Origin of the sequence: Streptomyces sp. NPDC012827 (assembly GCF_042900905.1) — a bacterium.
Lineage (GTDB): Bacteria > Actinomycetota > Actinomycetes > Streptomycetales > Streptomycetaceae > Streptomyces > Streptomyces gulbargensis.
In genome coordinates, this window is sequence record NZ_JBIBBY010000007.1 from 224,744 (window position 1) to 280,755 (window position 56,012).

General features: G+C 72.5%; 51 protein-coding genes, 1 tRNA gene and 1 pseudogene (2 of these 53 running past the window's edge). 23 read left to right on the forward strand and 30 right to left on the reverse strand.

Annotated elements, in window-relative coordinates; all coding sequences use genetic code 11:
• From prcA to arc, 5 genes are all read right to left on the reverse strand, one after another.
• A protein-coding gene (gene prcA / locus ACFY60_RS17845) for a proteasome subunit alpha (protein ID WP_309049602.1) crosses the window boundary here: on the reverse strand, positions 1–264 show its start. It extends 489 nt beyond the left edge of the window; only the first 264 of its 753 coding nucleotides appear in the window; its start codon is at positions 262–264; the stop codon falls past the left edge of the window.
• 52 nt (positions 265–316) lie between these two features.
• A complete protein-coding gene (gene prcB, locus ACFY60_RS17850) occupies positions 317–1,156 on the reverse strand; it encodes a proteasome subunit beta (protein WP_309049601.1) in 840 nt (279 codons plus the stop codon).
• A gap of 157 nt (positions 1,157–1,313) precedes the next feature.
• Positions 1,314–1,526: a ubiquitin-like protein Pup gene (locus tag ACFY60_RS17855; protein WP_309049600.1), complete on the reverse strand. Its 213-nt coding sequence runs from the start codon at positions 1,524–1,526 to the stop codon at positions 1,314–1,316.
• A gap of 183 nt (positions 1,527–1,709) precedes the next feature.
• Positions 1,710–3,221, reverse strand: coding sequence for a depupylase/deamidase Dop (gene dop, locus ACFY60_RS17860; RefSeq protein ID WP_388612737.1), 1,512 nt, complete (start codon positions 3,219–3,221; stop codon positions 1,710–1,712).
• A 181-nt stretch (positions 3,222–3,402) separates the two neighbouring features.
• On the reverse strand, positions 3,403–5,169 hold the full coding sequence (gene arc, locus ACFY60_RS17865) for a proteasome ATPase (RefSeq protein ID WP_388612735.1): 1,767 nt from the start codon (positions 5,167–5,169) through the stop codon (positions 3,403–3,405).
• Between the two features lie 241 nt (positions 5,170–5,410).
• Here arc and ACFY60_RS17870 point away from each other — a divergent pair, with 241 nt between their 5' ends.
• A complete protein-coding gene (locus tag ACFY60_RS17870; RefSeq protein WP_345282442.1) occupies positions 5,411–5,722 on the forward strand; it encodes a ferredoxin in 312 nt (103 codons plus the stop codon).
• Positions 5,723–5,726: 4 nt separating this feature from the next.
• On the opposite strand, the gene ACFY60_RS17875 is transcribed toward ACFY60_RS17870, so the two are convergent.
• From ACFY60_RS17875 to ACFY60_RS17890, 4 genes are all read right to left on the reverse strand, one after another.
• A complete protein-coding gene (locus tag ACFY60_RS17875) occupies positions 5,727–6,311 on the reverse strand; it encodes a hypothetical protein (protein WP_388612732.1) in 585 nt (194 codons plus the stop codon).
• Positions 6,312–6,481: 170 nt separating this feature from the next.
• Entirely contained in the window at positions 6,482–7,369 is an 888-nt protein-coding gene (locus ACFY60_RS17880) for a tRNA (adenine-N1)-methyltransferase (RefSeq protein WP_019884997.1), read from the reverse strand.
• A gap of 18 nt (positions 7,370–7,387) precedes the next feature.
• Entirely contained in the window at positions 7,388–8,578 is a 1,191-nt protein-coding gene (locus ACFY60_RS17885; protein WP_388612730.1) for a site-2 protease family protein, read from the reverse strand.
• A gap of 49 nt (positions 8,579–8,627) precedes the next feature.
• Complete coding sequence (locus ACFY60_RS17890) at positions 8,628–8,975, reverse strand: hypothetical protein (protein WP_388612728.1); 348 nt, start codon at positions 8,973–8,975, stop codon at positions 8,628–8,630.
• Here ACFY60_RS17890 and ACFY60_RS17895 point away from each other — a divergent pair.
• Both ACFY60_RS17895 and ACFY60_RS17900 read left to right on the forward strand, forming a co-directional pair.
• Positions 8,974–9,801, forward strand: a complete 828-nt coding sequence (locus tag ACFY60_RS17895) for a RecB family exonuclease (RefSeq protein ID WP_388612726.1) — start codon at positions 8,974–8,976, stop codon at positions 9,799–9,801. The genes ACFY60_RS17890 and ACFY60_RS17895 overlap by 2 nt on opposite strands.
• A 45-nt stretch (positions 9,802–9,846) precedes the next feature.
• Positions 9,847–10,521 (forward strand): response regulator, encoded by a 675-nt coding sequence (locus tag ACFY60_RS17900; protein ID WP_388612724.1) that lies wholly within the window; start codon positions 9,847–9,849, stop codon positions 10,519–10,521.
• Positions 10,522–10,598: 77 nt separating this feature from the next.
• Here the strand turns inward: ACFY60_RS17900 and ACFY60_RS17905 are convergent, their stop codons facing one another.
• The 4 genes from ACFY60_RS17905 to metH all read right to left on the reverse strand — a co-directional run bounded on the left by ACFY60_RS17905 (position 10,599) and on the right by metH (position 18,698).
• Positions 10,599–12,182, reverse strand: coding sequence for an ABC transporter substrate-binding protein (locus ACFY60_RS17905; protein ID WP_388612722.1), 1,584 nt, complete (start codon positions 12,180–12,182; stop codon positions 10,599–10,601).
• 66 nt (positions 12,183–12,248) lie between these two features.
• Positions 12,249–13,835 carry an ABC transporter substrate-binding protein gene (locus tag ACFY60_RS17910; RefSeq protein ID WP_388612720.1) on the reverse strand — a complete coding sequence of 529 codons (1,587 nt, stop codon included), beginning with the start codon at positions 13,833–13,835 and terminating at the stop codon, positions 12,249–12,251.
• Between the two features lie 481 nt (positions 13,836–14,316).
• Entirely contained in the window at positions 14,317–15,015 is a 699-nt protein-coding gene (locus tag ACFY60_RS17915; protein WP_388612718.1) for an HAD family hydrolase, read from the reverse strand.
• A gap of 173 nt (positions 15,016–15,188) precedes the next feature.
• Positions 15,189–18,698: a methionine synthase gene (gene metH / locus ACFY60_RS17920; RefSeq protein ID WP_388612716.1), complete on the reverse strand. Its 3,510-nt coding sequence runs from the start codon at positions 18,696–18,698 to the stop codon at positions 15,189–15,191.
• 224 nt (positions 18,699–18,922) lie between these two features.
• On the opposite strand from metH, the gene ACFY60_RS17925 reads away from it, so the two are divergent.
• The 5 genes from ACFY60_RS17925 to ACFY60_RS17945 all read left to right on the forward strand — a co-directional run bounded on the left by ACFY60_RS17925 (position 18,923) and on the right by ACFY60_RS17945 (position 25,189).
• Positions 18,923–19,708: an IclR family transcriptional regulator gene (locus ACFY60_RS17925; protein ID WP_309049688.1), complete on the forward strand. Its 786-nt coding sequence runs from the start codon at positions 18,923–18,925 to the stop codon at positions 19,706–19,708.
• A 278-nt stretch (positions 19,709–19,986) separates the two neighbouring features.
• Positions 19,987–20,745 carry an MIP/aquaporin family protein gene (locus ACFY60_RS17930; protein WP_388612714.1) on the forward strand — a complete coding sequence of 253 codons (759 nt, stop codon included), beginning with the start codon at positions 19,987–19,989 and terminating at the stop codon, positions 20,743–20,745.
• A 34-nt stretch (positions 20,746–20,779) separates the two neighbouring features.
• Positions 20,780–22,306, forward strand: coding sequence for a glycerol kinase GlpK (gene glpK, locus ACFY60_RS17935; protein ID WP_309049686.1), 1,527 nt, complete (start codon positions 20,780–20,782; stop codon positions 22,304–22,306).
• A 16-nt stretch (positions 22,307–22,322) separates the two neighbouring features.
• Entirely contained in the window at positions 22,323–23,927 is a 1,605-nt protein-coding gene (locus ACFY60_RS17940; protein ID WP_309049685.1) for a glycerol-3-phosphate dehydrogenase/oxidase, read from the forward strand.
• Between the two features lie 188 nt (positions 23,928–24,115).
• The gene (locus ACFY60_RS17945; RefSeq protein ID WP_388612711.1) at positions 24,116–25,189 is read left to right on the forward strand and encodes a PAC2 family protein; all 1,074 of its coding nucleotides are present in this window, start codon (positions 24,116–24,118) and stop codon (positions 25,187–25,189) included.
• Between the two features lie 357 nt (positions 25,190–25,546).
• On the opposite strand, the gene mshC is transcribed toward ACFY60_RS17945, so the two are convergent.
• The 4 genes from mshC to ACFY60_RS17965 form a co-directional block, all read right to left on the reverse strand.
• Positions 25,547–26,776 (reverse strand): cysteine--1-D-myo-inosityl 2-amino-2-deoxy-alpha-D-glucopyranoside ligase, encoded by a 1,230-nt coding sequence (mshC, locus tag ACFY60_RS17950; RefSeq protein ID WP_388612709.1) that lies wholly within the window; start codon positions 26,774–26,776, stop codon positions 25,547–25,549.
• Between the two features lie 243 nt (positions 26,777–27,019).
• Positions 27,020–27,826, reverse strand: a complete 807-nt coding sequence (locus ACFY60_RS17955) for an SCO1664 family protein (RefSeq protein WP_388612707.1) — start codon at positions 27,824–27,826, stop codon at positions 27,020–27,022.
• The gene (locus ACFY60_RS17960; protein WP_309049680.1) at positions 27,823–28,413 is read right to left on the reverse strand and encodes a DUF3090 domain-containing protein; all 591 of its coding nucleotides are present in this window, start codon (positions 28,411–28,413) and stop codon (positions 27,823–27,825) included. Before ACFY60_RS17960 ends, ACFY60_RS17955 begins: the two co-directional genes overlap by 4 nt.
• Before the next feature lie 64 nt (positions 28,414–28,477).
• Positions 28,478–29,167, reverse strand: a complete 690-nt coding sequence (locus ACFY60_RS17965) for a histidine phosphatase family protein (RefSeq protein WP_345282472.1) — start codon at positions 29,165–29,167, stop codon at positions 28,478–28,480.
• Between the two features lie 203 nt (positions 29,168–29,370).
• Between ACFY60_RS17965 and corA the strand changes: the two genes are divergently transcribed.
• Positions 29,371–30,363 carry a magnesium/cobalt transporter CorA gene (gene corA / locus ACFY60_RS17970; RefSeq protein WP_388613013.1) on the forward strand — a complete coding sequence of 331 codons (993 nt, stop codon included), beginning with the start codon at positions 29,371–29,373 and terminating at the stop codon, positions 30,361–30,363.
• 198 nt (positions 30,364–30,561) lie between these two features.
• On the opposite strand, the gene ACFY60_RS17975 is transcribed toward corA, so the two are convergent.
• Positions 30,562–31,611: an LLM class F420-dependent oxidoreductase gene (locus tag ACFY60_RS17975; protein ID WP_388612705.1), complete on the reverse strand. Its 1,050-nt coding sequence runs from the start codon at positions 31,609–31,611 to the stop codon at positions 30,562–30,564.
• A gap of 129 nt (positions 31,612–31,740) precedes the next feature.
• Between ACFY60_RS17975 and ACFY60_RS17980 the strand changes: the two genes are divergently transcribed.
• Complete coding sequence (locus tag ACFY60_RS17980; protein ID WP_309049677.1) at positions 31,741–32,718, forward strand: aldo/keto reductase; 978 nt, start codon at positions 31,741–31,743, stop codon at positions 32,716–32,718.
• Positions 32,715–35,057, forward strand: coding sequence for a helix-hairpin-helix domain-containing protein (locus tag ACFY60_RS17985; RefSeq protein WP_388612702.1), 2,343 nt, complete (start codon positions 32,715–32,717; stop codon positions 35,055–35,057). The genes ACFY60_RS17980 and ACFY60_RS17985 overlap by 4 nt, the downstream gene beginning before the upstream one ends.
• A gap of 70 nt (positions 35,058–35,127) precedes the next feature.
• Here ACFY60_RS17985 and ACFY60_RS17990 read toward each other — a convergent pair whose 3' ends face one another.
• A complete protein-coding gene (locus tag ACFY60_RS17990) occupies positions 35,128–35,796 on the reverse strand; it encodes a hypothetical protein (protein ID WP_388612700.1) in 669 nt (222 codons plus the stop codon).
• Between the two features lie 47 nt (positions 35,797–35,843).
• Between ACFY60_RS17990 and ACFY60_RS17995 the strand changes: the two genes are divergently transcribed.
• Positions 35,844–36,032: a DUF5703 family protein gene (locus ACFY60_RS17995; protein ID WP_189833297.1), complete on the forward strand. Its 189-nt coding sequence runs from the start codon at positions 35,844–35,846 to the stop codon at positions 36,030–36,032.
• A gap of 61 nt (positions 36,033–36,093) precedes the next feature.
• Here ACFY60_RS17995 and ACFY60_RS18000 read toward each other — a convergent pair whose 3' ends face one another.
• The 3 genes from ACFY60_RS18000 to ACFY60_RS18010 all read right to left on the reverse strand — a co-directional run bounded on the left by ACFY60_RS18000 (position 36,094) and on the right by ACFY60_RS18010 (position 38,744).
• Positions 36,094–36,918 (reverse strand): chaplin family protein, encoded by an 825-nt coding sequence (locus tag ACFY60_RS18000; protein ID WP_388612698.1) that lies wholly within the window; start codon positions 36,916–36,918, stop codon positions 36,094–36,096.
• A 139-nt stretch (positions 36,919–37,057) separates the two neighbouring features.
• On the reverse strand, positions 37,058–37,291 hold the full coding sequence (locus tag ACFY60_RS18005; protein WP_309053057.1) for a chaplin: 234 nt from the start codon (positions 37,289–37,291) through the stop codon (positions 37,058–37,060).
• A 127-nt stretch (positions 37,292–37,418) separates the two neighbouring features.
• Positions 37,419–38,744, reverse strand: coding sequence for a M20/M25/M40 family metallo-hydrolase (locus tag ACFY60_RS18010; protein ID WP_388612696.1), 1,326 nt, complete (start codon positions 38,742–38,744; stop codon positions 37,419–37,421).
• A gap of 241 nt (positions 38,745–38,985) precedes the next feature.
• Between ACFY60_RS18010 and ACFY60_RS18015 the strand changes: the two genes are divergently transcribed.
• A tRNA-Leu gene (locus tag ACFY60_RS18015) sits at positions 38,986–39,073 on the forward strand.
• A gap of 73 nt (positions 39,074–39,146) precedes the next feature.
• Positions 39,147–40,073 carry a pseudouridine synthase gene (locus ACFY60_RS18020; protein WP_388612694.1) on the forward strand — a complete coding sequence of 309 codons (927 nt, stop codon included), beginning with the start codon at positions 39,147–39,149 and terminating at the stop codon, positions 40,071–40,073.
• Here ACFY60_RS18020 and ACFY60_RS18025 read toward each other — a convergent pair.
• The 4 genes from ACFY60_RS18025 to ACFY60_RS18040 form a co-directional block, all read right to left on the reverse strand.
• On the reverse strand, positions 40,057–40,686 hold the full coding sequence (locus ACFY60_RS18025; RefSeq protein WP_388612692.1) for an MBL fold metallo-hydrolase: 630 nt from the start codon (positions 40,684–40,686) through the stop codon (positions 40,057–40,059). The two genes, ACFY60_RS18020 and ACFY60_RS18025, sit on opposite strands and share 17 nt — an antisense overlap.
• Entirely contained in the window at positions 40,686–41,801 is a 1,116-nt protein-coding gene (locus tag ACFY60_RS18030; protein WP_388612690.1) for an S-(hydroxymethyl)mycothiol dehydrogenase, read from the reverse strand. The genes ACFY60_RS18025 and ACFY60_RS18030 overlap by 1 nt, the downstream gene beginning before the upstream one ends.
• Before the next feature lie 121 nt (positions 41,802–41,922).
• On the reverse strand, positions 41,923–43,389 hold the full coding sequence (locus ACFY60_RS18035; RefSeq protein WP_388612688.1) for an amino acid permease: 1,467 nt from the start codon (positions 43,387–43,389) through the stop codon (positions 41,923–41,925).
• A 182-nt stretch (positions 43,390–43,571) separates the two neighbouring features.
• Entirely contained in the window at positions 43,572–44,273 is a 702-nt protein-coding gene (locus tag ACFY60_RS18040; protein ID WP_388612686.1) for a FadR/GntR family transcriptional regulator, read from the reverse strand.
• Positions 44,274–44,421: 148 nt separating this feature from the next.
• Between ACFY60_RS18040 and ACFY60_RS18045 the strand changes: the two genes are divergently transcribed.
• Genes ACFY60_RS18045 through ACFY60_RS18055 form a run of 3 tightly spaced genes read left to right on the forward strand, consistent with a single transcriptional unit; the run spans position 44,422 to position 46,889 of the window.
• The gene (locus ACFY60_RS18045) at positions 44,422–44,946 is read left to right on the forward strand and encodes a gluconokinase (protein ID WP_388612684.1); all 525 of its coding nucleotides are present in this window, start codon (positions 44,422–44,424) and stop codon (positions 44,944–44,946) included.
• Positions 44,947–45,000: 54 nt separating this feature from the next.
• On the forward strand, positions 45,001–46,398 hold the full coding sequence (locus ACFY60_RS18050) for a GntP family permease (protein WP_388612682.1): 1,398 nt from the start codon (positions 45,001–45,003) through the stop codon (positions 46,396–46,398).
• A 53-nt stretch (positions 46,399–46,451) separates the two neighbouring features.
• Positions 46,452–46,889 (forward strand): ASCH domain-containing protein, encoded by a 438-nt coding sequence (locus ACFY60_RS18055; RefSeq protein ID WP_388612680.1) that lies wholly within the window; start codon positions 46,452–46,454, stop codon positions 46,887–46,889.
• 85 nt (positions 46,890–46,974) lie between these two features.
• On the opposite strand, the gene ACFY60_RS18060 is transcribed toward ACFY60_RS18055, so the two are convergent.
• On the reverse strand, positions 46,975–48,630 hold the full coding sequence (locus ACFY60_RS18060) for an FAD-binding dehydrogenase (protein WP_388612678.1): 1,656 nt from the start codon (positions 48,628–48,630) through the stop codon (positions 46,975–46,977).
• Between the two features lie 184 nt (positions 48,631–48,814).
• On the opposite strand from ACFY60_RS18060, the pseudogene ACFY60_RS18065 reads away from it, so the two are divergent.
• The 4 genes and pseudogenes from ACFY60_RS18065 to ACFY60_RS18080 all read left to right on the forward strand — a co-directional run bounded on the left by ACFY60_RS18065 (position 48,815) and on the right by ACFY60_RS18080 (position 50,899).
• Positions 48,815–49,494 (forward strand): annotated as a pseudogene (locus ACFY60_RS18065) (SDR family NAD(P)-dependent oxidoreductase).
• 57 nt (positions 49,495–49,551) lie between these two features.
• Positions 49,552–50,079 carry an NUDIX domain-containing protein gene (locus tag ACFY60_RS18070; RefSeq protein WP_388612676.1) on the forward strand — a complete coding sequence of 176 codons (528 nt, stop codon included), beginning with the start codon at positions 49,552–49,554 and terminating at the stop codon, positions 50,077–50,079.
• Positions 50,080–50,126: 47 nt separating this feature from the next.
• Positions 50,127–50,522, forward strand: coding sequence for a YidH family protein (locus tag ACFY60_RS18075; protein WP_388612674.1), 396 nt, complete (start codon positions 50,127–50,129; stop codon positions 50,520–50,522).
• Positions 50,519–50,899: a DUF202 domain-containing protein gene (locus ACFY60_RS18080; RefSeq protein WP_388612672.1), complete on the forward strand. Its 381-nt coding sequence runs from the start codon at positions 50,519–50,521 to the stop codon at positions 50,897–50,899. The genes ACFY60_RS18075 and ACFY60_RS18080 overlap by 4 nt, the downstream gene beginning before the upstream one ends.
• A 30-nt stretch (positions 50,900–50,929) precedes the next feature.
• Here the strand turns inward: ACFY60_RS18080 and ACFY60_RS18085 are convergent, their stop codons facing one another.
• Positions 50,930–51,859 carry an NADP-dependent oxidoreductase gene (locus ACFY60_RS18085; RefSeq protein WP_388612670.1) on the reverse strand — a complete coding sequence of 310 codons (930 nt, stop codon included), beginning with the start codon at positions 51,857–51,859 and terminating at the stop codon, positions 50,930–50,932.
• A 123-nt stretch (positions 51,860–51,982) separates the two neighbouring features.
• On the opposite strand from ACFY60_RS18085, the gene ACFY60_RS18090 reads away from it, so the two are divergent.
• Complete coding sequence (locus ACFY60_RS18090) at positions 51,983–52,279, forward strand: hypothetical protein (protein ID WP_388612668.1); 297 nt, start codon at positions 51,983–51,985, stop codon at positions 52,277–52,279.
• 170 nt (positions 52,280–52,449) lie between these two features.
• Complete coding sequence (locus ACFY60_RS18095; RefSeq protein WP_388612666.1) at positions 52,450–53,361, forward strand: MBL fold metallo-hydrolase; 912 nt, start codon at positions 52,450–52,452, stop codon at positions 53,359–53,361.
• A gap of 108 nt (positions 53,362–53,469) precedes the next feature.
• Here ACFY60_RS18095 and ACFY60_RS18100 read toward each other — a convergent pair whose 3' ends face one another.
• Positions 53,470–55,608 (reverse strand): xanthine dehydrogenase family protein molybdopterin-binding subunit, encoded by a 2,139-nt coding sequence (locus tag ACFY60_RS18100; RefSeq protein ID WP_388612664.1) that lies wholly within the window; start codon positions 55,606–55,608, stop codon positions 53,470–53,472.
• 15 nt (positions 55,609–55,623) lie between these two features.
• A protein-coding gene (locus ACFY60_RS18105; protein WP_388612662.1) for an FAD binding domain-containing protein crosses the window boundary here: on the reverse strand, positions 55,624–56,012 show its 3' portion. Its footprint extends 604 nt past the window's final position; 389 of the gene's 993 nt are visible here — the last part of the coding sequence; its start codon lies off the right edge, out of view; its stop codon occupies positions 55,624–55,626.

The window sequence follows — 56,012 nt, forward strand, 5'->3', positions numbered from 1 at the left end:
GGTGTAGCCGCGCAGGTCGGCGTAGCGCACGCCCCCGATGCGGAGGTTCTCGTACTCGTTGTACTTGCCGGCGGCGGCGAAGCCGATCCGGTCGTAGATCTCGCTGAACTTGTGGAGGGCGCGCGAGGGGTTCTCGCCGACGAAGACGATGCCGTCCGCGTACTGGAGGACGACGAGGCTGCGGCCGCGGGCGATGCCCTTGCGGGCGTACTCCGCCCGGTCGGCCATGGCCTGCTGGGGTGAGACATAGAACGGCGTGGACACCGGCTACCGTCCCTTTCTTCCGGTCTGAAGGGCTGCTACGGGCGACGACGGGTCAGAGCAGGGCGGCGCGCGGGCCGTCGGGCTGCTCCAGGCGCCGCTCGGTGACCGATCGGGCCAGCGCGGAGGACTCCTCCTCCGTGAGCCTGCGGAAGCCCTCCTCGGTGATGACGGTGACGATCGGGAAGATGCGCCGGGCCAGGTCGGGGCCGCCGGTCGCCGAGTCGTCGTCGGCCGCGTCGTACAGCGCCTGGACGACCAGGGTGGTGGCCTGCTCCTCGGTCAGGTCCTCGCGGTAGAGCTTCTTCATCGAGCCGCGCGCGAAGATGGAGCCCGAGCCGGTGGCGGCGAAGCCGTGCTCCTCGGAGCGCCCGCCGGTCACGTCGTAGGAGAAGATGCGGCCCTTCTCCCGGGCCTCGTCCCAGCCCGCGAAGAGCGGGACGACGGCGAGGCCCTGCATGGCCATACCGAGGTTGCTGCGGATCATGGTGGAGAGACGGTTCGCCTTGCCCTCCAGGGAGAGCGTGGCGCCCTCCACCTTCTCGAAGTGCTCCAGCTCCAGCTGGAACAGCTTCACCATCTCGACCGCGAGACCGGCGGTGCCGGCGATGCCGACCGCGGAGAACTCGTCGGCCGGGAAGACCTTCTCGATGTCGCGCTGGGCGATCATGTTGCCCATGGTGGCCCGCCGGTCACCCGCGAGCACGACGCCCCCCGGGAACGTCGCGGCCACGATGGTGGTGCCGTGGGGCGCCTCGACGATCCCCTCCGGCAGCTTCCGGTTGCCGGGAAGCAGGTCGGGCGAGTGGTTCGTCAGGAAGTCGATGAACGAGGACGAGCCCGGCGTCAGGAAGGCCGCCGGCAGACGCCCGATGCTACGAGGGTTGGCTTCCACGCGATTCCTTCCGGGTGGGAGAGACCCGCCGTGGGACACGCGGGCCGATCTTGCTTGCTGTGCACGGACCTTACCCGTAGCACGGCGTGTCATCCGTCCCCGGGCCCACGGCTTCTTCCGGGGCTCCGGGGACGGAGGACGACGAGGGCGGGAGCGGCTACTCGCCGCCCTTCTGGACGAAGGAACGCACGAAGTCCTCGGCGTTCTCCTCGAGCACGTCGTCGATCTCGTCCAGGACGGAGTCCACGTCCTCGTTGAGCTTCTCCTGGCGCTCCTTGAGGTCGGAGCTCGCCTCCGTGGTGGTCTCCTCGACCTCCTCCGTGGAACGCGTCGCCTTCTGCTGTCCGCCGCCGGTGTCCTTGGTCGCCATATCCCTCACCCCGCTCGAAATCGGCCCGCTCGGTTGAGTCCGTACAAGATCAGACCCTACTAGCCGGGTCTGACATCGGCCCCTCGATTTCCGGTTTTCTCTCCGCAGCTTCTTCCTGCGGCCGGGCACTGTTCCCATGATTCCCGGTGCCCGGCTATTTCAGGCGCGCATTCCGGTCACGAATCAGCCCCCGGAAAGCACGCGCACCAGTTCCTCGGCCGTGCGGCAGCGGTCCAGGAGCGCCTTCACGTGCTCCTTGGTGCCGCGCAGCGGCTCCAGGGTCGGGACGCGCTGGAGGGAGTCGCGGCCCGGCAGGTCGAAGATCACCGAGTCCCAGGAGGCGGCGGCGACGTCGTCGGCGTACTGCTCCAGGCAGCGGCCCCGGAAGTACGCCCGGGTGTCCTCCGGCGGGGCCGTCTCGGCCCGCTCGACCTCGGTCTCGTCCAGGAGCCGCTTCATGCGCCCGCGGGCCACCAGGCGGTTGTAGAGGCCCTTGTCGGGGCGTACGTCCGCGTACTGGAGGTCCACCAGGTGCAGCCGGGCCGCGTCCCAGTCCAAACCGTCGCGCCGCCGGTAGCCCTCCATGACCTCCCGCTTCGCGATCCAGTCGAGCTCCCCGGCGAGGCTCATGGGGTCGTTCTCCAGCCGCGTGAGGGTGTCCTCCCAGCGGCTGAGGACGTCCTTGGTCTGCTCGTCGGCGTCCGCGCCGTACCGTTCCTCCACGTACTTCCTGGCCAGCTCGAAGTACTCCATCTGGAGCTGCACCGCGGTGAGCGTCCGGCCGCTGCGGAGCGTGACGAGGTACTGGAGCGAGGGGTCGTGGGAGACCTCGTGGAGCGTGCGGACCGGCTGGTCGACGGCGAGGTCGACGGTGATGAACCCGTCCTCGATCATCGACAGCACCAGCGAGGTCGTGCCCAGCTTGAGGTAGGTCGAGATCTCGGAGAGGTTGGCGTCGCCGATGATCACGTGCAGGCGCCGGTACTTCTCGGCGTCGGCGTGCGGCTCGTCCCGGGTGTTGATGATGGGCCGCTTGAGGGTGGTCTCCAGGCCGACCTCGACCTCGAAGTAGTCCGCGCGCTGGCTGATCTGGAAGCCGTGCTCGCGGCCGTCCTGGCCGATGCCGACCCGGCCCGCGCCGGTCACGACCTGGCGGGAGACGAAGAAGGGCGTCAGGTGGCGCACGATGTCCGAGAAGGGGGTCTCCCGCTTCATCAGGTAGTTCTCGTGCGTGCCGTAGGAGGCGCCCTTGTTGTCGGTGTTGTTCTTGTAGAGGTGGATCGGCTGGGCGCCGGGGAGCTGGGCGGCCCGCTCGGCGGCCTCGGCCATGATCCGCTCGCCGGCCTTGTCCCAGAGGACGGCGTCACGGGGGTTGGTGACCTCGGGGGCGCTGTACTCGGGGTGGGCGTGGTCCACGTAGAGCCGGGCCCCGTTGGTGAGGATCACGTTGGCCAGGCCGATGTCCTCGTCGGTGAGCTGACTGGAGTCGGCGGCCTCGCGGGCGAGGTCGAAGCCGCGGGCGTCCCGCAGCGGGTTCTCCTCCTCGAAGTCCCAGCGGGCGCGGCGCGCCCGGTGCATCGCCGCCGCGTAGGCGTTGACGATCTGGGACGAGGTGAGCATGGCATTGGCGTTCGGGTGTCCGGGGACGGAGATCCCGTACTCCGTCTCGATGCCCATTACTCGCCGTACGGTCATGCGGCCCTCCTTGCCCGGCGGCGCTCACTGTGCGCGTCTCGGTACCGATGAGCCTAGATCGGCTCCGCGCTCGTGGGGGGATCACTTGCGGTATTTCCCGGTGCTGCCGGGAGGAATTTCCGGGTGGAACGCGCCGGCTGCGGATGCCCGCTTTCCGGACATCCGCAGCCGGCGCGCGTTCCTACAGGTACTGACCGGTGTTGGCCACCGTGTCGATGGAGCGCCCGGTGTCCGCGCCCTGCTTTCCGGTGACGAGGGTGCGGATGAAGACGATCCGCTCGCCCTTCTTTCCGGAGATGCGGGCCCAGTCGTCGGGGTTGGTCGTGTTGGGCAGGTCCTCGTTCTCCTTGAACTCGTCCACGCACGCCTGGAGGAGGTGGGAGACCCGGATGCCCTTCTGGTTGTGGTCGAGGAAGGCCTTGATGGCCATCTTCTTGGCCCGGTCCACGATGTTCTGGATCATGGCGCCGGAGTTGAAGTCCTTGAAGTACAGGACTTCCTTGTCGCCGTTGGCGTACGTGACTTCGAGGAACCGGTTCTCCTCGGTTTCCGCGTACATCTGCTCGACGACGGACTGGATCATTCCGTGCGCCGCGGCTTCCTTGGAACCGCTGTGCTCGGAGACGTCGTCCGCGTGGAGCGGCAGATTCGGCGTGAGGTACTTCGCGAAGATGTCCTTGGCGGCCTCCGCGTCCGGACGCTCGATCTTGATCTTGACGTCGAGCCGGCCGGGCCGAAGGATCGCGGGGTCGATCATGTCCTCGCGGTTGGAGGCGCCGATGACGATGACGTTCTCCAGGCCCTCCACACCGTCGATCTCGGCGAGCAGCTGGGGGACGATGGTGTTCTCCACGTCCGAGCTGACACCGGAGCCGCGGGTGCGGAAGAGGGATTCCATCTCGTCGAAGAAGACGATCACGGGGGTGCCCTCGCTCGCCTTCTCCCGCGCACGCTGGAAGACGAGGCGGATGTGCCGCTCGGTCTCACCGACGTACTTGTTGAGGAGCTCGGGGCCCTTGATGTTGAGGAAGTAGGACTTCCCCGCGGGCTGACCGGTCACCTCGGCGACCTTCTTGGCGAGGGAATTGGCCACGGCCTTCGCGATCAGCGTCTTGCCGCAGCCGGGCGGGCCGTAGAGCAGGATGCCCTTCGGCGGCCGCAGTTCGTGCTCCTTGAAGAGGTCCGGGTGGAGGTACGGGAGCTCGACCGCGTCGCGGATCAGTTCGATCTGGTTGCCCAGGCCGCCGATCTTGTCGTAGTCGACGTCCGGGACCTCCTCCAGAACGAGCTCCTCGACCTCGCTCTTGGGGACCACCTCGTAGACGTAGCCGGACCTGGGGTCGAGCAGCAGGGCGTCGCCGGGGCGGATGGTGACGTCCAGCAGAGGCTCGGCGAGCCTCACCACCCGCTCCTCGTCGGTGTGCCCGATCACCAGGGCGCGCTCGCCGTCCTCGAGGATCTCCTTGAGGGTGACGATGTCCCCGGCGCGCTCGAACTCCATGGCCTCGACCACGTTGAGCGCCTCGTTGAGCATGACTTCCTGCCCCCGCCTGAGCTCGTCGAGCTCGACGCTGGGGCTCACGTTCACCCGGAGCTTGCGGCCCCCGGTGAAGATGTCGCACGTACCGTCCGCGTTCGCCTGCAGGAACACCCCGAAGCCGGCCGGCGGCTGGGCGAGCCGGTCGACCTCCTCCTTGAGGGCCACGATCTGGTCGCGGGCCTCACGGAGCGTGCTGGCGAGCCGCTCGTTCTGCGCGGACACGCCGGCCAGGTTCGTCTGCAGCTCGACGATCCGCTCCTCGAGAATCCTCGTGTGACGCGGAGAGTCGGCGAGCTTGCGGCGCAGGACGGCGATTTCCTGCTCGAGATAGGCAACCTGGCCGGCGGGGTCTTCAGACCCCCGCCCCGGCCGGATGCCGCGGTTGATGTCGTCGTCGTGGGCTGCCACGGTCCTCACCTCCTCCAAGGGGAGCTGGACGCTTCCTGACCCTACCTGCGTGGGTGGTGATTGAAACCCCTAGATCAAAAAGACTCCGGGGTGTGTCCGATCTTCACCCTTGCGCTTCCCCTCTTGTCCTGGGGAATACCCACCCTTCACCGTCTGAAAGCGGGCGGTTGTATGGTCGTGAGTGGTCAACACCCGTCAGAGGTGGCCCGACTTATCGCGTGAAGCAGAAACGGCAGGAGACATGACCGTGCAGAACGAGGCCCCGGCCGTGGGCGCCGGAGAGGCGCTGGAGGTCTGGATCGACCAGGACCTGTGCACGGGGGACGGGATCTGCGCGCAGTACGCTCCCGAGGTCTTCGAGCTCGACATCGACGGGCTCGCATATGTGAAGAGCGCCGACGACGAGCTGCTCCAGGAGCCGGGGGCGACCACGCCGGTGCCGCTGCCGCTCCTCCAGGACGTGGTGGACTCGGCGAAGGAGTGCCCGGGCGACTGCATCCACGTCCGCCGGGTGGCGGACCGGGTGGAGGTGTACGGCCCCGACGCGGAGTGACGCGTCAGGCGCCCGCGCCGGCGGGGGCGGTGCGGAGGAAGACGCCGCCCCGCCACTCCCAGCCGACCTGCTCCTTCTCGTCGGGACAGCAGCGCGGGACCTCGGGGGACGAGTAACCGAGCAGGGTGGCGCGGACCGCCCCGTCGCGGATCGCGAGCTCGGTGACGTGCCGGTGGAGGCGGGGCTCGACGAGGGTCGCCACCACGCGGGCGGGCGCGCCGGGCTCCGTGCCGCGGGTGAGGACGTAGAGACCGCTGGGCGGCGTGCCGATGCCGGCTTCGCAGTGCGCGGTCGCGACGGTCTCCGGGTTTCCGTCCCCGTCGAGGTCGCCGGAGGCCTGCCTGCCGACGACGGTACGGCCCGCCGGTCCGCACTCCAGGGGGAAGGCGGCGTCCGCGGCCGCGGGGGCGGGCGCGGGACGGGCGGAGACGGGGGCTCCGGCGGTGGCGGTGGCTCCCGCGGGGCCGGGCTGGAAAAAGGCCGCGAGGGCGACGACCGCGGCGGTGGCGGCGGCCGTGGCCAGCCAGTGCGCCGGCCGGGCGTGGGTGTGCGCGAGGTCCACGGGGTCCGGGGCGGCGGAGGGCTGCACGCGAGAGGTCTCCTGTGAGGTGGTGCCGAGGGAGTTGCGGGCATCGTGCCACACGTCACAGGGGGAGGGAACAGCCGGGGTCGGCGCACCGGGCGAACACGAGGACGCCGCCGCCGAGTTCCGCGCGCGGGGCGGGAACGGGGCGGCGGCGTGCCGGTGATGTCGGGACGTCAGCCCTTGTTGGGGCCTTCGTAGTCCTCGCCGTACGCGCCCTTGGCGGGGCGGCGGCGGCGCATCGGGGGCTCGACCCCGTCCGCGAGGCGGCGGGCGGTGACGAGGAAGCCGGTGTGGCCGATCATGCGGTGATCGGGGCGGACGGCGAGGCCCTCGACGTGCCAGTTGCGGATCATGGACTCCCACGGCTGCGGCTCGGCGTAGCAGCCGAACTCGCGGATGGACTCCACGGTGCGGGCGAGCTGGGTGGTGGTCGCCACGTAGCAGCAGAGGATGCCGCCGGGGACGAGGGCCTTGGAGACGGCCTCCAGGCACTCCCAGGGGGCGAGCATGTCCAGGATGACGCGGTCGACGTCGGTGTCGGACAGGTTGTCCTGGAGGTCGCCGACGGTCAGCTGCCAGGCCGGGTGGGGGCCGCCGAAGTAGCGCTCGACGTTGCCCTTGGCGATCTCGGCGAAGTCCTCACGGCGCTCGTAGGAGTGCAGCATGCCGCTGTCGCCGATGGCGCGGAGCAGGAAGCTGCTGAGCGATCCGGAGCCCACGCCGGCCTCGACGACGCGCGCGCCGGGGAAGATGTCGGCGAAGGCGAGGATCTGGCCCGCGTCCTTCGGGTAGACCACGGCGGCGCCGCGGGGCATGGACAGGACGTAGTCGGGGAGCAGGGGGCGCAGCGCGAGGTAGGCGACGTTTCCCGTGGTACGGACAACACTGCCCTCGGGAGCACCGATCAGCTCGTCGTGGGGGAAGGAACCCTTGTGGGTGTGAAAGTTCTTCCCGGCCTCGAGCGTGAACGTGTAGTGGCGTCCCTTGGGGTCGGTGAGCTGGACCTGGTCCCCGACCTTGAAGGGCCCGCGACGGCGGGCGGCACCGGTCGGTTCGGACATGTGAACAGAGTACCGGGCTTACGAGGACGGTCGTGCCATGGCCTTGACGAAGGCCCGCTCGACGTCGGTGGTGGACAGGACGCCGTAGATCTCGCCGGTCTCCTCGACGACCAGGTACTCGGTGGCCGGGCAGGCGCGGAGGTGGTCGAGGAGGGGCTGACCGGTCAGTTCGGCGGGGACGCGCATGCCGTCGGTGAGGTCCTGGGCGAGGGTGCTGACGGCGACCCAGGGCCGCCGGTGCTGCGGCACGGCGGCGATGGCGGTCTCGCGGACGATGGCGGTGGGGGCGCCGGTGGCGTCGACGAGGACGAGCGCGCGGGCGCCGGCGTCGTTGGCGCGGCGCAGGGCCTCGGAGAGCGGGGTGGCGGGCTCGACGGGGATGGCGCGGCGGGTGAGGCTGCGGGCGCGGAGCTCGGGCAGGTGCTCGCGCAGGCGGGCCATGCGGAGGCTGTTGCCGGCGCCGGTCCAGATGATGGCGGCCAGGATGGCCGCGAGGAGGGCGTCGGTGACGGTGTCCACGCCGCTGATGTCCTCGGTGGAGTTGCCGAGGAGGCCGGTGCGGGTGAGGAGGGGGACGCCGACGAGTACGCCCACGGCGAGCGCGCGGCCGACCCAGGCGGCGGCGACGGTGCCGCTCATGGGCTTGCCGGTGATCTTCCAGACGACGGCGCGGAGCATGCGGCCGCCGTCGAGGGGCAGGCCGGGCAGCAGGTTGAAGATCGCCACGATCAGGTTCGAGATCATGAGGCCGGCGAGGAGGACGCCGGGGACGGTGCCCGGCTCGACGACGTACAGCGAGAGGTAGAACACACCGGCGAGGACGAGGGAGAGCAGCGGGCCGACGAAGGCGAGGACGAATTCGCGGCCGGGGGTCTCGGTCTCCTTCTCGATCTCGGAGACGCCGCCGAAGAACTGGAGCTGGATGCGGCGCACCGGGAGCCGGAAGCGGAGCGCGGCGAGGGTGTGGGCGAGCTCGTGGACCAGGACGGAGGCGTAGAAGGCGACGGCGAAGAAGAGGGAGACCAGGTAGCGGGCCGCGCCGAGTTCGGGCAGGACGCGCTCGATCTGGTCGCCGAAGACCCAGGTGATGAGGGCGGCGACGAGGAACCAGCTGGGGGCGACGTAGACGGGCACGCCGAAGGGCCGGCCCATCAGGATCCCGCCTCCGGGTTCCTTGGTCCGCTGCGGCTTGGACTCGTCCTGGTTCACGGGTTCCTTTCGTCGCGGGCCGTGACCGCGTCGCTGCGTCACGGGTCGATCATGCAGTGCGACGGGGTCCCAGGTCGATGGTATGCGGCTCGCTGTCGGTGGCGGGTCGTAGGGTCTTCGTCATGAGTACGAGCGAGCAGGAGCCGGCGGTGGCCGCCGGGACGGCGGAGCGGGAGGCTTTCCCCGTGCCGTCCGCGGCGCCGGTGCCGGGGGTCCCCGGGCCGTCGGTGACGTCCGGGGGCACGGGGGCGCCCGTGGTGCCGGGCCCGTCGGGGGCCGTCGGCACGGCCGGGGTGGCGGCCACGGAGGTGTCCGGGGCGTCGGAGGCCGGGGCGGACGGGCGGACCGGGCCGCGGGCGCCCGTGTCGCTGTCGCCCTCGCGGGCGAGCGACTTCATGCAGTGTCCGCTGCTGTACCGGTTCCGGGTGATCGACCGGCTGCCGGAGAAGCCCAGCGCGGCGGCGACGCGCGGCACCCTGGTGCACGCGGTGCTGGAGCGTCTGTTCGACGACCCGGCGGCGGAGCGGACGGCGCCGCGGGCCAAGGCGATGATCCCGGGCCAGTGGGACCGGCTGCTGTCCTCGCGCCCGGAGCTGGCCGAGCTGTTCGCGGAGGATCCCGGGGGCGAGCGGCTCGCGGGCTGGCTCGGCGAGGCCGAGCGGCTGGTCGAGCGGTGGTTCACCCTGGAGGATCCGACGCGGCTGGAGCCGGCCGAGCGGGAACTGTTCGTGGAGACGGAGCTGGAGTCCGGGCTGCGGCTGCGCGGGGTGATCGACCGGGTGGACGTGGCGCCCTCGGGCGAGGTGCGGATCGTCGACTACAAGACGGGGAAGGCGCCGCGGCCCGAGTACAGCGAGGGCGCGCTGTTCCAGATGACCTTCTACGCGCTGGTGGTGTGGCGGCTGAAGGGGGTGGTGCCGCGCCGGCTCCAGCTGGTGTACCTGGGCAGCGGGGACGTCCTCACGTACGACCCGGTGGAGGCGGACCTGCTGCGGGTGGAGCGGAAGCTGCACGCGCTGTGGGACGCGATCCGTACGGCGACGGAGACGGGTGACTGGCGGCCGCGGCCGACGAAGCTGTGCGGCTGGTGCGATCACCGGGCCGTCTGCCCGGAGTTCGGCGGCACTCCCCCGGTGTATCCGCTGGAGATCGCCTCCGCGCGCCCGCCGGAGCCGGGCGGAACGGGGCAGGGCAGAATGGGCGGGGACCCGCCCGGGCCCTGAGCCCGGCCCGGCCGTGAGCCGGTCCCCGTCCGTGAAGGAGCCCTTGTGACGATCCGTGTCCTCCTGGTCGACGATCAGCCCCTGCTGCGTACCGGCTTCCGCATGATCCTGGAGGCGGAGCAGGACATCGTGGTCGTGGGTGAGGCCGGTGACGGTCTCCAGGCCCTGGACCAGGTGCGGGCGCTGCAGCCGGACGTGGTCCTGATGGACATCCGGATGCCGCGGATGGACGGGGTGGAGGCGACCCGTCAGATCACGGGGCCCGGACGGGACGGGCCGGCGAAGGTCCTGGTGCTGACCACCTTCGACCTGGACGAGTACGTGGTGGAGGCGCTGCGGGCCGGGGCGAGCGGCTTCCTGCTGAAGGACGCTCCGGCGAACGAGCTGGTGCAGGCGATCCGGGTGGTGGCGGCGGGCGAGGCGATGCTCGCTCCGTCGATCACGCGCCGGCTGCTCGACAAGTACTCGGCCCATCTGCCGACGGGTGAGGAGCAGGTGCCGGACGCCCTGGCCACGCTGACGGACCGTGAGGTGGAGGTGCTGAAGCTGGTGGCGCGGGGCCTCTCGAACGCGGAGATCGCGGCGGACCTGTTCGTGAGCGAGACGACGGTGAAGACCCATGTGGGGCACGTGCTGACGAAGCTGGGGCTGCGCGACCGGGTGCAGGCGGCGGTGTACGCGTACGAGAGCGGTCTGGTCCGTCCGGGCGGCGGCCAGTAGCGCGTCCCGGCGGGACGGACGACGAGGGGCCCGGCGCGCGGGGTGCGCGCCGGGCCCCTGCTGTCGTGCGGGACGGGTCAGCCCTTGCGGATCTCCCAGAAGCGGAAGACGGTCGAGGCGTCGAGGGTCCACTCGAGGCCGGTGATCTGGCCCCGGGCGACGGCGTACTGCTTGCCCTGCCAGAGCGGGAGGAAGGGGACCTCCTCGGCGACGAGGTCCTGGATCCGGCCGAACTCGGGGGCCGTGGCCGCGCGGTCGGCGACGGCGGAGGTCTTCGGGATGAGGGTGCCGGTGACGGTGGCGTTCTCGTAGTGGTTGCCGAGGACGTTGCCCTCGCCGAAGAAGGGGCCGGTGAAGTTGTCGGCGTCCGGGTAGTCGGGCACCCAGCCCTTGACGTACACGCCGTACTTGCCGGCGGCGATGTCCTTCTCGTACTGCTCGAACGGGACGGACTTGACGTCGGCGTCGAAGAGGCCGCTGGCGTTGAGCTGGCCGGCGATCGCCTTGAGTTCCTGGTCGGTGGCCGGGCCGTAGCGGCTGGGGGTGGACCAGAGGGTGAGCTTGACCTTGGCGGTGACGCCGCCGTCGCGGAGCGCCTTCCTGGCCTTGGCGGCGTCGGGGGTGCCGTAGGTGTCGTAGAAGGCGGTGTTGTGGCCCGCGATGCCCGCTGGGACGATCGAGTAGAGCGGGGTGGCGGTCGACTTGTAGACGTCCTGGACGAGGGCCTCGCGGTCGACGAGGTGGGCGATGGCCTTGCGGACGGCGAGCTTGCCGGCGACCGGGTCCTTCATGTTGAAGACCAGGTGCTGGACCTCGGCGCTGCTGCCCTGGACGACCTCGACGCCCTGGTCGCCGGTGGCGGCGGACTCCTCCAGGGTGGCTATGTCGTCGGCGGCGAGGCCTCGGTAGGCGACGTCGATCTCGCCGGCGCCGAAGGCGCGGGAGAGGGCGGTGCGGTCGCCCTGGTAGAGCTTCAGGGTGACGCCGCCGTTCTTCGGCTTGGCGGTCCCCTGGTACCCGGGGTTGGGCGAGAAGACGGCCTCGGTCTCGCCGAAGGAGTCGAGCTTGTACGGGCCGGAGCCGACGGCCTTGCCGTCGGTGCGCAGGGCGTCGGCCGGGTACTCGCGGTGGTCGACGATGGAGCCGGCGCCGGAGGCGATCTTGCTGGGGAAGGTGGCGTCCGGCACCTTCAGGTGGAAGACCACGGTCCGCTCGTCCGGGGTCTCGATCCGTTCGATCGTGGAGAGCAGGGGCGTGGGGCCGGACGGGGCGCCGATCTTGAGGGTGCGCTCGAAGGAGAACTTGACGTCCGCGGAGGTGAGCGGGTTCCCGTTGGAGAACTTCAGGCCGGGGCGCAGGGTGCAGCGGTAGACCTTGCTGCCCGCGGCGAAGCCGCACTTCTCCGCGGCCTCGGGCTCCGGCACGGAGGCGCCCTTGGGGAAGGCCAGCAGGGACTGGAAGACGTTGTTGAACAGGAGCCAGGAGCCGGGGTCGTAGCCGGCGGCCGGGTCGGTCGCGAGGATCTCGTCGGACATGCCGACGCGCACGGTGCCGCCGGCTCCGTCGGCGCCCGCCCCCTGTTCGGTACCGCAACCGCTGAGGAGGGCGGCGGACAGGCCGGCGGCGAGCGGTGCCGTCAGCCACTTGTTGTGTGCCTTCACAGAACTTGCCTCTTGATCTCTTGCCAGGCCGGCCGCGCGCGGTGCGCGGCCGGAACAACGAAGGGGTCAGGCGGTGCCGCGGCCCAGTTCCCAGAGCAGCAGGTCGGAGGAGGTGTTGAGCGCGTACTCGACTCCGGTGACGTCGGCGCGGGAGGCGACGTACTGCTTGCCCTGCCACAGGGGGAGGACGGGCACGTCCTGGGCGACGATCTTCTGGATCTGCCCGTAGACGGGGGTGGCGGCGTTGCGGTCGGCCTGCCGGCGGGACCGCGGGATGAGCTGGTCGCGGACGACCTTGTTGACGTACGGGGTGTTCAGGAAGTTGTCGCGGTCGAGGAAGGGCGCGATGTAGTTGTCGGGGTCCGGGTAGTCGGGGAACCAGCCGAGGCCGTAGACGGCGTAGTCGCCGCGCTTCTGGGCGGTGCGGAACCGGGACCACTCGGCGCCCTTGACGGTGACGTCGAAGAGTTCGGTGGCGACGAGCTGGTTCTTGATCGCCTCGAACTCCTGGGCGGTCTCGGCGCCGTAGTGGTCGGTGGTGTAGTGGAGGGTCAGCTTGACCGGGGTGGGGACGCCGGCGTCCTTGAGGAGCTTGGCGGCCCGGGTGGTGTCGGGCTCTCCGTACACGTCGAAGAAGGGGGTGGCGTGGCCGGTGATGCTCGCGGGGATCAGCGAGTAGAGCGGTTCGGCGGTGGGGCCGTAGACCCGGTCGACGAGGGCGCCGCGGTCGATGACGGCGGCCATGGCCTGGCGTACGGCCTTCTCCTGGACGGAGGGGTCCTCGGTGTTGAAGCCGAGGTAGCGGATCTCCAGGCCGGGGACCTCGGTGACGCGGATGTCGTCCCGGGACGTCTCGGTCAGGTCCTTGATCTGCTCCTGGGAGAGCGAGCGGGCCATCATGTCGATGTCCTTGCTCTCCAGGGCGGCGCCCATGGAGCCCGCGTCGGCGAAGGTGCGCAGCTCGACGCGCTCGTTGCGCAGCGTGATGTCGCCCTTGTAGTGCGGGTTCTTGGTGAAGACGAAGCGGGTGGCCTTCCCGCCCTCGCGCTCGGCCTTCATGGTGTAGGGGCCGGAGCCGTCGACCTCGAAGCCGTCGCGGAGCTTGTCGGCGGCGTACTTGTCCTTGCTGAGGATGCCGGCCACGGGGGTGGAGAGCTTGTACGGGAAGGTGGCGTCGGGGGTCTTGAGGTGGAAGACGATCTCGTCGCCCTTGGTCTCCACGGTGTCGATGTTGGAGAGCAGGGCGGCGGTGCCGTTGTCCGACTTGATCTTCAGGACGCGCTCGACGGAGTACTTGACGTCCTCGGCGGTGACGGGAGTGCCGTCGGCGAAGGTGAGGCCGGGGCGCAGGGTGCAGCGGTAGCTCTCGCTGGCCTTGTCGGTGAAGCCGCAGCTCCGGGCCGCCTCGGGGACGGGCTCGCCCCCGCCGCGCGGCACGTGCAGCAGGGTCTGGACGGTCTGCCGCAGGATGTTCCAGGCGCCGGTGTCGTAGGCGAAGGCCGGGTCGAGGGGGGCGGGGGCGTCCTCGGTGGCCGTGAACTGGTCCGTGGTACCGACGACGATGGCTCTGCTCTCCTCCGAGGCGCCGCAGGCGGCGAGGAGGGGGGCGAGCAGTCCGGCCACGGCCGGCATCACCAAGGTCTTGCGGTTCATCAAGGACGTTCTCCTCACCCGGCGCGGGGGTACAGCGGTCTGGGGACACTCCGCCGCCGGCCGCCCGGTCGGGGCGGGAGCGATCGGGCCGGGATGTTGCGATCGTTCCTGTGTTCACGGCGGTGTGGGTGTGCGCCGGTGCACGCGGTTATGCGGCGAAGTACTCGCGAAAGATTAGTCCGCGCGGGGGTATTGCCGGACCGGGGGCCCGGTGCGGGGGTAATCGCAGGGTGATCATCGATGCGCGGCGATCGATAGTCATGCGGGGGCGCGATGCGGACGCCGGTGATCGAAACGGGACACATGGGGTCGCCCCGTGCTCGCTTTTCGGACGGGGAACGCGTTCAGGCCACCCGCCGTCGAGCACGCTGGGTGACGAAGGTCACGTGGCGAGTTCACGGTGAATGGCCTGATCGTTTTTGGTGCGGGAAAGCGGGAATCGCTCGTGCCGCCGGTACTGCGGGTAAGCCTCAGGAAATCCTCAGATTCCCGTGATCAGGGTGCGCAGGAACGGTACGTCGACCTCTTCGAGCGAACGCACCACGACCCGGCCGGGCAGCGGCGGGATGGGGGCGACGGAGGGTACGGCCACCACGCGGCAGCCGGCGGCCTCGGCGGCCGCCACGCCCGTCGCGGTGTCCTCCACGACGGCGCAGAGGGCCGGATCGGCGCCGACGCCACGGGCGGCCGTCAGGTACGGCTCCGGGTGCGGCTTGGTCCGGGCGACCTCGTCGCCGGCGACGGTGAGGGTGAAGCGGTCCGGGCCGAGTGAGGCGAGGACCCGGTCGATGATCCGCCGGTGGGAGGCGGAGACCAGCGCCGTGGGGATGTCGTGCCGGGCGAGCTCGGTCAGGAGGCGCTCGGCGCCCGGCATGAGGGGCACCCCCCGGGCGATGCGCTGCTCGAACTTCTCGTTGAGCAGGACCGTCAGCTCCTCCAGGGTGATGTCGGCGCCGGTGGCCTCGATGAGGTAGCCCGCGCTGCGGGTCATCGGACCGCCGACCACGACGTCCCGCCACGCCTCGTCCAGCCGGTGGCCGAGATCGGCGAAGGCCTCCACCTCGGCGTCCCACCAGAAGCCCTCCGTGTCGACGAGGGTGCCGTCCATGTCGAGGAAGACCGCCTGCAGGGCGGAGCTTCCGTTCGGACGGAACAGGGACGCGGGGACCGTACTGGTCATCCGGCACACCTCCATGGAGGGACGAGAAGGCCGGCCCCCGCTCCCCCGGGCGGGGAGAAGGACCGGCCTGCACTGGACCGACCAGTGTACGTCGCCGCCCGCGCGGGCGCCGGTATTTGCGCCCGCCCGGGCGACGGCCGCTCTCCGCGCCGCCCGGGCGGTGCCGGGGGGCTTCAGCGCGCGTTGAAGTACTTCGCCTCGGGGTGGTGGAGCACGATGGCGTCGGTGGACTGCTCGGGGTGGAGCTGGAACTCCTCCGAGAGGTGCACGCCGATCCGCTCCGGGCGCAGCAGCTCCGCGATCTTCGCCCGGTCCTCCAGGTCGGGGCAGGCGCCGTAGCCCAGGGAGAAGCGCGCGCCCCGGTACTTGAGGTCGAACATGTCCTCCACGTTCGCCGGGTCCTCGGCGGCGAAGCCCAGCTCGGCGCGGACCCGGGCGTGCCAGTACTCGGCGAGGGCCTCGGCCAGCTGCACGGACAGGCCGTGCAGCTCCAGGTAGTCGCGGTAGGAGTCGGAGGCGAACAGCTCGGCGGTGGCCTCGCCGATCCGGGAGCCGACGGTGACGACCTGGAGGCCGACGACGTCGGTCTCGCCGGAGTCCTCCGGGCGGAAGAAGTCCGCGAGGCAGAGGCGGCGGCCGCGGCGCTGGCGGGGGAAGGTGAAGCGGGTCCGCTCGTTGCCCGCCTCGTCCAGGATGATCAGGTCGTCGCCCTTGGAGACGCACGGGAAGTAGCCGTGGACGACGGCCGCCTCCAGCAGGTTGTCGGTGTGGAGGCGGTCCAGCCAGCCGCGCAGCCGGGGCCTGCCCTCGGTCTCCACCAGTTCCTCGTACGTCGGCCCGTCCCCGGCCCGGCTCTGCTTGAGGCCCCACTGCCCCTTGAAGAGGGCGCCCTCGTCCAGCCAGGAGGCGTAGTCCTTGAGCGGGATGCCCTTGACCACGCGGGTGCCCCAGAAGGGCGGGGTGGGCACCGGGTTGTCGGTCGCCACGTCCGAGCGGCCGCCGGGCTCCGGCTCGTCCACCTGGAGCGTGGCGGCGCTCCTGGCGACCCGGCGCTGCTTCAGTTCGGGGAGTACGGCTCCGGGGACACCGCGCTTGACGGCGATCAGGGCGTCCATGAGGCGCAGGCCCTCGAAGGCGTCGCGGGCGTAGCGGACCTCGCCCTGGTAGATCTCGTGGAGGTCCTGTTCCACGTAGGCGCGGGTGAGGGCTGCTCCGCCGAGGATGACCGGGTACTTGGCGGCCAGCTCTCGCTGGTTGAGCTCCTCCAGGTTCTCCTTCATGATCACGGTGGACTTCACGAGGAGTCCGGACATGCCGATGACGTCGGCGTTGTGCTCCTCGGCGGCTTCGAGGATGGCGGAGACGGGCTGCTTGATGCCGATGTTGACGACGTTGTAGCCGTTGTTGGAGAGGATGATGTCGACGAGGTTCTTGCCGATGTCGTGGACGTCGCCGCGGACGGTGGCGAGCACGATCGTGCCCTTGCCCTCGTCGTCCGACTTCTCCATGTGGGGTTCGAGGTAGGCGACGGCCGTCTTCATGACCTCGGCGGACTGGAGGACGAAGGGCAGCTGCATCTGGCCGGAGCCGAACAGTTCGCCGACCACCTTCATGCCGTCGAGCAGCGTCTTGTTGACGATGTCGAGCGCGGGCGTCGTCTCCAGGGCGGCGTCGAGGTCGGCCTCCAGGCCGTTCTTCTCCCCGTCGATGATCCGGCGCTTGAGCCGCTCCTCCAGCGGCAGCGCGGCCAGCTCCTCGGCCTTGCCGGCCTTGAGGGACTTGGCGGTGGCGCCCTCGAAGAGGGCCATCAGCTTCTGGAGCGGGTCGTAGCCCTCGGCCCGCCGGTCGTAGATCAGGTCCAGCGCGGTGGTGACCTGCTCCTCGTCGAAGCGGGCGATCGGGAGGATCTTGCTCGCGTGGACGATGGCGGAGTCCAGGCCCGCCTTGACGCACTCGTCCAGGAAGACGGAGTTCAGCAGGATGCGGGCCGCCGGGTTGAGACCGAAGGAGATGTTCGACAGGCCGAGCGTGGTCTGCACGTCCGGGTGGCGCCGCTTCAGCTCGCGGATCGCCTCGATGGTGGCGATGCCGTCCTTGCGGGACTCCTCCTGGCCGGTGCAGATGGTGAAGGTGAGGGTGTCGATGAGGATGTCCGACTCGTGGATGCCCCAGTTGCCGGTGAGGTCGGCGATCAGCCGCTCCGCGATCTCGACCTTCTTCTCCACCGTCCGCGCCTGGCCCTCCTCGTCGATGGTGAGGGCGATGAGGGCGGCGCCGTGCTCCTGCGCCAGACGGGTGACCTTGGCGAAGCGGGACTCGGGGCCGTCGCCGTCCTCGTAGTTGACGGAGTTGATGACGGCCCGGCCGCCGAGCTTCTCCAGGCCGGCGCGGACGACCTCCACCTCGGTGGAGTCCAGGACGATGGGGAGGGTGGAGGCGGTGGCGAAACGGCCCGCCAGCTCCTCCATGTCGGCGACGCCGTCGCGGCCCACGTAGTCCACGCACAGGTCGAGCATGTGCGCGCCCTCGCGGATCTGGTCCCGGGCCATCTCGACGCAGTCGTCCCAGCGGCCCTCCAGCATCGCCTCGCGAAACTTCTTCGACCCGTTGGCGTTGGTCCGCTCCCCGATCGCCAGGTACGAGGTGTCCTGCCGGAACGGCACGGTCTGGTAGAGGGAGGCGGCGCCCGGCTCGGGGCGCGGGTCGCGCGGCGCCGGGGTGAGGTCGCGGACGCGCTCCACGACCTGCCGCAGGTGCTCCGGGGTCGTACCGCAGCAGCCGCCGACGAGGGAGAGACCGTACTCGCGGACGAAGGTCTCCTGGGCGTCGGCCAGCTCGGCCGGGGTCAGGGGGTAGTGGGCGCCGTCGGCGGTGAGGACGGGCAGGCCCGCGTTGGGCATCACCGAGAGCGGGATGCGCGAGTGGCGCGCGAGATAGCGCAGGTGCTCGCTCATCTCGGCCGGGCCGGTGGCGCAGTTCAGGCCGATCATGTCGATGCCGAGCGGCTCCAGGGCCGTCAGGGCGGCGCCGATCTCGGAGCCGAGGAGCATCGTGCCGGTGGTCTCCACGGTGACGGAGACGATGACCGGGACGTCGGCGCCGAGGGCGTCGAGGGCGCGGCGGGCGCCGATGACGGAGGCCTTGGTCTGGAGGAGGTCCTGGGTGGTCTCGATCAGCAGGGCGTCGGCGCCGCCGGTGAGCAGGCCCTCGGCGTTCTGCTGGTAGGCGTCGCGCAGGACGGTGTACGGGGCGTGGCCGAGGGTCGGCAGCTTGGTGCCGGGACCGATGGAGCCGAGGACCCAGCGCTGCCGGCCGTCACGGGCCGTGACCTCGTCGGCGACCTCGCGGGCGATGCGGGCGCCGGCCTCGGACAGCTCGTGGACGCGCGGGGAGATGTCGTACTCGCCGAGGGCGGAGTGGTTGGCGCCGAAGGTGTTGGTCTCGACGCAGTCGACGCCGGCGGCGAAGTACTCGCGGTGGACCGAGGCGACGATGTCGGGCCGGGTGACGTTCAGGATCTCGTTGCAGCCTTCGAGGTTCTGGAAGTCCTCGAGGGTGGGGTCCTGGGCCTGGAGCATGGTGCCCATGGCGCCGTCGGCGACGACGACGCGGCTCGCGAGCGCCGCGCGCAGTGTCTCGGCACGGCTGCGGCTGTCGGCGGAAGGGGTCGGCAACGAGGCCATGGATGTGCTCCCTGGGATGCGACGGCTGTCGGCTTTGCACGCTCGGGGGAGCGTGCACGGGGTCAGCGTAACCGCGAGCCGCCCGGGGTGGACACGGCGTCCCACGGGGCGGACGGCATCCTGTGTGCGAGGACTCCCGGTACGGCCCCTTCTTCACCGACACTGTCAGGTGTGACGCAAGGTCGGCATGGACCGATAGTGTTCAGCATTGTCGAACAGCACAGATGAGGGAGAAGGGCCGGGCGATGGCGAAGAACATCCAGTCGCTTGAACGGGCGGCGGCGATGCTGCGACTGCTCGCGGGCGGCGAGCGCCGGCTCGGCCTGTCCGACATCGCGTCCTCGCTCGGGCTGGCCAAGGGGACGGCCCACGGCATCCTGCGCACCCTCCAGGCCGAGGGCTTCGTGGAGCAGGAGCCGGCCTCGGGCCGGTACCAGCTGGGCGCGGAGCTGCTGCGGCTGGGCAACAGCTATCTGGACGTGCACGAGCTGCGCGCCCGGGCGCTGGTCTGGACGGACGACCTGGCCCGGTCCAGCGGCGAGAGCGTGCACCTGGGGGTGCTGCACCAGCAGGGCGTGCTGATCGTGCACCACGTCTTCCGGCCCGACGACAGCCGCCAGGTGCTGGAGGTGGGGGCCATGCAGCCGCTGCACTCCACGGCCCTGGGCAAGGTCCTGTCCGCGTACGACCCCGTGGCGCACAGCGAGGCCGTGGAGGCGGAGCGGGAGGCGTTCACCCCCCGTACGACGACGGAGCTCGGGTCCTTCGAGGAGCTGCTCGACATGACGCGGGCGCGGGGCTGGGCCGCGGACGTGGAGGAGACCTGGGAGGGCGTGGCCTCGGTGGCCGCGCCGATCCACGACCGGCGGCGGATGCCGGTGGGGGCGGTGGCGGTGACCGGCGCCGTGGAGCGGGTGTGTCCGGACGGGGAGCTGCGGCCGGAGCTGGTGGCGGCCGTGCGGGACTGCGCCCGCGCGGTCTCACGGGACCTGGGGGCCCGCCGCTTCTGACACGCACGGCCACCGCCCCCGTACGCTGCGGACCGCTGTCTCGAACCCGCCGGTAACGATCGCGTTATCGGCGGGTTTTTCACTTCCCAGGGCCTTGACGCGCTGTTAACCAGAGGGCAAAACTTCCGTTCATCGGTCGGCATTGTCGAACAGCTACCGGCAATACACGTTAGAGTGTGGCAGTGCCAAGGGCCGGAAACGCCCTCCCACGAGGGCGCGGACCACCGGAGAAACCCGGAGTTCGCCTTCCCCCTGGACGAAGGACAAAGGAGTCGCGGGTGTCCAGCTCCGACATCTTCCTCGGCGAGACCATCGGTACCGCCGTACTCATTCTTCTCGGCGGTGGTGTCTGCGCCGCCGTGACGCTCAAGAGCTCCAAGGCCCGTGGTGCGGGCTGGCTCGCGATCACCTTCGGGTGGGGCTTCGCCGTGATGACGGCCGTCTACATGACGGCTTCCCTCTCCGGAGCCCATCTGAACCCCGCCGTGACGGTCGGCATCGCGTTCAAGGACGGCGACTGGAGCGACGTACCCGTCTACTTCGCCGGCCAGTTCCTCGGCGCGATGATCGGCGCCGCGCTGGTCTGGGTGGCGTACTACGGACAGTTCAAGGCCCACCTCACCGACCCCGGGACCCTCGGCGAGGAGCCGATCGAGGGCCCCGGTCCGGTGCTGGGCATCTTCTCCACCGGTCCGGAGATCCGCAGCGCCTGGCAGAACCTCGCCACCGAGATCATCGGCACCGTCGTCCTGGTCCTCGCCGTGCTCACGCAGGGCCTCAACGACAGCGGCAAGGGCCTCGGCGTCCTCGGCGCCCTGATCACGGCCTTCGTCGTGGTCTCGATCGGCCTCTCGCTCGGTGGTCCGACCGGGTACGCGATCAACCCGGCCCGCGACCTCGGTCCGCGCATCGTGCACGCCCTGCTGCCGCTGCCGAACAAGGGCGGCTCCGACTGGAGCTACGCCTGGGTCCCGGTCGTGGGACCGCTGATCGGTGGAGCCCTCGCCGCGGGTATCTACTCCCTCGCGTTCGCCTGAGCCGTCCTCTTCCAGACTTCCCTTGGAGCACATCGTGACCGACGCACACACCGCGGGCCCCTTCATCGCGGCCATCGACCAGGGCACCACCTCCTCCCGCTGCATCGTCTTCGACAAGGACGGCCGGATCGTCTCGGTCGACCAGAAGGAGCACGAGCAGATCTTCCCGAAGCCGGGCTGGGTGGAGCACGACGCCGCCGAGATCTGGACCAACGTCCAGGAGGTCGTCGCGGGCGCCCTCGACAAGGCGGGCATCACCTCCGCCGACGTCAAGGCCATCGGCATCACCAACCAGCGCGAGACCACCCTGCTCTGGGACAGGAACACCGGTGAGCCCGTCCACAACGCCCTCGTGTGGCAGGACACCCGCACCGACACCCTCTGCAAGGAGCTCGGCCGCAACGTCGGCCAGGACCGCTTCCGCCGCGAGACCGGCCTGCCCCTGGCGAGCTACTTCTCCGGACCCAAGGTCCGCTGGCTGCTGGACAACGTCGAGGGCCTGCGCGAGCGCGCCGAGCGCGGCGAGATCCTCTTCGGCACCATGGACTCCTGGGTCATCTGGAACCTCACCGGCGGTGTCGACGGCGGCGTCCACGTCACCGACGTCACCAACGCCTCCCGCACCATGCTGATGAACCTCCACGACATGGCCTGGGACGAGCGCATCCTGTCGTCGATGGAAATCCCGGCCGCCGTGCTGCCGGAGATCCGTTCCTCCGCCGAGGTGTACGGCACGGTCAAGGGCGGCGTCCTCGACGGCGTCCCGGTCGCCTCCGCGCTCGGCGACCAGCAGGCCGCCCTCTTCGGCCAGACCTGCTTCGCCGAGGGCGAGGCCAAGTCCACGTACGGCACCGGCACCTTCATGCTGATGAACACCGGTGACAAGATCATCAACTCCTACAGCGGCCTGCTGACCACGGTCGGCTACCAGATCGGCGACCAGAAGCCGGTCTACGCCCTGGAGGGCTCGATCGCCGTCACCGGCTCGCTCGTCCAGTGGATGCGCGACCAGATGGGCCTGATCAAGTCCGCCGCCGAGATCGAGACCCTCGCCTCCTCGGTCGAGGACAACGGCGGCGCCTACTTCGTGCCGGCCTTCTCCGGCCTCTTCGCCCCCTACTGGCGCTCCGACGCCCGCGGTGTCATCGCCGGTCTCACCCGGTACGTCACCAAGGCGCACATCGCCCGCGCCGTCCTGGAGGCCACCGCCTGGCAGACCCGCGAGATCACCGACGCCATGACGAAGGACTCCGGCGTCGAGCTGACCGCGCTGAAGGTCGACGGCGGCATGACCTCCAACAACCTGCTGATGCAGACCCTCTCGGACTTCCTGGACGCCCCCGTGGTGCGCCCCATGGTCGCCGAGACCACCTGCCTCGGTGCCGCCTACGCCGCCGGCCTGGCCGTCGGCTTCTGGCCGGACACCGACGCCCTGCGCGCCAACTGGCGCCGCGCGGCCGAATGGACCCCTCGCATGGACGCCGAGAAGCGTGACAGCGAGTACAAGAGCTGGCTGAAGGCCGTTGAACGCTCCATGGGCTGGCTCGAAGAAGAGAACTGACGAGGAGTAATTCGAGATGACCACCCCGCAGACCGTTCCCGCCCTCGGAGCACGCCCCGCCGCCGGTTCGCTCCCGACCCGCGCCGAGACCAGAGAGCAGCTTGCCAAGGCGACGTACGACCTCCTGGTGATCGGCGGCGGCATCCTGGGCATCTCCACCGCCTGGCACGCCGCGCAGGCCGGTCTGCGGGTGGCCCTGGTGGACGCCGGCGACTTCGCCGGCGCCACCTCCTCGGCCTCGTCCAAGCTGCTCCACGGCGGCCTGCGCTACCTGCAGACCGGCGCGGTGAAGCTCGTCGCCGAGAACCACTTCGAGCGGCGCGCCGTCTCCCGCCAGGTGGCCCCCCACCTGTCCAACCCGCTCACCTTCTACCTGCCCGTCTACAAGGGCGGCCCGCACGGCGCCGCCAAGCTGGGCGCCGGTGTCTTCGCGTACTCCGCGCTCTCCGCCTTCGGCGACGGCGTCGGCCACCTCCTCTCCCCCGCCAAGGCGGCGCAGGACGTGCCGGAGCTGCGCACGGACAACCTCAAGGCCGTGGCCGTCTACGGCGACGACCAGATGAACGACGCCCGCATGGCGCTGATGACGGTCCGCGCCGCCGTCGACGCCGGCGCGGTCGTCCTCAACCACGCCGAGGTCACCGGGCTCCGCTTCACCCGCGGCCGGGTCACCGGAGCCGAGCTGCGGGACCGCCTGTCCGGCGAGGAGTTCGGCGTCACCGCCCGCCTGGTGCTCAACGCCACCGGCCCCTGGGTCGACCACCTGCGGAAGATGGAGGACCCGAACGCGGCCCCCTCCATCCGCCTGTCCAAGGGCGCCCACCTCGTCCTCAAGCGCACCGCCCCGTGGAAGGCGGCGCTGGCCACGCCCATCGACAAGTACCGGATCACCTTCGCCCTTCCGTGGGAGGACATGCTGCTCCTCGGCACCACCGACGAGGAGTACGAGGGCGACCCGGCCGAGGTCGCGGTCAACGACAAGGACATCACCCAGATCCTGGACGAGGCCGCCTTCTCCATACGGGACCAGCAGCTCGACCGCTCCCTCATCACCTACGCCTTCGCGGGCCTGCGGGTGCTGCCCGGCGGCCCCGGCGACACCTCCAAGGCCAAGCGGGAGACCGTGGTGACCGAGGGCCGGGGCGGCATGCTGTCGGTGGCCGGCGGCAAGTGGACCACGTTCCGCCACATCGGCCGCACCATCATGAAGAAGCTGGAGTCGCTCCCGGGCCACCCGCTCGGCGAGGACTACGAGCCGGTGTCGGCGCTGCCGAAGCGGCTGCCGCTGCCCGGCATCGCCAACCCGAACGCGGTCGCCCACCGGCTGCTGGTCGACGGCCCGGCGCCCGGCCCCCGCATGGCCGCCGACACCGCCAAGCACCTGGCGACGCACTACGGCTCGCTCTCCTTCGAGATCGCCCGGATGGCGAACGAGAACCCGGAGCTGGCCCGCCGGATCCACCCCGACGCCCCGGAGATCTGGGCGCAGGTCGCCTACGCCCGGGACCACGAGTGGGCCGAGACGGCGGACGACGTGCTGCGCCGCCGGACGACGCTGACCATCCGCGGTCTCGCGACGGACGAGATCCGCGCCGGGGTCGAGTCGATGCTGCGGAAGTAACTCCTGTACGCAGAGGGGCGGTTCCTCCTGGAGGGGCCGCCCCTCGGGCGTGCCGTGTGGGGCGGTCCGATCCTGGGTAGCCGATCAAGGCCGCACGGGCCTGCGGGGAAGTCCGGGGGCTGCGGGCGGGCCGCCGGAAAGCCGTAAGGTTGGTCCGTACGACAGGAACTTCGAAAAGGAGGCGCTGGGTGATCGAGCTCGAGGGGGTTCCCGAGCTGATCGACCCGGTCATGGTGGCCGCGTTCGAGGGCTGGAACGACGCCGGCGACGCCGCCTCCACCGCGGTCGCCCATCTGGACCGGGAATGGAAGGGCGAGGTCTTCGCGGCGCTCGACGCCGAGGACTACTACGACTTCCAGGTGAACCGGCCGACGGTCTTCCTGGACAACGGCGTCCGGAAGATCACCTGGCCGACGACCCGGCTCTCCGTGGTGCGGGTCGGCGGGGACAAGCCCCGTGACCTGGTGCTGGTGCGGGGGATCGAGCCCTCGATGCGCTGGCGGTCCTTCTGCAACGAGCTGCTGGGCTTCGCCCACGAGCTGGGCGTGGAGATGGTGGTGATCCTCGGCGCGCTGCTGGGCGACACCCCGCACACCCGGCCGGTGCCGGTCAGCGGTGTGACCTCCGATCCGGACCTGGCCCGGACGATGGACCTGGAGGAGACCCGGTACGAGGGTCCGACCGGCATCGTCGGCATCCTCCAGGAGGCGTGCACGCACGCGGGGGTGCCGGCGGTCAGCCTGTGGGCGGCGGTGCCGCACTACGTGTCGCAGCCGCCGAACCCGAAGGCGACGCTGGCGCTGCTGAACCGCCTGGAGGACCTGATCGGGCTGCGCATCCCGCTGGGCGAGCTGCCGGAGGACGCGCGGGCCTGGCAGCTGGGCGTGGACCAGCTGGCGGCCGAGGACAGCGAGGTCGCCGAGTACGTGCAGACGCTGGAGGAGGCCCGGGACACCGCCGAGCTGCCGGAGGCCTCGGGCGAGGCCATCGCCCGGGAGTTCGAGCGCTATCTGCGGCGGCGGGACCCCGGTGCGGGCCCCGGCGCTCCCGGTCCGGGTCCCGGGGTGGCCACGGAGGGCGGCGACACCTCGTACCTCCGGGACGCGGCCGGCGGGCGCACCCGCCCGCCGAAGCCCGACCAGCCGGGGCCGGAGGCGGTGCCGGGCGCCGAGCCGCCGGCCGAGGCGGTCCAGGACGACCAGGCCGGCCCGGACGGCCCGCCCAGGCCGGACGGCGAGGACGGCGGCTCCGAGGAGGAGTGACGGGACGGAAGAGGAGGGGGCGCCCCGGCCGGGGCGCCCCCTTCGCCGTGTCCCGGGCCGACGGCGGGCGGGGCGCGGTGCGTCAGGCGCAGGTGAACCGGCCGCCGCCCGGTCCGCGTGGTCGCCGCTCCTGGAGCCGTTGGTGTCGGTGACCTTCAGCCGGAACTCGGGCGGGCCCCAGCCGTTGGTGGAGCGCAGCCGGAGTGCACCGGCGACGCAGCTCTCATGCGCAGTGATGAGCGTAGGGGACTTCCTACGCGGAACCGTGCATCCCGACAGGACAAAAGGGAACCGCCCTCGGACTTCGCGCGGAAGTCCGAGGGCGGTCGTACGAACGAGCGGCACGGGGCCCCGGGGTTACAGGGCGACGCCCAGGAGGGCGTCGACGGCGCGGGAGACGAGACCGGGCGCGGACTCGTCCGTACCGCCCTGCGCGTTCTGGAGCGCGGCCCAGCGGTCGACCGCCGCGAGCGCCTTCGGGGCGTCGAGGTCGTCGGCGAGCGCCTCGCGGAGCTCCTCGACGAGGGCGTCCGCGGAGGGGCCGTCGGGGCGGGAGACGGCGGCGCGCCAGCGGCCGAGGCGGTCCACGGCGTCCTGGAGGACCTGGTCGGTCCACTCCCAGTCGGTGCGGTAGTGGTGGGAGAGGAGCGAGAGCCGGATGGCGGCGGGGTCGACGCCCTGGCGGCGGAGCGCGGAGACGAAGACCAGGTTGCCCTTGGACTTCGACATCTTCTCGCCGTCGAGGGCCACCAGGCCGGCGTGGACGTACGCCTTGGCCATCGGGTACTCGCCGGTGAGGCTCTGGGCGTGCGAGGCGCCCATCTCGTGGTGCGGGAAGATCAGGTCGGAGCCGCCGCCCTGCACGTCGAAGCCCATGCCGAGGTGGTCGAGGGCGATGGCGACGCACTCGATGTGCCAGCCGGGGCGGCCGGGGCCGAGGGTGCCGCCGTCCCAGCTCGGCTCGCCCTCGCGGGCGGCCATCCACAGCATCGGGTCGAGCGGGTTCTTCTTGCCCGGACGGTCCGGGTCGCCGCCGCGCTCGGCGGAGAGGTGGCGCATCAGGTCGGCGTCGTAGTGCGAGACCGAGCCGAAGTGCGGGTCGGCGTCGACGGAGAAGTAGATGTCGCCGTCGAGTTCGTAGGCCGCGCCGGAGTCACGCAGCCGCTCGACGAGCGGAACGATGCCGGGTATGGCCTCCACCGCTCCGATGTAGTGCTGCGGCGGCAGCATCCGCAGGGCCGTCATGTCCTCGCGGAAGAGGGCGGTCTCGCGCTCGGCGAGACCGGTCCAGTCGATGCCGTCGCGGATCGCGCGCTCCAGGAGGGGGTCGTCCACGTCCGTCACGTTCTGGACGTAGTGCACCTGCCGCTTGGTGTCGAGCCACACGCGCTGAACGAGGTCGAACGCGTTGTAGGTCGCCGCGTGACCCATGTGGGTCGCGTCGTAGGGCGTGATGCCGCAGACGTAGAGACGGGCGACGGGGCCGGGGGCGAGGGTCACTCGTCCGCCGGTCGCGGTGTCGTGGATCCGGAGGTCGCGGCCCTTGCCGGGAAGGGCGGGGACCTCAGAAGCGGGCCAGGCATGCATGACCCGAGCGTAACCGGACAGCCGTTCCGGATACGAACCGGAGGAGAGATCTTGACCGATTAGACGGTCTTGCACGTCAGGGCCGCGCGTGCATACCCCCCAGGGGCCCGCCCCCGGCCGGAGAAGTGGCCGAAACCCTACGGTCACGGCCCGAGTGTGACGGACGCCTCGCCGCCCGGGCCACCGGCCGCGGCGCAGTTCGTCAGGTCCGGACCACGCCGGGCCGGCGCTCCCACGGGGCGCTCAGACCGGCGGCCAGGGGATGGCGGGCCACTGCCCGGACGGCACCGGATGCCGCCGGTGCTCCCGCAGCGCCCCGACCCTGGCGCGCAGCGCCTCGATCTCGGCGGCGGTGAGCAGCCGGGACAGCCGTTCCGCGAGCGGCTCCCCCGCGGCCAGGGCCCGTCCGAGCCCGTCGAGGACCTCCAGGGCCTCGGCGGGCAGTTCTTCCCCCGCCCAGCCCCACAGCAGGGTCCGCAGCTTGTCGTCCACGTGGAAGGTGACCCCGTGGTCGATGCCGTACAGCCGTCCGTCCGGGGCGGGCAGCAGGTGCCCGCCCTTGCGGTCGCCGTTGTTGATGACGGCGTCCAGAACGGCGAGCCGCCGCAGCTCGGGGCTGTCGGCGTGGACGAGGAGCGCGGTGCGGCCCTCGCCGACCTCGGCCGGTCCGACCGCCTTCCAGCCCTCTCCCGGCTCCGCGTCCTCGGTGAGCGCGAGGAGCCGCGCCTCCGGGTCGGCCTCGATCCACAGCTGGACCATGCCCTCGCCGTACGGTCCGTCCCGGAGCACGGTCGGCGGGACGAGGCCCCAGCCGGTCGCCTCGGAGATCTCGTAGGCGGCGACCTCGCGCTGCGCGAGCGTGCCGTCGGGGAAGTCCCACAGGGGCCGCTCCCCCGCGACCGGCTTGTAGACGCAGGCGGCCTCGCGGCCCTCGTGGGCGACGGAGCAGTACAGCACCGCGTTCGACGCCTCGCGGACCCGGCCGCGGACGGTCAGCTCACCGCGGGCGAGCAGTTCGACGGCCGGCAGGGTCTCGGGGCTGCTGCTCATGCTCCGCGACGGTACCCGTTCTGGCGGGGGCACACGTGGCCTTCGGGGTCGAGCGGCAGGCTGCACAGGGGGCACGGCGGCCGGCCGGCGTTCACCACGTCCAGGGCGCGCTTCGCGAACGCCCGCGCCTGGGCGCCGGTGAGGCGCACGCGGAGCATCGGCGGGCCGTTCTCCTCGTCCTGGAGCAGCCGTTCCTCGGCGGCGGCGAGGTCCTCCTCGGAGTCCGCGTCGAGTTCGACGAGCGCCTGTGCCTCGACGATCATGCGCTGCTCCTCGCCGTCCCAGGCGAGCGCCATGGTGCCGACCCGGAACTCCTCCTCGACGGGCACGTCGAGGGGGGCGGTGTCCGCGATGTCGGCGGGGGCGACGGCCGGGACCGGGGCGTTGCCCCCGGTGCGGCGCACCACCTCGTCGAGGAGTTCGTCGATGCGCTCGGCGAGGGCCGCGACCTGCGCCTTCTCCAGAGCGACGCTGGTGACCCGGCCGGCCGCGGAGGCTTGGAGGAAGAAGGTGCGGCGGCCAGGCAGCCCGACCGTACCGGCCACGAAACGCTCCGGTGGGTCGTAGAGGAACACCTGACGGGACACGTTCCCGGCTCCCTTGCGTCTCGACGTCGTTACAGCGGCGCGTCCACCCTACTGCGGGAAGCGATCACGGTGCGCCCGCGCCGCCCCCGACCTCCGCCGCCCCGCCGTCGCCGGGCGTCTCGCGCGGGGCGAGGGCCGCGAAGTCGCCGGTGTCGCCGAGCCGGACGAGGAAGGGCCGCAGCCGGGTGTAGCGGATGACCGTGACCGAGCAGGGGTCGACGTGGACGCGCTGGAAGAGGTCGAGGTGGAGTCCGAGCGCGTCGGCGACGAGGGACTTGATGATGTCTCCGTGGGAGCACATGGCGTAGACGGCGTCCTCGCCGTGCTCGGCCTCCACGCGCGCGTTCCAGTCCCGTACGGCCTCGACGGCGCGGGCCTGCATGCCGCGCATGGACTCGCCGCCGGGGAACGCGGCGGCGGAGGCGTGGGCCTGGACGACCTGCATGAGGGGCTCGTCGGCCAGTTCGGCGAGCTTGCGTCCCGACCAGTCGCCGTAGTCGCACTCGTTGATCCGCTCCTCGATGTGGAGCGGCAGACCGGGCCGGGCGTCCAGGAGTGGCCGTACGGTCTCCCGGCAGCGCTGGAGCGGGCTGGAGACGACGGCGGCGAGGGGAACGTCCGCGAGGCGCCCGGGCAGGGCGGCGGCCTGCGCGACCCCGCGCTCGTCGAGGGCGACGCCGGGGGTGCGCCCGGCGAGGACCGCGGAGGTGTTGGCGGTGGAGCGTCCGTGCCGGACGAGGATCAGCGTGGCCATGTCCGCCAGCGTAAGCGGCTCCCCGCGCGCGCGGGGCGGGGACGGGGCCGCCACCTGCCGGCCGGGGCCGTCGGTCGCCGCCTGGTGTGGGGACGGGAGGCGCGGGTACGGGCGGAGGACGGACGGCTACGGACGGAGGCGCGGGTGCGCGGCAGGCGGCACGGGACACGGCGGAAGTGCGGGGCGGGAACGGGCGGGGGAGAATACGGCGCGTGATCGTGGACTCCGCCCTCTACCGGGACGGGCGCCGTACCGACGGCCCCGCCGACCTCTCGCAGGCCCTCGCCGAGGCCCGGGCGACGGGCGACGCCTTCCTGTGGGTGGGCCTGCACGAGCCGACCCACGCCGAATTCGAGCACGTGACGGCCGAGTTCGCGCTGCACCCGCTTGCCGTCGAGGACGCCCTGAAGGCACATCAGCGACCCAAGCTGGAGGTCTACGACGACTCGTTGTTCGCGGTGCTCAAGCCGGTGGTCTACGAGCCGGAGAGCGACCGGGTCACCTCGGGCGAGCTGATGGTCTTCATGGGCGACTCGTTCGTGGTGACGGTCCGGCACGGCGAGGGAGCCCCGCTGGCCGCCGTGCGCAAACGGCTGGAGGCCGATCCCGAGGTGCTCCGGCACGGTCCGACGTCGGTGCTGTACGCGGTGAGCGACGCGATCGTGGATCACTACATCGACGTGGCCGGGGAGCTCCAGGTGGACCTGGAGGAGCTGGAGGCCGACGTGTTCGCGCCGACCGGCGGCAAGGCGGGCAACACGGCCGAGCGGATCTACACGGCCAAGCGGCAGGTCCTGGAGTTCCGGCGGGCCGGCGGACCGCTGGCGGGGCCGATGTCCCGCCTGACGGCCGGCACGGTGCCGTTCGTGAACGAGCACTCCCAGCCGTTCTTCCGGGACGTCAACGACCACCTCACCCGCGCCAACGAGCAGGTCGAAGGGCTCGACCGGCTGCTGTCGGACGTGCTGTCGGCCCATCTCGCGCAGATGGGCGTGCGGCAGAACGACGACATGCGGAAGATCTCCGCCTGGGCCGCCATGGCCGCGGTCCCCACGATGGTCGCGGGGATCTACGGCATGAACTTCGACCACATGCCCGAGCTGCACTGGGAGTGGTCGTATCCCGCCGTGATCGTCCTCATGGTGGGGACCGTCTTCGGCCTCTACCGGCTGTTCAAGCGCCGGGGCTGGATGTAGCGCACCGGCCCCGGCGCTCACGGGTGGCCGTCCCGGAGGCGGAGGGCGGGGGCGGTGCGGGCTCGGCCGAAGGAGTGAGGCCGGGGCCGTAACCCCGGGCCCGGTGACGCGTTGAGCTGCGTGACGGCCGTGGCGGGGAAGACCCCCGAGCCCCCACCACGGCCGCAGGCTTTCTCCCCGCCCCTCCCCCGCGGTCGGTCAGGCGAGCCCGGCCCGCTCCAGGGCCTCGACGCCCGCCCGCAGCGCCGCGATCCGCTCGTCCAGGGTGAAACCGGCCGGGGAGAGCGTGAGGGTGGTGACGCCGGCCGCCGCGTAGGCGGCCATGCGGTCCGCGATCCGCTCGACCGGGCCGAGCAGCGCCGTCCGGTCGATCAGGGAGCGCGGCACGGCCGCCGCCGCGCCCGCCTTGTCGCCGGCCAGGTACTTGTCCTGGACCTCGGCGGCCTCCTTCTCGTAGCCCATGCGCCGGGCGAGCTGCTGGTAGAAGTTCTGCTTGCGGCTGCCCATGCCGCCGACGTACAGCGCGGTGTACGGGCGGAAGACGTCCGCGAGGGCGTCGACGTCCTCGCCGAGGGCGAGGGGCAGGGTCGGGCAGACGTCGAAGCCGTCCATGGTCAGCCCGGCCTTCTCGCGCCCCGCGCGCAGGTGGCGCAGCGTCGTCTCCTCCAGGTGCTCGGCGGAGGGGAAGATCAGCAGCGCGCCGTCGGCGATCTCGCCGGTCTGCTCCAGGTTCCGGGGGCCGATCGCGGCGATGTAGAGCGGGATGTGCTCGCGCTGCGGGTGGACGGTGAGCTTGATCGGCTTGCCGGGGCCGCCCGGCAGCGGCAGCGTCCAGTGCGCGCCCTCGTACGTCAGCCGCTCGCGGGTCATGGCCTTGCGGACGATCTCGACGTACTCGCGTGTGCGGGCGAGCGGCTTGTCGAAGGCGACGCCGTACCAGCCCTCGGAGACCTGGGGGCCGGAGACGCCGAGGCCGAGCCGGAAGCGGCCGCCGCTGAGCGAGTCCAGGGTGGCGGCGGTCATCGCCGTCATGGCGGGCTGACGGGCCGGGATCTGCATGATCGCGGAGCCGACGTCGATCCGCTCCGTCTTCGCCGCGATCCAGGACAGGACGGTGGGGGCGTCGGAGCCGTACGCCTCGGCCGCCCAGCAGACGTCGTAGCCGAGGCGGTCCGCCTCCTGGGCGACGGCGAGGTTGTCGCCGTCCATGCCGGCGCCCCAGTAGCCGAGGTTGATGCCGAGCCGCATTCCACGCACCCCTTACCCATCGGTAACGTCCCTGTGGTCCGGACTCTAGCGCGGGGTCCGGGCTTCCGGCAGGTGACCGTTGTCCACAGGCTCTCTCCGCGTGGTGCCCTGGCCAGTAATCTCGCGGCCATGGAGCAGAGGCATCTCGGACGTACCGGCCTGCGCGTGTCGCGCCTCGGACTCGGCACCCTCACCTGGGGCCGGGACACCGACGAGCACGACGCGGCCGAGCAGTTGAAGGCCTTCTGGGACGCGGGCGGGACGCTGGTCGACACCGCCGACGTGTACGGCGGCGGCGAGGCGGAGTACCTGCTCGGCCGTCTGATGGAGCGTCTGGTGCCCCGGCGGGACCTGGTCCTGTGCACCAAGGCGGGCAGTGTCCCGGACCCCGACCGGCGCACGGACGGCTCGCGCGGCCATCTGCTCGCCGCGCTCGACGCCTCGCTCGCCCGCCTCGGCACGGACCACGTCGACCTGTGGCAGCTGCACGCGTACGACCCGCACACCCCGCTCGAGGAGTCGCTGCAGGCGCTGGACATCGCGGTGCGCAGCGGGCGCGCCCGGTACGCGGGCGTGGCGAACTTCTGCGGCTGGCAGCTGGCCAAGGCGGGCACCTGGCAGCTCGCCGGCGACCGGACCCGGCTGGCGGGGGCGCAGCTGGAGTACTCGCTGCTCCAGCGGGGCGTGGAGCGCGAGGTGCTGCCGGCCGCGCTCGACCTCGGGATAGGCCTGCTGCCGTCCTCGCCGCTGGGCCGGGGGGTCCTGACGGGCAAGTACCGCAGCGGTACCCCCTCGGACTCGCGAGGCGCCTCCGGGACGATGGCCCCCTTCGTGGAGCCGTACCTGGACGAGGCGGCGAGCCGGATCGTCGACGCGGTCGCGACGGCGGCGGACGGGCTCGCGACGACCCCGCTGCACGTGGCGCTCGCCTGGGTCCGCGACCGGCCCGGAGTGACCGCGCCGATCGTCGGCGCGCGGACGGCGCGGCAGCTCGCGGCCGCGTTGTCGGTGGAGACCCTTAGTCTTCCTGACGAGATCTGCCGGGCGCTGGACGACGTGTCGGCGCCCGTGCACCGCTATCCGGATCACGACTGGAGCACCTTGTGACCGAGCCTTCCGGGGAGACCGTGCCCGAGGCACCCGCGGACGTGGAGCCTGCCGACGCCTTCGGGGAGCAGGAGCCCGTACGGACCGGGGCCGCGGCCCCCGCCGCGGGGTCCGGCTCCGCGAGACCGGCCGGGCAGCCGGACGCGCCCGACGGTGCCACCGACCGGGACGAGGCACCCTCCGGCGCCGATTCGGGCGCCGACGCTCCCGCCGACGCGACCGAAGAGGAAACCGCCGATTCCGAGGCGGATGCCGACGCGGCCGACGACGAAGCCGCCGATTCCGAGGCGGACGCCGACGCTCCCGCCGAGACGGCCGACGGGGAAGCCGCCGGTGCCGGGGGATTGAGCGAGGCGGAGGCCGAGATCGCCGCGCAGCGGGAGCTGCGGGCGCGGATCGAGGCGCGGAAGGCAGAGAAGGCCGGTCCGGTGGAGAGCGGGGCCAAGCTGAGCGGGACGGCCGCCGATCTGCTGGCCGCCGTGCGGGCGGTGGAGAGCGGCAAGGCCACCGGCAGCGCGTTCTACGAGGCGCCCGAGCCCGCCCCCCGCCGTCCCGCGCCCGCGGCGGCCCCGGCCGTGACGGTACGGCCCCCCGCTCCGCGCGCGGCCGCCGCGCCCGCGCCCGCCACCACCGCCGCCGTACGGGAGGTCCTGGCCGCCGGTGGCGCTCCCGAGGCGCTGGCCGGGCCCGTCGCCGCCGCGCTCGGGGAGAACGCGGCGGGAGCGCTGCGCGAGGACCCCTGGCAGCTCCTCGCCGTCCCCGGGGTCCGCCCCGAACAGACCGACGGTTTCGCGCGGGCGCTGCTCGGCGGTGAGTGCGGTCCGGACGACCCGCGCCGGACGGTCGCCCTGACCGTGTGGCTGCTGGAGCAGGCCGCCGTCCAGGGACACACGGCGCTGGACACCGAGGCGGTACGGGCCGGGCTCGCCCGGCACGCCGTGCCCGACCCGGAGAAGGCCGTCGAGGCCGCCGTCTCCGAGGGAGCCGTCCTGGTCTTCCAGGAGGAAGAGCGGGAGGAGGCGCCGGACGGGACCGAGGGGGGCGGCGCCGGGGAGGCCGGGGCGGAGGAACCCGGGACGGAGGAGCCCGGGACGGAGACGGCCGACGTGCCCGTCCTGCTCGGGCTCGACCGGTACGCGCTCGCAGAGGAGAGCCTGGCCGACGGTCTGGCCCGGCTCGTGCGGACGGTCACGCCGGACACCTGGGAGGGGTCCGAGCTGGAGCGCGCCGCCGGGTCGCACGGACTCGTGCTGCACACCGGCGGGGAGGCGGCCCGCACCGAGGCGGTGGCGCTCGCCGCCGCGGCCGGCGCCCGGGGCCTGCGGTCCCTGGTCACCGTGCACAGCCCGGAGGGGCTGCGGGTGCTCGGCGACGACGGCGCGCCGGCGGTGACGCTCGCCGCGCTGCTGTCCGGCGCGGCCGGTCCGGGCCGGGACGAGGAGGGCGCCCTCGCGCTGGACCTGCTGGTGCTGCTCGACGCGCCGCAGCTGGACGTGGAGGCGGGCGCGATGCTGGTCGAGTCGCTCCCGGACGGCTGCCGGCTGGTGCTGAGCGGCGACCCGGGCGTCCTGGGCTCCGCCGGTGCCGGGCAGGTCTTCGCCGACGCGCTCGCGGCCCGCGTGTGCCCCCGGATCGCCTCGCGGGTCCCGGACCCGGGGCCCCTCGGCGAGCTGGTCTCCGGCATCGGTGCCGGGGAGCTGCTCCAGGTGGAGGCCCCCGGCAAGGAGATCGTCATCGTCCCGGTGCGGGATGCCGGCGAGGCCGTGCACCGCACGGTCCAGCTGGTGGCGGATTCGGTCCCGCGCGCGATCGGCGTACCGCCCGAGCGGACGCAGGTGATCACGGTCGGCCACGGCGGCTCCGCCGGTACGCGCGCGCTGAACGCGGCGCTCAAGCAGCGGCTGAACCCGGGCCCCGGCCGGTTCGGGGGCTACGACCCGGGTGACCGGGTGGCGTACGCGCCCGCTCCGGGCCGGACGGTGACCGGAACCGTCCTCGGGGCGGACGCCGAGGGCCTGCGGCTGCGCTGCGCGGGCGCGGAGGTGCTCGTACCGAAGGAGCGGGTGGAGTCGGCGCTGCGGCACGGCTGGGCGCTCACCGCGCACCAGGCGGCCGGGGCCCGCTGGCCGGCGGTGGTCGTGGTGCTGCCCGGGGACGCGGCGCCGGGTCTGAGCCGGCCGTGGGTGTACACGGCCTTCGGCCGGGCGGAGCGTCATCTGTCGGTGGTGCACGGGGTGGACCAGGCGCTGCCGCGGGCGGTCGCCGAGCGCCCCGCCCCGGAGCGTACGACCCGGCTGCGGCCGCTCCTCGAAGGGCTGCTCGCCGCCGGCGGGGAGTGAGCGGCCCCGAAGAACGGCGCGGGGCCGGGACACCGTGTCGGTGTCCCGGCCCTGTCGTGTCTTGGTGGGCCTAGGCCGAAGCGGTCCCCGGTGTGCGGGGGCGCGCGGTGCCCTCCTCCTCGTCCACGTCCCCGAAGTCGTCCTCGTCGAAGACGGAGCTGACGTCGAAGCGGTAGAGGATCCGCTCGGGGTCGGCCTGTTCGAAGGGTGCGGCCAGCCACTCCCCCGGGTCGGGGAGGTCGTCGGCCGCGGTGAGCCAGAGCGTGGAGTCGCCCTCCTCCAGACCGAACTCCTTGTGACGGGACGCGATCTCGTCCGCCTCGTACTCGCCGAAGACCACACCGAGGGCGGCGGCCGTGCCCGTCGGGCCGTCCTCGTCCTCGTCGGGGTCGAGGTCGGTGATCCGGCGGGCCTGGGCGAGCAGGCGCTGCGGTTCCACCACGGCGTAGTCGCGCCGGATCAGGAGGCTGAGCGCGCCAGGTTCGTCAGGTCCGGCGTACGGCGGGAGGCTGTCGTCGGCTCCCGGGATCTCGAAGGGGGTGACTTCGTCATAGCGTTCGTAGAGGAGTTCGTCGTAGGCCTCGGCGGCGGTGGCGAGGACGTTGAAGGCCTCGTAGACGGCCGGGTCGTCGTCCCCCGTGCGGCGTTCGACCGCCGCGAGGTGACGGTCCAGTGCGGCTTTGACCGCCTCGGCGGCGGCACGTACCTCGGCAGCGGTGGGCTGCGCAGCATCAGACATGGGACAGACGCTATCCGTACCGGGCGGGTGCCCGCACAATAGATGCGATGCCGGAATACGAATTTGTCGACGTGTACGTGCCGCGCGGCGTCTCCCGTAAGGAGGCCACGCGGCTTCTGACCGACCATGCCGAGTACGGACACTGGGAGTTGGACCGCCTGAGTCTGCACCGGGACGGCAGCCGCAGGGTGCGGCTGAAGCGCCGGATCATCCGGCAGCTCCGGGCGACCTGGTAGCGGTACGAGAAGGGGCCCCGCGGTGTGCGGGGCCCCTACGCGTGCTGCCCGGGTGCGGCCGTCAGGCGGCGCGGCGGGCGCGGCGGTAGATCAGCGAGCCCGCGAGCAGCAGGCCCACGCCGGCGGGAACGGCGACGCCGAGCGTCCCCGCGCCGGTCTCGGCGAGCTCCTCGGTGCCGCGCGGCGGGGTGACACCGTGCGGGCCGGGGTTGTTGGAGCCGCCGTCGTCACCGGGGCCGCCGGGCGTCCCGGGGTGGTCCGATCCGCCGTCGCCGCCGGGACCGCCGGGCGTCCCGGGCGTGCCCGGGGTGGTCGGGGTCTCCGGCGTGGTGGGCGTGCCGGGGTTGCCCGGGTTACCGGGGTTGCCCGGGTTACCGGGGTTGCCCGGGTTACCGGGGTTGCCCGGGTTACCGGGGTTGCCCGGGTTACCGGGGTGGCCCGGGGTGGTCGGCTCGACGCCGTTGGCGCAGCTGTTGCCCGCGGCGGCGTTGCCGAGGCCGACGCCCGTGACGTTGTTGCCGCACACGTTCACCGGGACGTCCACGGGGACCTGGACGACGTTGCCGGAGCCCACGCCGGGCGAGCCGCTCGCGTGCCCGTCGGCCGAGGAGCCGCCCGGCTTGTCGGAGCCGTAACCGGAGTCCGACACGTTGGCGCAGGTGTTGCCCATCGCCGGATTCAGGAGTCCGATGACGTTGACGGTGTTCCCGCACACGTTCACGGGAATGTGGACCGGCACCTGGACGGTGTTCCCGGACGCGATGCCGGGGGAATTCGTGGCCGCGCCGTTCGCACCGGAATCGGCGTGCGCATGACCGCCGGCGAGGGCGAATACCCCGCCCGCGGCCGCAACGGTGATGAGGCCCTTGCGCGTGACCTGTCGCATAGCTGGTTGTCCTGCCTTTTCGGCTTCGGAAAAGCGTCACCGGGCCGGTGCCCGGGACGGAATGGGCACCGGCCCCGGAGTGCATGGCGCGCACTCCGGGGCCGGACCGGCTCACGCCCTCACGGGGCGGGACACAACGTCAGGAGTTGACGCAGACGTTGCCGAAGGCGGGGTTCAGCAGGCCGACGATGTTGACCGTGTTGCCGCACACGTTCACGGGGATGTGGATCGGAACCTGGACGACGTTGCCCGAGATGATGCCGGGGGAAGCGAGGGCCGCCCCCTGGGCACCCGCGTCGGCAACGGCCATGCCCGCGCCCGCGAGAACGAGACCGCCGGTGGCAGCCGCAGCAGCGACGACCTTCTTGATCATTATTCCTCCTAGTTGGCAATGCGGTCCCAGCCGCGGACCGCATCACCTGTAACGAGGGGGAATGGTGGGGGCTACGGCCCCCATGTGCATTCACTCTTTCCGGTGAGAGTCATACAGGCGGTCGAATTCAGCAGGCGTCGATGAAGCGGTCCAGGACGCGGACGCCGAACTTCAGACCGTCGACCGGAACACGCTCGTCCACGCCGTGGAACATGCCCGCGAAGTCGAGCTCGGGCGGCAGCTGGAGCGGGGCGAAACCGAAGCAGCGGATGCCGAGGTCGTCGAAGGACTTGGCGTCGGTGCCGCCGGACAGCATGTACGGCACGGCGCGGGCGATCGGGTCCTCGGCGCGCAGGGCGAGCTGCATGGCGTCGACCAGGGCGCCGTCGAAGCTGGTCTCCAGGGCCTTGTCGCCGTGCACGTCCTCGCGCTTCACGCGCGGGCCGAGGATCCGGTCGAGGTCGGCGAGGAACTCCTCCTCGTACCCGGGCAGGAACCGCCCGTCGACGTGGGCGGTGGCCTGGCCGGGGATCACGTTCACCTTGTAGCCGGCGCCGAGCATGGTGGGGGCGGCGGAGTTGCGGAGGGTGGCCCCCACCATCTTGGCGATGCCGCCCAGCTTGGCGAGGGTGCCGTCCATGTCCTCGGGGTCCAGCGGGGTGCCGAGCGCGTCCGACAGCTCGTCCAGGAAGCTCCGTACGGTCTTGGTCACGCGCACCGGCCACTGGTGGCGGCCGAGCCGGCCGACGGCCTCGCACAGCTCCGTGATGGCGTTGTCGTCGTTGGTCATGGACCCGTGGCCCGCGGTGCCCTCGACGGTCAGCCGCATCCAGTGCATGCCCTTCTGGGCCGTCTCGACCAGGTAGAGCCGCAGGTTCTCGTTGACGGTGAAGGAGAAGCCGCCGACCTCGCCGATGGCCTCGGTGACCCCGTCGAAGAGGTCCCGGTGCCGGTCCACCAGGTGGCGGGCGCCGTAGGTGCCGCCGGCCTCCTCGTCGGCGAGGAAGGCGAGGACGATGTCGCGCGGGGGCTTGCGGCCGCTGCGCAGCCGGTCGCGGACGACCGCCAGGGTCATCGCGTCCATGTCCTTCATGTCGACCGCGCCGCGGCCCCAGACGCAGCCGTCGGCGACCTCGCCGGAGAACGGGTGGTGGGTCCAGTCCTCGGCGTTCGCCGGGACGACGTCGGTGTGGCCGTGGATGAGCAGGGCGGGCCGCGAGGGGTCCTCGCCCTCGATCCGGGCGACGGTGGAGGCCCGCCCCTTGTGCGACTCGATGATCTTCGGCTCGAGGCCGACCTCGGCGAGCTTCTCCGCCACGTACTCGGCCGCCACCCGCTCCCCCGGTCCGGAGTGGTCGCCGTAGTTGCTGGTGTCGATGCGGATGAGATCACGGCAGAGGTCGACGACCTCGTCCTCGCCGGTGATGCCCCGGGCGGTGCTCGACTCGCTCACGCTGCTTCCTCCCACTACGTGCCCCAGGTGATGTCTGCTGATCACCTCCATCCTCCCGCGCCGCCCCGCCGGACCCAAGGGCGCCCACCGCCCGGCATACGGCCGTCACGTCCCGGGCGGCGCCCGGCGCGCCCGGGGGGTGCGCGGGCCGCTGACCAGGGGGTGGTGATCGACCACCCCGAATGTTTGCTATGGTTTTCCTCGTCGGAAGGGCCGAGCGGCCCGGAAGACGACAACACCTGTCCGGGTGGCGGAATGGCAGACGCGCTAGCTTGAGGTGCTAGTGCCCTTTATCGGGCGTGGGGGTTCAAGTCCCCCCTCGGACACCAGCGAAGGACCCCACATCTTGTGGGGTCCTTCTCGTTGTGGCCCGGTTGCGGCCCTGGGTACGACGGAGATCAGTTGAGACGCCGAACGAAGGCTCCCGCTTCTCCCCTGCCGCAGCGGGAGGGGGTCGACGCGGTGCGGGTGCGGCTGCCCGAGGACCCCGAGGGGGTGTGGGCGACCGTCGGGGAGCATCTCGTGGCACGGTACGCCGGGGCCGTGGGGTCCGGGCGCGTGGAGGAGATGCTGCGGGAGGGCCGGTTCGTCGGGACCGGCGGGCCGGTGCGCGGGGACGAGCCGTACGCGGCGGGGACGTACCTCTGGTTCCACCGGGACTTCCCGGCCGAGGAGCGGGTGCCGTTCGAGGTGGGGGTGGTCCACCGGGACGAGCGGATCGTGGTGGCGGACAAGCCGCACTTCCTGGCGACGATGCCCCGGGGCCGGCATGTGACGGAGACGGCACTCGCGCGGCTGCGGCGGGAGCTGGGGCTGCCCGCCCTGCAGCCGGCGCACCGCTTGGACCGGCTGACGGCGGGGCTGGTGCTGTTCGTCGTACGGCCGGAGGACCGGGGGGCGTACCAGACGCTCTTCCGGGACCGGGCCGTGCGCAAGGAGTACGAGGCGGTGGCGCCGTACGACCCGGCGGTGGAGCTGCCGGTGACGGTGCGGAGCCGGATCGAGAAGGAGCGCGGGGTCATGGCCGCCCGGGAGGTGCCGGGCGAGCCGAACGCGGAGAGCCGGGTGGAGCTGCTCGCGCACGGGGGCGGCCTTGGCCGGTACCGGCTGGTTCCGGTGACCGGGCGGACGCATCAGCTGCGGGTGCACATGAACGCGCTGGGGCTGCCGATCCTGGACGATCCGGTCTACCCCGTGGTCCGGGAGGACGGGCCGGAGGACCACGGGCGGCCGCTGCGGCTGCTGGCGCGGTCGCTGGAGTTCACCGACCCGTTCTCGGGGGCGCGGCTGCGGTTCGTCAGCCGGCTGTCGCTCAGTGGCCCCGGGTGACCCATGTGTCGAGGTGAGGGGCTTCTTCGCCGATGGTGGTGGTCTCGCCGTGGCCGGTGCGGACCACGGTCTCCGGGGGAAGGGTCAGCAGCCGGGACCTGATCGAGTCGATGATCGTGGGGAAGTCGGAGAAGGACCGGCCGGTCGCGCCGGGGCCGCCCCGGAAGAGGGTGTCTCCGGTGAAGACGGTGCGCAGGTCGGGGGCGTGCAGGCTGACCGCTCCGGGGGCGTGGCCGGGGGTGTGCAGGACGTGGAGGTCCGTGCCGGCGATGGTGAGGACCTGGCCGTCGGCGAGGTCCCCGTCGGTGGTGTGGTCGGGGTGGGTCTGCTTCCAGAGGGGCTGATCGGCCGGGTGGAGCAGGACGCGGGCGCCGGTGGCGGCGGCGAGGGCGGGGGCGGCGCCGATGTGGTCGTCGTGGGCGTGGGTGCAGACGATGGCGCGCAGGACGCGGCCGTCGAGGGCGGCGAGGACCGCGCCGGCGTCGTGGGCGGCGTCGATGACGATCGCCTCGGTGTCGTCGCCGACGATCCAGACGTTGTTGTCGACCTCCCAGGTGCCGCCGTCGAGGCTGAAGGTGCCGGAGGTGACGAGGTGCTCGACGCGGGCCGCCATCACAGCACCACCACCGAGCGCAGGACGTCGCCCTCGTGCATGCGGGCGAAGGCCTTCTCGACGTCGCCGAGGCCGATGGTCTCGGTGACGAAGGCGCCGAGGTCGATGCGGCCCTGCCGGTGCAGGTCGACGAGCATGGGGAAGTCGCGGGAGGGCAGGCAGTCGCCGTACCAGGAGGACTTGAGCGCGCCGCCGCGGCCGAAGACGTCGAGGAGGGGCAGTTCGATCGTCATGTCGGGGGTGGGGACGCCGACGAGGACGACGGTGCCGGCGAGGTCGCGGGCGTAGAAGGCCTGGGCGTACGTCTCGGGGCGGCCGACCGCCTCGATGACGACGTCGGCGCCGTGGCCGCCGGTGAGTTCGCGGACGGCTTCGACGGGGTCGGTGTCGCGGGAGTTCACGGCGTGGGTGGCGCCCATGGCACGGGCGGTGTCCAGTTTCCGGTCGTCGATGTCGACGGCGATGATCTTCGCGGCGCCGGCGAGGCGGGAGCCGACGACGGCGGCGTCCCCGACGCCTCCGCAGCCGATGACGGCGACGGTGTCGCCTCGGCCGACGTTCCCGGTGTTGAGGGCGGCGCCGATGCCGGCCATGACGCCGCAGCCGAGGAGTCCGGCGGCGGCGGGGGCGATCTCGGGGTCGACCTTGGTGCACTGGCCGGCGTGGACGAGGGTCTTCTCGGCGAAGGCGCCGATGCCGAGGGCGGGGGTGAGCTCCGTGCCCGCGGGGTGGCCCGCGGGGCCGGACGTGTCGCGGGCGAGCGTCATCCGCTGCCGGGCGTTGTGGGTGTCGAAGCAGTACCAGGGGCGGCCGCGCAGGCAGGCGCGGCACTGTCCGCAGACGGCCCGCCAGTTGAGGATCACGAAATCACCGGGGGCGACGTCGGTGACGCCCTCGCCGACGGTCTCGACGATTCCGGCGGCCTCGTGGCCGAGCAGGTAGGGGAAGTCGCCGCCGATGCCGCCCTGCTTGTAGTGGAGGTCGGTGTGGCAGACGCCGCAGGCCTGGACGCGGACCACCGCCTCGCCGGGCCCGGGGTCGGGGACGGTGATCGTCTCGACCCGCACCGGTTCGTTCCTGCCGGGGGCGACGACCCCCAGGACCTGCTGTGGCATCGCCAACTGTCCTTCCGCCGGACGGATCTTGTGGACCTCCTGCGTACCACTTTTCGAGGAGAAAGGGCGAGACCCCCGCAGGCGGCGCCTGCGGGGGTCCCGTCGGTTCCCGTGCGGGAGATCAGTCGCGGGAGGCCGCGGCGGTGGCGCGGACCCGGCCGCGGACCAGGAACCAGCCGCCGACGAGGGCCGCGGCGATGAGCGGCAGGCAGTTGACGGTGGTGCGGCCCACTCCGCCGTCCAGCCACATGAGGACGACGACGGCGGCGAGGAAGACCAGCGTCACGATCTGGGTGTACGGGGCCCAGGGCAGCTGGTAGGCGGGCCGGGTGAGCCTGCCCTCCTTGGAGCGGCGCACGAAGAGCAGCGAGCAGACCATGATCATCGCCCAGGTGCCGATGATGCCGATGGAGGCGAAGTTCAGCACCAGCTCGAAGGCGTCCTCGGGCATGACGTAGTTGAGGAAGACGCCGGCGACACCGAAGGCGGCGGTGAGCAGGATGCCGCCGTAGGGGACGCCGCCCTTGTTCATGACGCCGGTGAACTTGGGCGCGGAGCCGGCCAGCGACATGGAGCGCAGGATGCGGCCGGTGGAGTAGAGGCCGGAGTTGAGGCTGGAGAGGGCGGCGGTGAGGACGACGAGGTTCATCACGCCGGCGGTGCCGGGGACGCCCAGCTTGTCGAAGACGGTGACGAAGGGGCTCTGGTCGCCGGAGTACGCGGTGTACGGGAGGATCAGCGCGAGCAGGACGATGGAGCCGACGTAGAAGAGGCCGACGCGCCACATGATCGAGTTGATCGCCTTGGGCATGATCTTCTCGGGGTTCTCGGTCTCGCCGGCGGCGACGCCGCACAGCTCGACGGAGGCGTAGGCGAAGACGACGCCCTGGATCAGCAGCAGCATCGGCATGACGCCGTTGGGGAAGATGCCGCCGTTGTCGGTGATGTTCGCGAGGCCGGGGGTGTGGCCGCCGACGTCGTGGGAGGTCACGATGAGGAAGATGCCGACGAGCATGAAGGCGACCAGGGCGGCGACCTTGATGATCGCGAACCAGAACTCCATCTCGCCGAAGTACTTCACGGAGATGAGGTTGGCGGCGAGGACGACCGCGAGGGCGATGAGCGCGAGGATCCACTGCGGGACGTCGCTGAACATGGCCCAGAAGTGGGCGTAGGTGGCGGCCGCGGTGATGTCGGCGACGGCGGTGGTCGACCAGTTGAGGAAGTAGAGCCAGCCGGCCGTGTAGGCGCCCTTCTCGCCCATGAACTCACGGGCGTAGGAGACGAAGGCGCCGGAGGAGGGGCGGTAGAGCACCAGCTCACCGAGGGCGCGCACCACGAAGAAGGCGAAGACGCCGCAGACCGCGTAGGCGATGAAGAGGGACGGACCGGCGTTGGCCATGCGGCCGCCGGCGCCCAGGAAGAGGCCGGTGCCGATGGCGCCGCCGATGGCGATCATGTTGATGTGACGGGACTTGAGGTCCTTGCGGTACCCGGCGTCACCGGCGTCGATGTGGGGGGACGCCGCACCGGTGGCCGCCGGGGTGGCGGACAGCGGGTCGGCCGCAGTCGAGACGCGGTCACTCATGGAGTTGTTCGCCTTCGTGAGGGGGTGGGCTGTGCGGACCCGGCCGTGCCCTTGTGGGGCGTGCGGCACGGCCAGCGGACATCCTCACGGCAGGAGGGGGTTACTGACTGTGAGCGATTTCACTGAACGCCCGGATTTGAGCTAGTTCAGAGGTTACCGAGCGGTGAACTCCGGGCGGCCGGTCAGGGCGCGAGGACGTCCAGCTCCTTGAGCGCGCCGACGGCGATCTCGCGGGTCAGCGCCTCGGCGCGGGCCGCGTCCCGTTCCCGTACGGCCTCGGCGACCCGGACATGGAGGGTGACGGCGGCCGGGTCGGGGTCCTCGAACATCACGTGGTGGTGGGTGCGGCCGGCGAGGACCTCGGCGACGACGTCGCCGAGGCGGGCGAACATCTCGTTGCCGGAGGCGTCGAGGACGACCCGGTGGAAGGCGACGTCGTGGACGAGGTACGCCTCCAGCTGCCGGCCGCGCGAGGTCGCGACCATGCCGAGGGCCTCCTCGGTGAGCCGGCGGCACTGCTCGGGGGTGGCGTTCAGGGCGGCGAGTCCCGCGGCCACGGGCTCGACGGCCGAGCGGAGCACGGTGAGCGAGCGGAGCTGGCGGGGGCGGTCGGCGCCGGCCAGGCGCCAGCGGATGACCTGGGGGTCGTACACGTTCCAGCTGGCGGTGGGGAGCACGGTGACGCCGACCCGGCGGCGGGACTCGACCAGGTGCATGGACTCCAGGACCCGGACGACCTCGCGGATCACCGTGCGCGAGACGTCGAAGCGCCGGGCGAGCTCGTCGGTGCGCAGCACGGTGCCCGGGGGGTACTCCCCCGCGGTGATCGCGAGGCCCAGGGTGGCCAGGACGTGGGAGTGGAGCCCCTGGGCCGGTGTCGTCATGGTGATCAGCCTAAGTCGCTCCGGCGGGGCGATCACAGCCAGGAATGAAAAGTACGACTTTTATGTCACAGACTCTTGAATACGTCGTACCCAATGGGTTTCATGAGCGCGACGGACCGATGTCGAAGAAGACAGCGAGGCACCCCCCATGCGCTCCACCCCCCACACCGCTCCCCCGGTCGTCGTCGTCATGGGCGTCGCGGGCACCGGCAAGACCACCATCGGTCCGAAGGTCGCCGAAGCCCTGGGCCTGCCCTACGCCGAGGGCGACGACTTCCACCCGGCGGCCAACGTCGCCAAGATGTCCGCCGGTGTCCCGCTGGACGACGCGGACCGCGAGCCGTGGCTCGACGCCATCGGGGAGTGGGCCCACGGCCGGGCCGGTCGCGGCGGCGTCGTCAGCAGCTCGGCGCTGAAGCGGAGCTACCGGGACCGGCTGCGGGCCGCCGCGCCCGGTGTCGTCTTCCTCCACCTCACCGGGGACCGCGCGCTGATCGAGGAGCGGATGGCCGGGCGCACGGGCCACTTCATGCCGACCGCGCTGCTCGACTCCCAGTTCGCCACCCTTCAGCCGCTGGAGGACGACGAGGCCGGCGTGGCCGTGGACGTCTCCGGCACCCCCGAGGAGATCACCGCCCGCGCCGTCGAGGCCCTGCGCCGCCTCACGCGCTGATCCCGTCCCCCTCCCCCGTCCCCACCCCCACCTGCCCGTACGAAGGACACCACCGTGACCAGTCTCAGCGTCGAGGTCCTGGCAGCGGACGCCGTCGAACCGATCACCTCGGCCGGCAACGCCCAGCTGGGCATCGCCGTACTCGCCGGCATCGCCGTCATCGTCCTGCTCATCACCAAGTTCAAGCTGCACGCGTTCCTCGCGCTGACCATCGGGTCGCTCGCGCTCGGCGCGTTCGCCGGGGCACCGCTCGCCGACGCCATCAAGTCGTTCACGACCGGGCTCGGCAGCACCGTCGCCGGCGTCGGCGTCCTCATCGCGCTCGGCGCGATCCTCGGCAAGCTCCTCGCCGACTCGGGCGGCGCCGACCAGATCGTCGACACCATCCTCGCCAAGGCCGAGGGCCGCGCCATGCCTTGGGCGATGGTCCTGATCGCCTCGGTCATCGGACTGCCGCTGTTCTTCGAGGTCGGCATCGTGCTGCTGATCCCGGTGGTCCTGCTGGTCGCCCAGCGCGGCAACTACTCCCTGATGCGGATCGGGATCCCGGCCCTCGCCGGACTGTCGGTGATGCACGGGCTCATCCCGCCGCACCCCGGGCCGCTCGTCGCCATCGACGCGCTCGGCGCCAACCTGGGCGTGACCCTCGCCCTCGGCCTGGTCGTCGCCGTCCCGACCGTGATCATCGCCGGTCCCCTCTTCTCCCGGTACGCCGCCCGCTGGGTGGACGTCCCCGCGCCCGAGCACATGATCCCGGCGCGGCCCTCCGAGGACCTCGACCGGCGCCCGGGCTTCGGCGCCACCGTCGCGACCGTCCTGCTGCCCGTCGTCCTGATGCTCGTCAAGGCGCTCGTGGACATCGTGGTGGACGACCCCGAGAACGGGGTGCAGAAGGTCACCGACGTCATCGGCTCCCCGCTGATCGCCCTGCTGGCCGCGGTCCTCGTGGGCCTGTTCACCCTGGGCCGGGCGGCCGGGTTCACCAAGGAGCGCCTCTCCTCGACCGTCGAGAAGTCCCTCGCCCCGATCGCGGGCGTGCTCATGATCGTCGGCGCGGGCGGCGGCTTCAAGCAGACCCTGATCGACATCGGCGTCGGCCGGATGATCCTCGACCTCTCCGAGGACTGGTCGATCCCGGCCCTGCTCCTCGCCTGGCTGATCGCGGTCGCGATCCGGCTCGCGACGGGTTCGGCGACGGTCGCCACCATCTCGGCGGCGGGCCTGGTGGCTCCGCTGGCGGCCGGGATGTCCACCGGTGAGACGGCCCTGCTCGTGCTGGCCATCGGTGCCGGTTCCCTCTTCTTCAGCCATGTCAACGACGCCGGTTTCTGGCTGGTGAAGGAGTACTTCGGGATGAGCGTCGGCCAGACGGTCAAGACCTGGTCGGTGATGGAGACGATCATCTCGGTGGTCGGCATCGTCTTCGTCCTGCTGCTGTCCCTCCTGGTGTAGCGGGCGGGAAAACCGGGCGCCGGGGGCCGGTCGTGGCTGACAGACTGTCGGCCATGACCGGCCCTCACGCGCTCCCGCCGTATCTGCTCGCTTTCCCCGGCCCCCTGCGGGACCGGCTCGTCGCCGCCGTGCTGCGCGGCGAGAAGGTCTCCACGACGGGACTGCTCGTCGAGTACGAGATCGAGGGCGAGGAACTGCCCCCGGTGGGCGAGCGGTCGGCGCTCATCGACTCCGCGGGACGCGAGGTCGCGGTCCTGGAACTGACGGAGGTCCGGGTCCTGCCGCTCGGCGAGGTCGACCTCCGGCACGCGCTGGACGAGGGCGAGGGGTACACGTCCGTCGCCGAATGGCGGGCCGGGCACGAGGAGTTCTGGCACGGGCCGGAGATGCGCGAGGCGCTGGGGGACCCCGGCTTCACCGTGGACGACGACACGAAGATCGAGGCCGAGCGTTTCCGGGTGGTGGAACGGCTCCCGGCGGCAGGGGGCTGAGGCGGGGGCGGCGGGGTGCGGGTGCGGGGGTACGCCCCCCGGCCGGCGGCACCGGTCGTCCCGATCCCGGCCCCTGCCCCGTACCTCAGCCGACCGCCTTCGCCGCCGCGCGGCCGGCCGCGCGGCCCGAGAAGAGGCAGCCGCCGAGGAAGGTGCCCTCCAGGGACCGGTAGCCGTGCACACCGCCGCCGCCGAAGCCCGCCGCCTCGCCCGCCGCGTACAGACCGGGCAGCGGTTCGCCGCCCTCCGTCAGCACGCGGGAGGAGAGGTCCGTCTCCAGGCCGCCGAGGGACTTGCGGGTGAGGATGCCGAGGCGGACGGCGATCAGCGGACCGGCCGCCGGGTCGAGGACGCGGTGCGGGGCGGCCGTGCGGATCAGCCGGTCGCCCAGGTACCGGCGGGCCCCCCGGATCGCCGTGACCTGGAGGTCCTTGGTGAAGGGGTTGGTGATCTCCCGGTCCCGCGCGGTGATCTCGCGGCGCAGGGACGCCTCGTCGACGAGGTCCTCGCCGGTGACCCGGTTCATGCCGCGCACCAGGGCGGACAGGTCCTCCTCGACCACGAAGTCCGCCCCCTTGTCCATGAACGCCCGGACCGGCCCCGGCACGTCGGTGCGGGCGCGGACCAGGACGTCGCGGACGGACTTCCCGGTGAGATCGGGATTCTGCTCGGAGCCGGAGAGGGCGAACTCCTTGCCGATGATCCGCTTGTTCAGGACGAACCAGGTGTGGTCGTGCCCGGTCCGCAGGATGTGTTCGAGGGTGCCGAGCGTGTCGAAGCCGGGGAAGAGGGGGACGGGCAGCCGCTTGCCGGTGGCGTCGAGCCAGAGCGAGGAGGGCCCGGGCAGGATGCGGATCCCGTGCCGGGCCCAGATCGGGTTCCAGTTCTCGATGCCCTCGGTGTAGTGCCACATGCGGTCGCGGTTGATGTGCCGGGCGCCGGCCTTCTCCGCGATGCCGAGCATGAGGCCGTCGACGTGCGCGGGGACGCCGGAGAGCAGCCGGGCCGGCGGGGTGCCGAGCCGGGCGGGCCACTGGGCGCGGACCAGATCGTGGTTGCCGCCGATGCCGCCGGTGGTGACGATCACGGCCTGGGCCCGCAGCGTGAAGGAGCCGGTCACGGCGCGGCCGGTGGCGGTGCCGCGCGGGGCCGACGACGGTTCGAGGATCTCGCCGGTGACGGTGTCGACGGCGCCGGCGGTTCGGCCGAGGCCGGTGACGCGGTGCCGGAAGCGGAACCGGACGAGGCCGCGCGCCGCGCCCTCGCGGACCCGGCGGGCGAAGGGGGCGACGAGGCCGGGTCCCGTGCCCCAGGTGATGTGGAAGCGGGGCACCGAGTTGCCGTGGCCGTTCGCGTCGTACCCGCCGCGCTCCGCCCACCCCACGACCGGGAAGAAGCGGACGCCGCGCGCGTGCAGCCAGGCACGCTTCTCGCCTGCGGCGAAGTCGACGTACGCCTCCGCCCACCGGCGCGGCCAGTGGTCCTCGGGCCGGTCGAAGCCGGCGGTGCCGAGCCAGTCCTGGAGGGCGAGGGCGTGGCTGTCCCGGATGCGCATCCTGCGCTGCTCGGGCGAGTCCACGAGGAAGAGGCCGCCGAAGGACCAGTGCGCCTGCCCTCCCAGGGACTGTTCGGGTTCCTGGTCGAGGAGGATCACGGAGCGGCCGGCGTCGACCAGCTCGGCGGTGGCGACGAGTCCGGCGAGGCCGGCCCCGATCACGATCACATCGGCGTCGTAGGACATGGACCGCATCTTCGATACACGCGTGTATCGGCGTCAACGGTTTCACCGCGCGACTTCTCTGCCGCTCTTCAATGGCGGGCCTCGATATGACCGCATGGCCGGAGGCTCCGGGTCCGAGACCCGGGAGAAGCTGATCCGCGCGGCCGAGGAGCTGTTCGCGGCCCGGGGCGTGGACGGAGCGCGGCTGCGCGAGATCGTCGCGCTCGCGGGACAGTCCAACCCCTCCGCCGTCCAGTACCACTTCGGCTCGCGCGCCGGACTGCTCGACGCGGTGACGGCCGGGCGCCAGGCCCGTACCGAGCGCGTCCCCGCGCCCCTCCTGGAGGCGGCCGGCGAACGCGCCCGGTGCCGCCACCACGACGTGACCTCCGAGGAGGAGTGGACGGCGGCCGTCGCGTACGCCGTGGCCGAGTTCGGCGCGCTGCACGGCCTGGTGAACAACGCCGGCATCTCCACCGGCGCCTTCCTGGAGAGCGAGTCCGCCGCGCACTTCCGCAAGGTCCTCGACATCAACCCGACCGGCGTCTTCATCGGCATGAAGGCGGTGATCCCCGCGATGCGGGAGGCCGGCGGTGGCTCGATCGTCAACATCTCCTCCGCCGCCGGACTGATGGGCCTCGCCCTCACCGCCGGGTACGGGGCCTCCAAGTGGGGCGTGCGCGGTCTGACGAAGATCGGCGCGGTGGAGCTCGGCACGGCCGGCATCCGGGTCAACTCCGTCCACCCCGGCATGACGTACACCCCGATGACCGCCCGGGCGTCTTCCTGCTCTCCGACGCCGCCTCGTACGTGACGGGCGCGGAGCCGGCGGTGGACGGCGGCTGGACCGCCGGACCGACCGTCTCCTCCGTGACGGGCCGGTGACCTCGACGTACGGGACGGGCCGGTGGGCGCCCGGACCGCGCCTGCTTGGATGGCGGCATGAATCCCGCTGAAGAGATCCTCGACGTCGTCGACGAGCACGACCGGGTGATCGGGCAGGCCCCGCGCGCCGAGGTGTACGCGCGCGGTCTGATCCACCGCTGCGCCTTCGTCCGGGTGCGCGACGCCCGGGGCCGGACCTTCGTGCACCGCAGGACCGCGACGAAGCTGCTCTACCCGTCGCTGTACGACATGTTCGTCGGAGGTGTGGTCGGCGCGGGCGAGTCGTACGACGCGGCCGCCCTGCGCGAGGCCGAGGAGGAGCTGGGGGTCGAGGGCCTGCCGCGGCCCGAACCGGTGCTGCGCTTCCTGTACGACTCCGGCGGCGTCGCCGGCCAGTGGTGGTCGGCCGTCTACGAGGTGCGGTGCGACCTGCCCGTGCGACCGCAGGCGGAGGAGGTCGCCTGGCACGCCTTCCTGACGGAGGAGGAGCTGGCCGCGCGGCTGCCCGGAGCGGCGGAGCCGTGGGAGTGGGTGCCGGACGGCCTCGCCGCGTACGAACGGCTGCGGGCGCACGGCGACCGCTGAGCGGGAGGCACGCCGGGGCGGCGCGCGCCGCCGGTTAGGGTGCCCGGGTGAGCGATTTCGTGCAGAGTCTGCGGCTCTGGTTCGCACCGCGGCGGATCAGGGACGAGGGCGAGACCCCCGACTACCGCTTCTCGCTGGCCAACGAGCGGACCTTCCTCGCCTGGCTCCGCACCGCGCTCGCCCTCGTCGGCGGCGGCTTCGCCGTCGACCAGTTCCTGCCGGACCTGCGCTGGGGCGTACGGGTCGGGCTGGCGCTCGCCCTGCTCGGGGCCGGCGCGCTGTGCGCGCTGCGCGCCGTGAACCACTGGGTGCGCTGCGAGCGGGCGATGCGGCGCGGTGAGGACCTGCCGGTGTCGCGCTTCCCCGCGGTGCTGAGCCTGGTGGTGGCCGTGGTGGCCCTCGCGATGGTGCTGGTGGTCGTCCTCGGCTGGGCCGGGCGGTGAACGAGCCGGGCGATCCCGGGGTCCGGGCGGGGGCGGGCGAGGCCCGTGGTCCCGACGTCCCGCCCGAGGCGGGCGAGGCCCGCGATCCCGGGCTTCAGCCGGAGCGGACACGGCTGGCCTGGCGGCGTACCACCCTGTCGTGCACGGTGGTGGCGGTGCTCGCCGTGAAGCTGGCCGCGCAGGACGAGCCGTCGGCGGCGGGGCTGGCCGGGCTCGCGCTGTCGGCGCTGGTGTGGGTGGCGTTCCTGGCGGTCGCCCACCGCCGTATCCGCGCCCTCGACACCGCCCGGCCCCGGCCGCTCTCCCCCCGGGGGGCCGTGCTGGCCGCGCTCTGCACGGTCGCGCTCGCCGTCTTCGGCGCCGCCCTCCTCGGCTGACCGGCCGTGTTCCCCCCCACCTCAGGAGGCTCAGGGGACGGTGACGACGACCTTGCCGTTCAGTCCGCCCTCCGCGTTGGCGCGCTGGGCGTCGGCCGCCCGCTCCAGCGGGAAGCGTTCGGCCACGCGGACGGTCAGCACTCCCTCGTCGGCCAGGTCCGCGAGAGCCGCCAGGTCGGCCGGGTCGGGGCGGACCCAGAAGTAGCGGCCGCCGAGGCCCAGGACCTCGCCGTCGGCGACGGAGGCGATCCGCCCGTCCGGGGCGCGCAGACCGGCCGCGATCTTCAGGTACGGGCCGCCGATGGTGTCCAGGACGGCGTCCACGCCCTGCGGGGCGAGGGCGCGGACCTGCTCGGCGAAGCCGCGCTCCTCGAAGCGGACCGGTTCGGCGCCGAGCTCGGCCACCCGCGCCAGGCCCGTCTCCCGGGCCGCGCCGAGGACCCGGCAGCCGAGGTGCCGGGCGATCTGGACGGCCATGGAACCGACGCCGCCGGCCGCCGCGAGGACGAGGACGGTCTCGCCGGGGCGGACGGCCAGGGCGTGGTGGAGCACCTGGTAGGCGGTGAGGCCGACCAGGGGAAGCGCGGCGGCCTCCTCGAAGCCGAGGGAGCGCGGCTTGCGGGCGAGGGTCCGGACGGGCGCGGCGACGTACTCGGCGAAGGTGCCGCGCGCGAGGAAGTCCTCGCGGACGTACCCCATCACCTCGTCGCCCTCGGCGAACTCCACGACGGAGACGCCGGGCCGGACGACGACACCGGAGACGTCCCAGCCGGGGACGACGGGGAAGACGGCCTGGATCATGCCGTCGAGGTAGCCGGCCTGTGCCTTCCAGTCGACCGGGTTGACGGAGGCCGCCCGCACCCTGACCAGGACGGAGTCCGGGCCGACCTTGGGGTCGGGCAGCTCTCCGTACTCCAGGACCTCGGGGCCGCCGTACCGGCTGTAGCTGATCGCTTTCATACCCTGACCCTCGCGGGGCCGGCCGGGGGCCGCAAGCCGGGACCGGCGCTGGGGCGTACCGGGACGACAGGGGCGTACCGGACTAGCCTGGAAGCGTCAGCCGACCCCTCAGGGAGGCCCACCATGACCGTCCTCCACCACGAGCACCCCACGCACGAGCACATCCACGGCCCCGACTGCGGCCACTCCGCCGTCTCCCACGGGGACCACGTGGACTACGCGCACGACGGCCATCTGCACCGGGAGCACTCCGGCCACTGGGACGAGTGCGAGCCGTCCGGGCACGTCGCGCACCAGGGGCACGAGCACTGGCACGGGCCCGAGTGCGGTCATACGGCGGTGCCGCACGGGGACCACCTCGACTACGTGCACGACGGGCACCGGCACGCGGCCCACGAGGACCACTGGGACGACCACTGACCCGGCGGTGACGGGCAGCGGCCCCGCCGCCCGCCCGGGCCCGCTTCCCCCGGCTTCCCTTCCCCGGGCCCGCTTCCCCGCGGCCCTGCTCCGCCGGGCCTCCTTCCCCCGGACCGGCTCGCGCTGGCAGTCTTCCTCCGTCCGGTCGGTCCCGACCCCGGGGGAACCTCTTGTCCGTCACCGATCCGTACGTGGTCGCTCTCGCGCCGCGCGTCCACGCCTTCGTCCAGCCCGACGGCGGCTGGTGCCTGAACAACGCCGGCTTCGTCGGCGACGCCCGCGAGTCGCTGCTCGTCGACACGGCCGCGACCGAGCGCCGCGCCCGGCTGCTGCGCGAGGCCGTGCTCGCCGAGGGCCTGCCGCTGCCCCGCACGATCGTCACCACCCACCACCACGGCGACCACACCTACGGCAACGGGGTGTTCCAGCCGGAGGCCCGGGTCGTCGGCCACGAGAACTGCCGCACCGAGCAGCTCGCGGCCGGCCACCAACTGCACCTGCTGTGGCCGCAGACCGACTTCGGCCGGGTCGACATCCTGCCGCCGCAGCTCACCTACCGGGAACGGCTGACCCTGTACGTGGGGGACGTGGAGGTCCGCGTCCTCCACCCGGGCCCCGCCCACACCACGGGCGACTCGATCGTCCATCTCCCGCAGCAGGGCGTGGTGTTCACCGGGGACCTGGTCTTCCACGGGGGGACGCCGTTCCTGCCCCAGGGCTCGCTCGCCGGTTCGCTGCGGGCGCTGGCGCGCCTGCGTTCCCTGGACGCGCCGACGGTGGTGCCGGGGCACGGGCCGGTGGCCGACCCCTCGGTGTACGACGCGACGGAGCGGTACCTGCTGTGGGTACGGGAGCTGGCCGCCGAGGGGTACGCGAAGGGGGACACGCCGCTCGAGACGGCGCGGCGGGCGGACGCGGGCGAGTTCGCCGCCTGGCGGGAGAGCGAGCGGCTGGTGGCGAACCTGCACCGGGCGTACGCGGAGCTGGAGGGCCTGCCGGAGGGCTCGCCGCTCGACCCGGCGGTGATCTTCCGGGACATGGCGGCGATGAACGGCGGGGTGCCGGTGGCCTGCCACGCCTGACACCGCGACGGTCTTCGCCGGGTGCGTGAAGGGGCCCCCGCCCGGAGGCGGGGCCCCTTCTCAACGCCCCTCGCCCGGTCCTCGGTCACGCCGTCGCGGCGCCGAGGGCTACCGGAGGGCGGGCAGTACCCGGTCCGGGGTGAGCGGCAGTTCGCGGAAGCGGACGCCGGTGGCGTGGTGCACGGCGTTGCCGATGGCGGCCGGGGTGCCGACGATGCCGATCTCCCCGATGCCCTTGCTGCCCATGGGGTTGAGGTGGGGGTCCTCCTCGTCGACCCAGTGCGCGTCGACCTCCGGCACGTCGGCGTTGCTCGGTACGTGGTAGGAGGCGAGGTCCCGTTCGGCGAAGCCCCCGAAGGCCGGGTCCGCGGTGCTGTGCTCGGTGAGGGCCATGCCCAGTCCCATGACCATGCCGCCGATGAACTGGGAGCGGGCGGTACGCGGGTTGAGGATCCGCCCGGCGGCGTAGACGCCGAGGAGTCGCCGCACCCGCACCTCCCCGGTGCCGGTGTCGACCCGCACCTCCGCGAAGTGGGCGCCGAACGCGTGGCGGGCGAACGGCGGGGTCCGCCCGGCCTCCTCGGTGGTGTCGGCGGAGGTGGTGACCCCCTCGGCGGGCAGGGGGCCGGTGTGCCGGGCCAGCCTCTCGGCCAGCTGGGTGCAGGCCTGGTGCACGGCCCAGCCCCAGGAGGCGGTGCCGGACGAGCCGCCGGCGAGCGGGGCACGGGGCAGGCGGGTGCTGCCGATGCCGATCGTCACCGAGCCGACGGCGACGCCGAGGGCGTCGGCGGCGATCTGGGCGAGGACCGTCCGGGCGCCGGTGCCGATGTCGGTGGCGTTGACGCGGATGTCGTAGCCGCCGCCGTGGAGTGCGGTGGCGGTGGCGGTGGACGGGGAGACGAGCACCGGGTAGGTGGCCGCGGCGACCCCCGTACCGGTGAGCCACGCGCCCTCGCGGCGGACGGCGGGGCGCGGGTCGCGGTCGGCCCAGCCGAACCGGCGGGCGCCCTCGCGCAGGCAGGCGACGAGGTTGCGGCTGCTGAAGGGCAGGCCGCTGTCGGGTTCGGTGACGGGCTCGTTGCGCACCCGCAGCTCGACCGGGTCGATGCCCAAGGCCTCGGCCAGCTCGTCCATCGCCGACTCCAGCGCGTACATGCCGGGCGCCTCGCCCGGGGCGCGCATCCAGGAGGGGGTGGGGACGTCGAGGGGCACGACGTGGTGGTCGGTGAGGCCGTGCGGCGACGCGTACATCACCCGGGCGGGCACGCCGGCCTGCTCGACGAACTCCTTGACGCGGGAGGTGTGGGTGGTGACCTCGTGGCCGACGCCGAGGAGGGTGCCGTCGCGTCCGGCGGCGAGCCGGACCCGCTGGATCGTCGGCGCGCGGTGGCCGACGACGGCCGCCAGGTGGCCCCGGGGCAGGGCGAGCTTCACGGGCCGGCCGGTGTGGCGGGCGGCCATCGCGGCGAGCACCACGTGCGGGCGGGGCGTGCCCTTGGAGCCGAATCCGCCGCCGACGTGCTCGGAGACCACCGTGACCCGGTCCTCGGGCAGGCGGAAGAGGGCGGCGAGGGTCTTGCGGACCGGGTCGGCGCCCTGGCTGGAGTCGTACACCGTCAGGTGGGTCCCGTCGCCCTCGCCGTCCCAGCGGGCGAACGCCGCGTGCGGCTCCATCGGGTGGTTGTGCAGCGGGGGGATCCGGTAGGTGACGTCCACGCGGACGGGCGCGGCGGCGAAGGCGGCGTCGATGTCGCCGCGCTCGCGCAGGGCCGGCTGGCCGCCGTTGGCCAGGTCGGGCCGGTAGGCGTCCGGGTGGTGCTCGGTGAGGGTGACGTCGTGGGGTTCCATGGCGTACGTGACGCGGACGGCCCGGGCGGCGGCGCGGGCGTCCGGGAGGGTCTCGGCCACGGCGAGGGCGACGTACCAGCCGCGGTGCGGCACGGCGTCGTCCTGGAGGACGGCGAGGGTCGGGTCGTCGGCCTCGCCGAGGCGGGGGGCGGTGCCGGGGGTGAGGACGGCGAGGGTGCCGGGCAGGGCGAGGGCGGCGGAGGTGTCGACGTCCGTCACCCGGCCGCGGGCCACGGTGGCGGGCACGGGCCAGGCGTAGGCGCAGTCGGGCGGCGTCCGGGCGTGCTCGCCGGCGTAGCGGGCGGTGCCGGTGACCTTGTCGCGGCCCTCGACCCGCTCGGTGGCGGTGCCGAGGGCGGGGGCGGGTGCGGCGGGCACCCGGGCGCGGGTGGAGTGCATCGCTGGTCTCCCGGTTCAGGGGCGGTCGGCGGCCAGTTCGGCCAGGACCCGGCAGGCGAGGTTGTGGGCGAGCGGCACCTTGAAGGCGTTGTCCGGCAGCGGCTGGGCGCGGCCGAGTTCGGTTTCCACGGCGTGGGCGATGCTCCGGTCGGTGGGCGTGGTGCCCAGGAGCGCGGCCTCGGCGAGCCGGGCCCGCCACGGCCGGTGGGCGAGTCCGCCGAAGGCGAGGCCGAACCGGCGCACGGTGCCGTCGTCGGCCAGGTCCAGGACGGCGGCGACGGAGGCGAGCGCGAAGGCGTACGAGGCGCGGTCGCGGGCCTTGCGGTACGCGGACGGCAGGCCGGCCGTGGCGGCCGGCAGGCTCACCGCGGTGATCAGTTCGCCGGGCCGGAGGACGGTGTCCC

What these genes read in the sequence shown, in the direction of transcription:
- ACFY60_RS17870 (WP_345282442.1), top strand. Translation starts at nt 5,411, where the DNA reads ATGACCGTGCAGAACGAGGCCCCGGCCGTGGGCGCCGGAGAGGCGCTG.
- ACFY60_RS18005 (WP_309053057.1), bottom strand. Translation starts at nt 37,291, where the DNA reads ATGATCAAGAAGGTCGTCGCTGCTGCGGCTGCCACCGGCGGTCTCGTT.
- ACFY60_RS18085 (WP_388612670.1), bottom strand. Translation starts at nt 51,859, where the DNA reads ATGAAAGCGATCAGCTACAGCCGGTACGGCGGCCCCGAGGTCCTGGAG.
- ACFY60_RS18055 (WP_388612680.1), top strand. Translation starts at nt 46,452, where the DNA reads ATGACCGGCCCTCACGCGCTCCCGCCGTATCTGCTCGCTTTCCCCGGC.
- ACFY60_RS17965 (WP_345282472.1), bottom strand. Translation starts at nt 29,167, where the DNA reads ATGGCCACGCTGATCCTCGTCCGGCACGGACGCTCCACCGCCAACACC.
- ACFY60_RS17990 (WP_388612700.1), bottom strand. Translation starts at nt 35,796, where the DNA reads ATGTCTGATGCTGCGCAGCCCACCGCTGCCGAGGTACGTGCCGCCGCC.
- ACFY60_RS17975 (WP_388612705.1), bottom strand. Translation starts at nt 31,611, where the DNA reads ATGCGGCTCGGCATCAACCTCGGCTACTGGGGCGCCGGCATGGACGGC.
- ACFY60_RS17915 (WP_388612718.1), bottom strand. Translation starts at nt 15,015, where the DNA reads ATGACCAGTACGGTCCCCGCGTCCCTGTTCCGTCCGAACGGAAGCTCC.
- ACFY60_RS18060 (WP_388612678.1), bottom strand. Translation starts at nt 48,630, where the DNA reads ATGTCCTACGACGCCGATGTGATCGTGATCGGGGCCGGCCTCGCCGGA.
- ACFY60_RS17940 (WP_309049685.1), top strand. Translation starts at nt 22,323, where the DNA reads ATGACCACCCCGCAGACCGTTCCCGCCCTCGGAGCACGCCCCGCCGCC.
- metH (WP_388612716.1), bottom strand. Translation starts at nt 18,698, where the DNA reads ATGGCCTCGTTGCCGACCCCTTCCGCCGACAGCCGCAGCCGTGCCGAG.
- ACFY60_RS17890 (WP_388612728.1), bottom strand. Translation starts at nt 8,975, where the DNA reads ATGAAGTCGCTCGCCCGCGAGGGCGACAGCGACACGGGCGCCCGCGGC.
- ACFY60_RS17910 (WP_388612720.1), bottom strand. Translation starts at nt 13,835, where the DNA reads ATGAACCGCAAGACCTTGGTGATGCCGGCCGTGGCCGGACTGCTCGCC.
- dop (WP_388612737.1), bottom strand. Translation starts at nt 3,221, where the DNA reads ATGACCGTACGGCGAGTAATGGGCATCGAGACGGAGTACGGGATCTCC.
- ACFY60_RS17995 (WP_189833297.1), top strand. Translation starts at nt 35,844, where the DNA reads ATGCCGGAATACGAATTTGTCGACGTGTACGTGCCGCGCGGCGTCTCC.
- ACFY60_RS18030 (WP_388612690.1), bottom strand. Translation starts at nt 41,801, where the DNA reads ATGCCACAGCAGGTCCTGGGGGTCGTCGCCCCCGGCAGGAACGAACCG.
- ACFY60_RS18070 (WP_388612676.1), top strand. Translation starts at nt 49,552, where the DNA reads ATGAATCCCGCTGAAGAGATCCTCGACGTCGTCGACGAGCACGACCGG.
- ACFY60_RS18000 (WP_388612698.1), bottom strand. Translation starts at nt 36,918, where the DNA reads ATGCGACAGGTCACGCGCAAGGGCCTCATCACCGTTGCGGCCGCGGGC.
- ACFY60_RS18045 (WP_388612684.1), top strand. Translation starts at nt 44,422, where the DNA reads ATGCGCTCCACCCCCCACACCGCTCCCCCGGTCGTCGTCGTCATGGGC.
- ACFY60_RS18090 (WP_388612668.1), top strand. Translation starts at nt 51,983, where the DNA reads ATGACCGTCCTCCACCACGAGCACCCCACGCACGAGCACATCCACGGC.
- ACFY60_RS17955 (WP_388612707.1), bottom strand. Translation starts at nt 27,826, where the DNA reads ATGAGCAGCAGCCCCGAGACCCTGCCGGCCGTCGAACTGCTCGCCCGC.
- ACFY60_RS17895 (WP_388612726.1), top strand. Translation starts at nt 8,974, where the DNA reads ATGCAGTGTCCGCTGCTGTACCGGTTCCGGGTGATCGACCGGCTGCCG.
- ACFY60_RS17980 (WP_309049677.1), top strand. Translation starts at nt 31,741, where the DNA reads ATGGAGCAGAGGCATCTCGGACGTACCGGCCTGCGCGTGTCGCGCCTC.
- mshC (WP_388612709.1), bottom strand. Translation starts at nt 26,776, where the DNA reads ATGCATGCCTGGCCCGCTTCTGAGGTCCCCGCCCTTCCCGGCAAGGGC.
- ACFY60_RS17880 (WP_019884997.1), bottom strand. Translation starts at nt 7,369, where the DNA reads ATGTCCGAACCGACCGGTGCCGCCCGCCGTCGCGGGCCCTTCAAGGTC.
- ACFY60_RS18025 (WP_388612692.1), bottom strand. Translation starts at nt 40,686, where the DNA reads ATGGCGGCCCGCGTCGAGCACCTCGTCACCTCCGGCACCTTCAGCCTC.
- ACFY60_RS18100 (WP_388612664.1), bottom strand. Translation starts at nt 55,608, where the DNA reads ATGCACTCCACCCGCGCCCGGGTGCCCGCCGCACCCGCCCCCGCCCTC.
- ACFY60_RS17925 (WP_309049688.1), top strand. Translation starts at nt 18,923, where the DNA reads ATGAGGGAGAAGGGCCGGGCGATGGCGAAGAACATCCAGTCGCTTGAA.
- ACFY60_RS17855 (WP_309049600.1), bottom strand. Translation starts at nt 1,526, where the DNA reads ATGGCGACCAAGGACACCGGCGGCGGACAGCAGAAGGCGACGCGTTCC.
- ACFY60_RS18035 (WP_388612688.1), bottom strand. Translation starts at nt 43,389, where the DNA reads ATGAGTGACCGCGTCTCGACTGCGGCCGACCCGCTGTCCGCCACCCCG.
- ACFY60_RS18040 (WP_388612686.1), bottom strand. Translation starts at nt 44,273, where the DNA reads ATGACGACACCGGCCCAGGGGCTCCACTCCCACGTCCTGGCCACCCTG.